Origin of the sequence: Paraburkholderia sp. EG304 (genome assembly GCF_046543485.1) — a bacterium.
GTDB classification, from domain to species: Bacteria; Pseudomonadota; Gammaproteobacteria; order Burkholderiales; family Burkholderiaceae; genus Paraburkholderia; species Paraburkholderia youngii.
The window spans coordinates 1-44,434 of record NZ_JBKGUA010000051.1; the positions used below are offsets into that span (position 1 = coordinate 1).

The 44,434-nt window shown below is 62.5% G+C and carries 32 protein-coding genes, 2 tRNA genes, 1 other RNA gene and 1 pseudogene; 10 read left to right on the plus strand and 26 right to left on the minus strand.

Annotated features, from left to right (window positions below):
* Window positions 1–953: DNA polymerase III subunit gamma/tau (gene dnaX / locus ACLFKU_RS35150; protein ID WP_410852216.1), on the minus strand; the 953-nt coding region annotated here is incomplete at its 3' end.
* 136 nt (window positions 954–1,089) lie between these two features.
* Between dnaX and ACLFKU_RS35155 the strand changes: the two genes are divergently transcribed.
* The 3 genes from ACLFKU_RS35155 (at window position 1,090) to ACLFKU_RS35165 (ending at window position 3,344) form a co-directional block, all read left to right on the plus strand.
* Window positions 1,090–1,182 (plus strand) — tRNA-Ser (locus ACLFKU_RS35155).
* 360 nt (window positions 1,183–1,542) lie between these two features.
* A complete protein-coding gene (locus ACLFKU_RS35160) occupies window positions 1,543–1,881 on the plus strand; it encodes a hypothetical protein (protein ID WP_088028263.1) in 339 nt (112 codons plus the stop codon).
* Window positions 1,878–3,344, plus strand: a complete 1,467-nt coding sequence (locus ACLFKU_RS35165) for a YfjI family protein (protein WP_410852217.1) — start codon at window positions 1,878–1,880, stop codon at window positions 3,342–3,344. The genes ACLFKU_RS35160 and ACLFKU_RS35165 overlap by 4 nt, the downstream gene beginning before the upstream one ends.
* Window positions 3,345–3,409: 65 nt before the next feature.
* Here ACLFKU_RS35165 and brxL read toward each other — a convergent pair whose 3' ends face one another.
* The 13 genes and pseudogenes from brxL to ACLFKU_RS35230 form a co-directional block, all read right to left on the minus strand.
* Window positions 3,410–5,458: a BREX system Lon protease-like protein BrxL gene (gene brxL, locus ACLFKU_RS35170; RefSeq protein WP_410852218.1), complete on the minus strand. Its 2,049-nt coding sequence runs from the start codon at window positions 5,456–5,458 to the stop codon at window positions 3,410–3,412.
* A gap of 3 nt (window positions 5,459–5,461) precedes the next feature.
* Window positions 5,462–7,804, minus strand: a complete 2,343-nt coding sequence (gene pglZ, locus ACLFKU_RS35175; protein ID WP_410852219.1) for a BREX-1 system phosphatase PglZ type B — start codon at window positions 7,802–7,804, stop codon at window positions 5,462–5,464.
* Window positions 7,795–9,627 carry a DUF262 domain-containing protein gene (locus tag ACLFKU_RS35180; protein ID WP_410852220.1) on the minus strand — a complete coding sequence of 611 codons (1,833 nt, stop codon included), beginning with the start codon at window positions 9,625–9,627 and terminating at the stop codon, window positions 7,795–7,797. Before ACLFKU_RS35180 ends, pglZ begins: the two co-directional genes overlap by 10 nt.
* On the minus strand, window positions 9,624–12,986 hold the full coding sequence (locus ACLFKU_RS35185) for an Eco57I restriction-modification methylase domain-containing protein (RefSeq protein WP_410852221.1): 3,363 nt from the start codon (window positions 12,984–12,986) through the stop codon (window positions 9,624–9,626). The genes ACLFKU_RS35180 and ACLFKU_RS35185 overlap by 4 nt, the downstream gene beginning before the upstream one ends.
* 13 nt (window positions 12,987–12,999) lie before the next feature.
* Window positions 13,000–16,440 (minus strand): BREX system P-loop protein BrxC, encoded by a 3,441-nt coding sequence (brxC, locus tag ACLFKU_RS35190; RefSeq protein WP_410852222.1) that lies wholly within the window; start codon window positions 16,438–16,440, stop codon window positions 13,000–13,002.
* Window positions 16,441–16,454: 14 nt separating this feature from the next.
* Entirely contained in the window at window positions 16,455–17,009 is a 555-nt protein-coding gene (locus ACLFKU_RS35195; RefSeq protein ID WP_323162882.1) for a BREX protein BrxB domain-containing protein, read from the minus strand.
* Window positions 16,993–17,796 carry a hypothetical protein gene (locus ACLFKU_RS35200; RefSeq protein ID WP_410852223.1) on the minus strand — a complete coding sequence of 268 codons (804 nt, stop codon included), beginning with the start codon at window positions 17,794–17,796 and terminating at the stop codon, window positions 16,993–16,995. Before ACLFKU_RS35200 ends, ACLFKU_RS35195 begins: the two co-directional genes overlap by 17 nt.
* Before the next feature lie 20 nt (window positions 17,797–17,816).
* A complete protein-coding gene (locus ACLFKU_RS35205; RefSeq protein ID WP_410852224.1) occupies window positions 17,817–18,728 on the minus strand; it encodes a WYL domain-containing protein in 912 nt (303 codons plus the stop codon).
* A gap of 248 nt (window positions 18,729–18,976) precedes the next feature.
* On the minus strand, window positions 18,977–19,474 hold the full coding sequence (gene radC / locus ACLFKU_RS35210; RefSeq protein ID WP_323162885.1) for a RadC family protein: 498 nt from the start codon (window positions 19,472–19,474) through the stop codon (window positions 18,977–18,979).
* 86 nt (window positions 19,475–19,560) lie between these two features.
* Window positions 19,561–20,462: pseudogene (locus ACLFKU_RS35215) on the minus strand (hydrolase or metal-binding protein).
* Between the two features lie 16 nt (window positions 20,463–20,478).
* Window positions 20,479–21,459 (minus strand): YqaJ viral recombinase family protein, encoded by a 981-nt coding sequence (locus tag ACLFKU_RS35220; protein ID WP_410852225.1) that lies wholly within the window; start codon window positions 21,457–21,459, stop codon window positions 20,479–20,481.
* 71 nt (window positions 21,460–21,530) lie between these two features.
* Window positions 21,531–21,908 (minus strand): hypothetical protein, encoded by a 378-nt coding sequence (locus ACLFKU_RS35225; RefSeq protein WP_046429159.1) that lies wholly within the window; start codon window positions 21,906–21,908, stop codon window positions 21,531–21,533.
* On the minus strand, window positions 21,905–22,861 hold the full coding sequence (locus ACLFKU_RS35230; RefSeq protein ID WP_410852226.1) for a DUF932 domain-containing protein: 957 nt from the start codon (window positions 22,859–22,861) through the stop codon (window positions 21,905–21,907). Before ACLFKU_RS35230 ends, ACLFKU_RS35225 begins: the two co-directional genes overlap by 4 nt.
* A 792-nt stretch (window positions 22,862–23,653) precedes the next feature.
* Here ACLFKU_RS35230 and ACLFKU_RS35235 point away from each other — a divergent pair.
* Together ACLFKU_RS35235 and ACLFKU_RS35240 are read left to right on the plus strand one after the other, a co-directional pair.
* Window positions 23,654–23,959 carry a helix-turn-helix transcriptional regulator gene (locus ACLFKU_RS35235; protein ID WP_046429154.1) on the plus strand — a complete coding sequence of 102 codons (306 nt, stop codon included), beginning with the start codon at window positions 23,654–23,656 and terminating at the stop codon, window positions 23,957–23,959.
* Between the two features lie 162 nt (window positions 23,960–24,121).
* Entirely contained in the window at window positions 24,122–25,405 is a 1,284-nt protein-coding gene (locus ACLFKU_RS35240; protein WP_410852227.1) for a hypothetical protein, read from the plus strand.
* 108 nt (window positions 25,406–25,513) lie between these two features.
* Here the strand turns inward: ACLFKU_RS35240 and ACLFKU_RS35245 are convergent, their stop codons facing one another.
* The 3 genes from ACLFKU_RS35245 to ACLFKU_RS35255 all read right to left on the minus strand — a co-directional run bounded on the left by ACLFKU_RS35245 (window position 25,514) and on the right by ACLFKU_RS35255 (window position 35,690).
* Window positions 25,514–33,205 carry a UvrD-helicase domain-containing protein gene (locus tag ACLFKU_RS35245; RefSeq protein WP_410852228.1) on the minus strand — a complete coding sequence of 2,564 codons (7,692 nt, stop codon included), beginning with the start codon at window positions 33,203–33,205 and terminating at the stop codon, window positions 25,514–25,516.
* A gap of 96 nt (window positions 33,206–33,301) precedes the next feature.
* Window positions 33,302–34,462 carry a hypothetical protein gene (locus tag ACLFKU_RS35250; protein ID WP_410852229.1) on the minus strand — a complete coding sequence of 387 codons (1,161 nt, stop codon included), beginning with the start codon at window positions 34,460–34,462 and terminating at the stop codon, window positions 33,302–33,304.
* Window positions 34,452–35,690 carry a tyrosine-type recombinase/integrase gene (locus tag ACLFKU_RS35255; protein ID WP_410852230.1) on the minus strand — a complete coding sequence of 413 codons (1,239 nt, stop codon included), beginning with the start codon at window positions 35,688–35,690 and terminating at the stop codon, window positions 34,452–34,454. Before ACLFKU_RS35255 ends, ACLFKU_RS35250 begins: the two co-directional genes overlap by 11 nt.
* 433 nt (window positions 35,691–36,123) lie before the next feature.
* Here ACLFKU_RS35255 and ACLFKU_RS35260 point away from each other — a divergent pair, with 433 nt between their 5' ends.
* Window positions 36,124–36,576: a GNAT family N-acetyltransferase gene (locus ACLFKU_RS35260; protein WP_410852231.1), complete on the plus strand. Its 453-nt coding sequence runs from the start codon at window positions 36,124–36,126 to the stop codon at window positions 36,574–36,576.
* Between the two features lie 82 nt (window positions 36,577–36,658).
* Here ACLFKU_RS35260 and sugE read toward each other — a convergent pair whose 3' ends face one another.
* Window positions 36,659–36,976: a quaternary ammonium compound efflux SMR transporter SugE gene (gene sugE, locus ACLFKU_RS35265; protein WP_410852232.1), complete on the minus strand. Its 318-nt coding sequence runs from the start codon at window positions 36,974–36,976 to the stop codon at window positions 36,659–36,661.
* A gap of 276 nt (window positions 36,977–37,252) precedes the next feature.
* Between sugE and ffs the strand changes: the two genes are divergently transcribed.
* An RNA gene (ffs, locus tag ACLFKU_RS35270) (signal recognition particle sRNA small type) lies at window positions 37,253–37,349 on the plus strand.
* A 44-nt stretch (window positions 37,350–37,393) separates the two neighbouring features.
* On the opposite strand, the gene ACLFKU_RS35275 is transcribed toward ffs, so the two are convergent.
* From ACLFKU_RS35275 to ACLFKU_RS35285, 3 genes are read right to left on the minus strand one after another with little or no spacing between them, the layout of a single operon-like run.
* Entirely contained in the window at window positions 37,394–37,762 is a 369-nt protein-coding gene (locus ACLFKU_RS35275; protein ID WP_410852233.1) for a DUF4440 domain-containing protein, read from the minus strand.
* Between the two features lie 2 nt (window positions 37,763–37,764).
* On the minus strand, window positions 37,765–38,532 hold the full coding sequence (locus tag ACLFKU_RS35280) for an MBL fold metallo-hydrolase (RefSeq protein WP_410852234.1): 768 nt from the start codon (window positions 38,530–38,532) through the stop codon (window positions 37,765–37,767).
* The gene (locus ACLFKU_RS35285; RefSeq protein ID WP_410852235.1) at window positions 38,532–39,281 is read right to left on the minus strand and encodes a 3-deoxy-D-manno-octulosonic acid kinase; all 750 of its coding nucleotides are present in this window, start codon (window positions 39,279–39,281) and stop codon (window positions 38,532–38,534) included. Before ACLFKU_RS35285 ends, ACLFKU_RS35280 begins: the two co-directional genes overlap by 1 nt.
* 75 nt (window positions 39,282–39,356) lie before the next feature.
* Between ACLFKU_RS35285 and ACLFKU_RS35290 the strand changes: the two genes are divergently transcribed.
* Window positions 39,357–40,358 (plus strand): glycosyltransferase family 9 protein, encoded by a 1,002-nt coding sequence (locus tag ACLFKU_RS35290; RefSeq protein ID WP_410852236.1) that lies wholly within the window; start codon window positions 39,357–39,359, stop codon window positions 40,356–40,358.
* Here the strand turns inward: ACLFKU_RS35290 and ACLFKU_RS35295 are convergent.
* On the minus strand, window positions 40,337–40,744 hold the full coding sequence (locus ACLFKU_RS35295) for a DUF6165 family protein (protein WP_019185792.1): 408 nt from the start codon (window positions 40,742–40,744) through the stop codon (window positions 40,337–40,339). The two genes, ACLFKU_RS35290 and ACLFKU_RS35295, sit on opposite strands and share 22 nt — an antisense overlap.
* 456 nt (window positions 40,745–41,200) lie before the next feature.
* Window positions 41,201–41,291: transfer RNA gene (locus ACLFKU_RS35300), tRNA-Ser, on the minus strand.
* An 89-nt stretch (window positions 41,292–41,380) separates the two neighbouring features.
* Here ACLFKU_RS35300 and ACLFKU_RS35305 point away from each other — a divergent pair.
* On the plus strand, window positions 41,381–42,163 hold the full coding sequence (locus ACLFKU_RS35305; RefSeq protein ID WP_410852237.1) for a PP2C family protein-serine/threonine phosphatase: 783 nt from the start codon (window positions 41,381–41,383) through the stop codon (window positions 42,161–42,163).
* Between the two features lie 48 nt (window positions 42,164–42,211).
* Here the strand turns inward: ACLFKU_RS35305 and dnaQ are convergent, their stop codons facing one another.
* From dnaQ to ACLFKU_RS35320, 3 genes are read right to left on the minus strand one after another with little or no spacing between them, the layout of a single operon-like run.
* Window positions 42,212–42,943 (minus strand): DNA polymerase III subunit epsilon, encoded by a 732-nt coding sequence (gene dnaQ / locus ACLFKU_RS35310; protein WP_410852238.1) that lies wholly within the window; start codon window positions 42,941–42,943, stop codon window positions 42,212–42,214.
* 4 nt (window positions 42,944–42,947) lie between these two features.
* A complete protein-coding gene (gene rnhA / locus ACLFKU_RS35315; RefSeq protein WP_121042991.1) occupies window positions 42,948–43,400 on the minus strand; it encodes a ribonuclease HI in 453 nt (150 codons plus the stop codon).
* An 11-nt stretch (window positions 43,401–43,411) separates the two neighbouring features.
* On the minus strand, window positions 43,412–43,987 hold the full coding sequence (locus ACLFKU_RS35320; RefSeq protein WP_410852239.1) for a methyltransferase domain-containing protein: 576 nt from the start codon (window positions 43,985–43,987) through the stop codon (window positions 43,412–43,414).
* An 80-nt stretch (window positions 43,988–44,067) separates the two neighbouring features.
* On the opposite strand from ACLFKU_RS35320, the gene ACLFKU_RS35325 reads away from it, so the two are divergent.
* The coding region (locus ACLFKU_RS35325; protein ID WP_410852240.1) for an MBL fold metallo-hydrolase at window positions 44,068–44,434 on the plus strand (367 nt) is incomplete at its 3' end.

Sequence of the window (44,434 nt, forward strand, 5' to 3'; positions counted from 1 at the left end):
CGCAGGCGCTGGGCGAAGGCCTCGGCATCGATCCCCTCGCCCGCCGTCGCGGCGCCCGGCACCAGCTGCTGCACCTGGATCCGGTGCAGGGCTTCGGCCAGGGCATCGAGCACCCCGCTCCAGTCCGGCGAGAACTCGGCCAGCAGGGCCACGGTCTGCAGCAGGCGCGGGCCATCGCCATCGGCCAGCGCATCCAGCATCGCCGCAACCTGCGTGCGGTCGACCGTGCCCAGCATCGCGCGCACGACATCCTCGCGCAGCGCGCCACCGGCATAGGCGATCGCCTGGTCCAGCAGCGACAGGCCGTCACGCAGGCTGCCATCGGCGGCCTTGGCCAACTGCACGATCGCGGTCGGGTCGGACTCGATCTCCTCGGCGGCCAGGATCCTGGTCATCTGGCCCTGGATCTGGTCCTCGTCCAACCGCTTCAGGTTGAACTGCAGGCAGCGCGAAAGCACCGTCACCGGCAGCTTCTGCGGATCGGTGGTGGCCAGCAGGAACTTCACATGCTCCGGCGGCTCTTCCAGCGTCTTCAGCAGCGCATTGAACGCCGCCTTGGACAGCATGTGCACTTCGTCGATCAGGTAGACCTTGTACTTGCCGCGGGAGGGCATGTACTGGGCGTTCTCGATCACCTCGCGGACATCATCCACACCGGTATTGGACGCGGCATCGATCTCGAGCAGATCGATGTAGCGGCCGGAGTCGATGTCCAGGCAGGCCGGGCACTGGCCGCACGGATCGGCGCTGGTGCCCTGCTCGCAGTTCAGCGACTTGGCGAAAATACGGGCAATGGTGGTCTTGCCGACCCCGCGGGTGCCGGTAAACAGGAACGCATGGTGCACCCGGCCGCTGTCCAGGGCATTGCTGAGCGCACGGACCACGTGTTCCTGGCCCACCAGCTCGGCAAAACGCTTCGGACGCCACTTGCGGGCAAGGACGAGATAGGACATCAGGCCACCGTCTTCATCGGGACGACCATTGTGCCACGCCTGTCCAGCCCCCCTGCCCCCTGTGACGAACCGCTTGTGCGATTCCAATTCCCCCGCTAGAATCTGCGCCCCTGCAGCGGGTTATCGCAGCAGGTCCGGAGAGGTGTCCGAGCGGTTGAAGGAGCACGCCTGGAAAGTGTGTAAGCGTCTAAACCGCGCTTCGGGGGTTCGAATCCCCCTCTCTCCGCCAGTTAATTGAACTAAGCCCCTGATTTCTAGGGGCTTTTTTCTTTTCTGCTCGCTCCAGTATGCCATCCAGTATGCCACAGCGCATTGGCTACGGTTGGGGCCCCTTGTGAGGTGTTGTGCAGCACCGGCCAGCGGAGCTGGGGGGAGGCAGTACGGCACCACCTCGTGCAGACGGGGCTTCACCCAAAGGGGTGTTGGCAATCCTCCCCCGCCACTGATCTGCCGCGCAGCCTTCGGCTGAATTTCCGTCGCGGTTTTTCGACGACTCCGGGGAAATCCGCTCCTTATTCAACGTCTCCGCATCTGCTCAGCATGCCTTCTCAGGACCGCCATTCCGGCAAGTCCAATGGAGGAGAAGCACATGCCACCCAGCAACGTTAACGAAATGGCCGCGCAGTTCATCGCGGCGTACCAGACCCTTAAAGACAAGAAGGACATCGAGCGTCTCCTGGCGCTCATCAAACCGCAGATCCTTTCCGCCAAGGCGGATGGCATCAGCGACAAGGAATTGATCGAACTGATCAATTCCTTGGGCCTGCGAGAGAAGTTCTATCCGGCGAAGCTCAAGGAGTTGCGGGGGCGTCTGGCCAAGTCCGAACTCGATGCTTCGGCCAACGAGGGCGATGACTCGGTAACGAAACAAGACATCCACCCAATGGCAGCCGCGCTTAGCGGTCGTCGCGATGGGGCAGCAGCATGAACATGCTCGGGCCGTTCCACACCTTTCAAGCTCCGGACCCCAATTTCAGCATGCTCCCGCCGCTGGCCGAAGCTGCCGCGCGCGCCGTGTGCGCCAAGGTCCAGGAGGCCTGTCCGAGCATGGTGCGGACGCACCTGCTGTCGATCCTGTCCTCGGCAGTGGCGCCCCTCTACACGGTGATCCCGCCCAACTGGACGCCCATCCCGATTGGCGTGAGCACCCTGTGCGTCGCTGATGTCGGTGGGAGCAAGAGTCCGGTGCATGAGCTCCTGATCCGGCCGCTCAAGGACCATGCCAAGGAAAGCTTCGCGCGGTACGAGGCCGCAACGATCGAAGCGAACGCGGCTTCGGACGAAACAAAATTCCACGTCAAGCTGCTGAAGGCGGAGATCGCGCGCTGCCTGCGGAAAAACGATTCGGCGCAAGAATTCCTCGCCACGCTGGCCGAGCTGAACCGGACGCCTTCGGTGAACCCAAAACATCGTCCACGCCTGGCTAGCAACCTTGACCTGGAAAGCCTGCTCCACCAGCTGGACGGCGAGTACGAAGCCGTTGACTTCATCACCGATGAAGGCGACAAGCTGCTTAGCTCCAGTCTGATGCGTCACGTATCTGACATGGTCGATCTGATTGACGGCAAGGAATTGGAGTACCGACGCGAGAAGAAGAAGCATCTTTACGCCAGCCATCCGCGGGGAACGTTTGGTCTGCTGGCGCAGTCCGCAGCAATCACCCCGTTCCGTCCTCGGTGCAAGCGCAACGAATATAACGAACATAAAGCCGTCAAACTCGGCTTCTTTTCGCGCCTCCTCGTCTGCGTTGCGCAAGCGTTGCCAATGGGCAACCAGTATGCTCGCGCCAATGGGGACGACGAGGCGCTCTCGGACCTCCACGAGGCGCTCAAGGAGCTTTACGACCTACATCGGGACAACCAGGAAATCGGTGGCATCGCACCCATCGAACTCGTGTTCGCACCTGACGCCCTGGGCTACTGGGACGAACTGTGCCGCATCACCAACAATCTCAAGTTCGGGCAGCTCGCGCATATCGCCGACTTCGTCTCGAAGATGCTCAACCTGACGGCCCGGCTGGCTGCGGTGCTGCATGTATGGGAAAGCCAGACCCACTACGTCTCGATCTCCTGCCTCCAACATGCCTGGGCGCTTGTCTCCTGGCATGCCTCCCAGTACGAACTCGTGTTCGTGCCGCCGCCTCCCCTGCCCCAACAGGAGGCCGACGTGGCAGCCGTCATCGAGCACTTGAAGACCGTTCGCTTCGAAACCGACTACAAGGAAGTTCCCACTGAGCCTATTGGCCTGTTGCTTGGCATTCCCAGCAACCGTCTGCGCGCCGCCCTTCTGCGCATGGAGCAGCGGGATCTTATCGAGCTGTGCGGCGGAAAGACCGCGTTCATCAACTGCATGAAGATGTTCTCACGATCGCGCAACATTACCTGGCGATAAGTGCGGACCAGCTAATAGACGTGCCCTGCAGCCGCAGGGCATTTCTTTTCACCGCCTCACGTGGGTCACTCGGCCATGGCCTTCAACAGGGCGTCGCGGGCGTCGGAGTAGAATTGGATGTCGATCTTGGTCGCCATGTCGTCCGACAAGTCAACCAATTGACGCCGACACGCCACCGGCATGAGTAGCGACGCCGCGCCTTTCTCAACGGCGATCTCGGCGATCGTAACCGCGTTGTGGACCGGTTCGATCGAGCCCCCGAGGTTGATCTCGCCGACGATGATCAAGCCCCCGCGCACGCTTCGCTTCAAGAGCGCGGTGCATAAGGCTACCAACGAAGCTACGCCGAGCTTCGCGCCCGATTTTGCGGCGTCAAAGGCTCGAAGCTGTACCGTGAACTCGTGCTGCCTGGGGTCCTTGTCCCCCACCAATTGCACGGACCTGGCGTAAAGATTTTGCTCGGCGAAGCCAATACTTTCGCGGAACGCGGGCGGAATGGGCTTGTTAAGAACTTTCAAGCCCGATCCGGGGCCTTCGTTGACCTCGACGCGGTAGAGGCCGGAATTCTCCTCCCCACCGCCGGGGCTGATGGCCCATACCTGCCCAGGCTCCGGCGGGTCGCCGCCGATGCTGTTGTCGCTTTGGAGCTCCGGTGTGGAGACGAACTTCTCGACGCCGTCGGCGCCCATGACGTAGCTGAAATGGGTGTTTCGGAACTCTGCAGCACCGACTCGCTTCTGTTGCTCCTTGACGCGACGCCGGACCTCCATGGCGAGGCGGACGGCCCATTCCAGGTCTTCGTCGGGGACCGGGACATCCGCGCTTGGGTACAGGAGCTTCAGCAATCCGCTGACCGTCTTGTTGACCGCATTCGTGTCCCGGCCAGACAGGGCGCCGCCAAAGAAGACGCGGTTCTGCAGTTCGCTCACCCGGCTCTGGTTCCGAAGCTGGCTCCAGCATTCGGACAGGAAATCGCTAACAAGGCCGAAGTGATTCGTGACTAGGTCCTTGTTGATCTTGGGCACGTCCCAACCAGGCAAGAACGCATGGATGCGGTCCATGAAAGCGGTGTCGTCACGCATCTCCGGCGGCATGGGCCCAAACAAGTGCCCTACGCGTTGCTGGTGTTCCACATCGACGTCGAAATTGCCGACTAAGACGATGCTGCCGTCCGCGCGGATGCTCTCCTTGCCGCGGCTGAATTCGCCAGACTCCATGTAGCCCTTCATGATGTTCACGCCGTCCTTCTGGTCGAAGGAAATGCCTGACACTTCGTCGAAGCAGACCACGTCGTACTGACACACCAAGCCCCGGCGGCCCTTGGCTGTGTTCTCCACGAACATCTTGGCCACAGTGGCTTTGCCACCTGAGATGAGGTGGGCGTAAGGCGAAACCTGCTGGAACAGATGGCTCTTGCCCGTGCCGCGCGGACCGAGCTCCACCAGGTTGTAGTTGCGCTCCACGAAGGGCACCATGCGCAGGAGCAGGGCGTTTCGCTGGCGGTCGCTCAGCCCGCCTGACTCAATGCCGATGGATCGGAGCAAAAAGCACTTCCATTCCTCGGTGGTGAACGCCTGACGGGCCTTGGTCAGGGTGTCCAACACGTCGCGCTTGGACAGCTGAATCTCCCGGAGCGACGTGATCCCAAACGGACGCCCTTTGGCCTCCTGGGCGATGGCCACATCGAACGTCACACCCAGTTCGGCATAGAAGCCACCGGTCAACATGCGTTCGTGCTGGTTGACCAGCTCGCTGCTGATCCGCACATCCGTCAACCGGAGGCTTGGCAGGCTGGCGACGTACTCGCCCTTGTTGTCCACTCGCGCCGTCACCAGGTCGATGATCTTCACCTCGCCGGTTTCCAGAGCCTTGGCCTTGAACAGCTCCTCCTCGCCGGCGCGCACCGTGCGGGTCTTGAGCTGGCGCTGCACGATCTCGAGCCCCTCGTCGATCTCCTCTTGATCGGTGCTGGCGCAATAGCGCCCGAGCATGAACTCGACAACGTAGGTGGGGACCGGAAACTGGCGACTGAAGGTGCGGACCAAGTCTTTCCGGACCAGGTAACCGTCCAGTACCGAGGCGGCTTTCTTGTCTATCTGATCCAGTTCAATCATGCGTCATCCTCCGCCGATCACGGTGTTTGCTTCGGCCACCAGCTCGCCGGTCGCACTGAGCAGGACCAGAAACGCCGCACGGCCTTGCAGTTCTTCGTTTTCAACAACCGCCGATGCGGTGCCGTTGTCCTTGAGCGGCTTCACGCTCACGACCACGCTGGAAGCCGGATCGCCCGCCTGGGTGCGAATGTCCAGGGACAGATTCGCGTACTGGCCGTCCACGGCCACCGTGCAGCGCAAACCCTTCCAGGCGATGTCGGTGACCTCGGCCACCTGTTTGGCCGAAGCGCCCCCGCTCCGAGTCACCACCAGATCCAAGGTCAGGCACTCTTGCAGGCTCAACCCGCCGTGGTTGTAGTCAACGGACTTGCCATAGCAGCTCACGCCGTCGGCCAGTGCAAACTGCTGATGGGGGTTCCAGAACCAGGGGTACAAGCGCTCACCGGTGGAAGCGCCGGGCTTGATCGAGGCGCAGCGCCCCCATTTGTTGTCGGTGAGGTCCTTGGACATCTGAATCGTGGGTAACTTGCCTGGCATGAGGAGCCAGCCGTGGTCGGTCACGACCCTAACGCTGGTCCAACCGGCAGTCAGCAAGGCGCCGATACGTTCCACAATTTCTGCGAGAAGTGCGTCGATGTGCTTGGCGAGCTTCCAGCCACGCTCATGCCCCTCGCTGTCGATGTCACCGAATTCGCACCACGCGTTCCCCTGACCATTGCCGCTCTCGGTACGGTCCAGCACCGTCCAGTGGTTGTCGTTCAACAGCTTCCGCAGGTGGTAGCCACCTTTTAAGGATTGGCCGGTTGCTGCGACGCGAGGTTCGAAGTCATCGCAATCGTCGGAACCGCCGATCAAGTTCCGAACAGGAGAAACTGCCGCCTTCCCAGTAGCCGTCACGCTGGGCAAGGCCGTCCAGTTCATGGCCTCCGCAACCTGGTAGCCGCGTGCCTCCAACGCTGCCGATAGGCGGCGAGCGGTATCAAAGCGCAAGCCGTCAACAAACAGCACGCATTGCCCGCCGACTTTATAAAAGGCTGGCGCTTCTGCTATTCGTCCACCTGGGTATGCGGAACCGTCGACTAGCTTTTGTAGATAGCGTGCAGACTCTTCCAGCCAGGGCAGATAGATTGTCCGTATCGCTACTGTCGCTGCATCCACGTCCGCCGCCCTGTCCACGCACGCTAAGGCAGCCAGCACTGCGTCATCGGCACGCCATCCTTCTGTCGCATACCCTGCTTGCAAGTCGGCGACCGAGCCGGCCACCAGCGCTGTCTTGGTGACCTCCGCCACTACGGCCAGATGCTTGGCGGCTAGCGCCAGGGGCGCCTCACCCATCTCGGCCCACACCAACTCACGACGGGGGGCATGCGCCTTCTCCAACTCCAGCAACCGCTTCCTGGCTTCGTGCGCAGGTAGATCTCTTAGGCCCATCAGATCACGCCGGAGCCTTTGCTCCTGCTCCTCGTTCCATTGCGGCCAGCCGCCAGCAAAATCTGCGGTGACAAAAAGATCGAAGGTGGGCGGCTTGCACTGGCGGATTCGGTTCGGGATATTGGGGTAACGCTTCGGTGCTTCGCTGTACCGCTCCCACACTGAATGCCAGGGTCCCTCGCGCGTCGCCAACTTGCTGGCACCCGCCAGAACGCCATCGGCCTGGGGGTTGAACGCCAGCTGTGACTTGCAGACCTCCACAAAGGCCTTCCACTCGTTGGCGCCGCGCGTCGTCTGGAACGCGTCGCCCAGATCCAGCCACTGCAGCAGGTCGCGCACCGGGTCGCCGCCGGTCAGCAGGGTGTTGAAGTAGTCTTTGTCCAGCCGCTTGCCCTTCAGCAGCTCGAGTTCTTCATCCAGCAGCCGGTACAGCGCCAGTTGCATGGCGTTCTTGGCGTCGTTGTCCTGGGCCACATCCAGACCCATGCCGCCTTGGTCGGACTTCAGGAAGGCCATGATGGTCCAGTCCTTGGCGTTCGCCTGCGACCAGATCACGCCCCGGTACTGCAGCTCGGCCAAGGGCTTCAAGAGGTCCGGGCAGTCTTCGATCGCCCGCAGATCCTGGCGGCTCACGCCAGGCAGGTAGAACACCGGCACCTGGTCAGCTGGCAGGGTGACATCGGGCGCATTGCCCGCGATCACGCAGCGCAGCCAAATGGCTGGGCCCACACGGTTTTCTGGGGTGTACTCGCCCAGCACCAGCAGTTCCGCCAACTCGCTCTGCAGGCGCGGGATCACCGCCTCCCACTGGCGGTCTTTGTCGGGCCACAGGATGCACGAGGGCGCGACTTGAACCTCGGGGTTGAAGATCGCCGAGTCGCGTAGTGTTTTCACCAGATGTTCGATCACGCGCATGGCTGAGCCTCCGTCATGGCGAAGAGGCTCATCACCTGGTCAACCAGCGTGGCGGTCCGCGCATCGATCTGCGCCACGCTCCACGCCTCGGCCGTTGCCAGTTCGGCGTTGAGCTTGAGCCCGTTCTTGTAGCCCACCTCACGGCCCTTGCTGTCGGTGCGGTCGCGCTTATCCTTAAAGCTCTTGTTGCCCAGCGCGCTGTTGAAGCCGGAGATCGTCAGGTTGCCCAGCTTGTGGACACGCGTTTCCTGAATGGCTTTCGCCTTCTTCTCGTCTCCGCCCGCGATCATCTTCACCCATGACGCGGGGATGTTGTCGCCCTGTGGGAAGATGTGTTCGATGGTCCACACGAAGAGCTTGCCTTCGTACTTCCACAGATCGACCCAGGTCTCCTTGGTCATGCTCTGCTCGGCCAAGGCGCACAGCACGAACCGGGTAACCCCGGCGTTCTCCTCGTAGATGGCGCCTTCAAGCTTGCTGCGGAAAGTCTCGTCGCTGGCCGATACCGCCAGCAGCTCGTCCCGGATATTGGTTGCAACGGCATCGCCTGACAGTGCGGCCACCTTGTCGATGATGGCCATGAACAGGCGCGTCAGATCGCGGGTGGGCGGTGTGTCGGTGAGATTGCGTCGAACGAAGAAGCAGACCAGCAGCCGCACGATGTCTTCCAGCTGCGCTACGTCGATGCCCAGCGCCTCACGTCGCACCAATAAGTACAGCATCAACAGGTAAGACGGAGCGCCCTGAATGCGGTCCAGGTCCTTCAGTGGCTTGTCCAGCGGAGCCCAGGCCTCGTCCGTATTCCGGCCCAGCATCAACGCATATAGCTGGCCAGCGGAGCGAATAGATTGAAGGTGGTGCTTGGCGTCCTGATTGATCAGCTTCTCGTAGATCTGGATCAGGTTGGACCGCGTGGCCACCGGGCCCAGAGGGTCCTTCTTCTTGTCCTCGTCCTTGCGGAACGGCACGTTCAGGGGGTCTTTGAACGCGTTGTAGTAGTGCCGGAAGAAGCGCTCCTGGACGCTGTAGTCATCGCCCAGATACCCCAGCAGCTTGTTCCAAACATCAAAGTAGTGGTCCACCTTGCCGGGCTCGGCGGTCTCCAGCCGCGCCAGCAGCTTGTTCTTGATCAGGTCGATGGCCGTGAGCGGCATGCCACGGTTGTTGAGCGACTCAAACAGTGTGTAGGCATCAGCGTGGCTGGCCACTTCGATCTTCACCAAGCAGGCCTGGCTCACCTTGTCGAGAAAGGCCATGATCAACGCCAGGCGATCGCTCCCACCATTCACCATCTCTTCGATGCGTGCCTGGAAGTAGCGGAACGCGCGGAAGATCTTGCGGTTGCCCGCATAGGCTGGCGTATCAAAGGGGCTGATCACGCCCACGTCGGACAAGACGGCACGGTAGTCGTTCTGGTTGTTGTTCTGGATCTGCGGGATGACGCGCAACTGGTCGTCTCCCTTCTTCAGTACCAGCTTGCGCTTGAGATTGATCAGCTCCACGCGCTGATCGTCATCCAGGTCTTTTTCGTGCAGTTTTAACGACTGGAATACCGCAGCGAAGAGCAGCGACAGCGTCGTGAGCCGCTGCTGGCCGTCCACCACTTCCAGCCGCTGTACCGCCAAGGTGTCAGTAGTCTGGTTGATGCAGATGATCGAACCCAGGAAGTAGCCAGGGTCGTTCTCTTGCACGTCATCAAACAGCGACTCCCACTGAGCCTTGCTCCAGGTGTACTCCCGCTGGTAGCGCGGAATCGCATAAACCACGCCTGCTTCAATGTCGAAGAGCTGCGAAACTGGATAGTTATTGACCGACTTGATCACTTGGCCTTCTCCCGTGCCTTCTGTTTTTCCTCAAGGCTCAAGTGGTGGTCATTGATGCGGTCACCCACCTTGCCGCCGTATTGCAGGCCGAGCTCATACCACGGGGCCGAGGGCACATCGCTGCCACGGTCCTTTTCCCAATGCAGGCTCTTAGGCTTGTCTCGCAGGACACCGGCGCCTTTTTTTCCGACATCAGGAACAGAGAGGAAGGGGCGGATGTTGAGGCGCACACCATCGTTGAGATCGGGGTTCCAGCCTATCGGCTGCTCCTCGATTGGCTTCCAGCGCACGAAGATGTCGTATGGCGCATCGCCCGCCAGGATCAACTCCAGGCGCTTCTTCAGCGCCTCGGCGGCAGCCAGCTTCTCCTGAGCGGCGTCCACGCCGCTCTCGGCATCGCGCTTCTGGCGACTGATCCAATCACCCAGGTAGGTGTAGATCAGGGCTTCCAGCGCCTTGTAATCAAGCTTGTGATAGTTGATCAAGGCGGCAAAGCCATCGCGCAAGCCGTCCCAGATGTGCCACACAAACGGGCGATTACCGAACAATGCGCAGTGCTGAGTGAAGAACTTGTCACGCAACCAGGTTTCGAGCGACTTGCCGACGTGGTCGGCGGCCTTCAGCAGTTGCGCCAGCACGTCATTGCTCCAGTCTGCGCCGTAGGCGTCGGCCAGCAAATTCAGCAGCCGGTCGCTGGCTGATGCTTCGCGGCCTACTGGCGGAATGCAGACGATGCCGTCTTTGTCGGCATGACTCGCGAGCGCCTTGCTACGCACGATCCATTGACGCGCTTCGTCAGACAACTCCATTTTCTCGTCGGATTCGGCCGGCCAGGTGTAGCCGACCAAGCGGGCGACAGCCACCTGCAGCGGAGAAGTCGCCAGTTGCGGGTGACCGTGAAAAATCCACTGTGTAGGATCGTCGGAATAGGGCTTGGGCAGTCCATTTGGATACTGTTCCGTGGCCACTTTCCGCCAGCGATCCAAGTCAAAAGGAACTTTCACCAAAGTTGCATTGGTGACATTCAGCTTTTGATCAAGTCGGCGCACCGCTTCAGTGTATTCCGTCGAGGCACAGAAGCACCAAATGGCCGTTAAGTGATCTTCGTTTTTGGGTATAACAACCGCAACGTTTTGGTGTAGCCGATGCTTGGCGAAGTGATATGGGAAAAGCTTCCGCATTCTATGGATGGCAACTCCGGTCTTTCCGATCGCCTTTGCACCTTGAGTTGGTCTTGAGGCCGGATTGTTTAGAAGTGTCCCCTGGCCACGCTCCCACTTCACTACGCCATTCATGCCAGCAAATTCATTCAACTGCTCGGGAGTATTTTGCATGAACTCCCAAACAGAGTGATCAAGCTTGCCATACTCCCAAAACAAGCCAACAAACTGGGGGTCATCGCCTGTCTGCAGTCCCACTAGACCGTCTGCAAACTTGCTCAACAGAGGAAGGTCCTCTTCTTCTGAAAGAGTGACGCGAGCATCTGGATTTTCAAGCTGCGTTTTTTGACTAGCTTGAATCAAGTGCATTTTCTGGAGAAGCGTTGCTTTTTCCGAAGCAGACTTTGGCTTGCTAGCATCAAGTCCAACAATCACACTCCCACCGGAAGGCCGTTCATGCGTTTGCGTTAGCAAGATGATAAAGGCGCCTGCGGCTTGTGGACTCTCAAAGCCTCCTTCGCCTAATCGAACCAATAGATTCCACGTAACATTTCGCAGAAGCTCTTCGCGTTGTTTCTTATAGCTACCAAGAAACAGCCAGTTTTGTGGCATAACCACCTGAACAACTCCCGCTCCTTCAGATGCGGATAGCTCTATGCATCTTTCCAAGAAAACATTGGCTAAATCACTCTTTGCATTTGGATAATTCGATTCTGAGTAATCACGCAGAATTTCCGACTGCTGACCGCGCCCCAGATAAGGTACGTTAGTGATTATCAAGTGGTAGCGCCCATCCAGTACCCGGGCAGCATCCAGCAGGCCCAAAGCACTGAGTGCTAAATCCCAGTCTTCTGCATCATATTTGCTCTTCGCTGCACTTTCCTGCGCCAAAGCACTGCGCAACAGTTCGCCCAATTCGCGGTAATCGGCACCGAACAGATCACCTTTGCTTTTGCCAGGCGATAGCAGGCTACCGAGCAGCGGCGCCTGAACAAAGAGCTGATGCAGCCGCGCCAGCCCTTCGCGCAGATGTGCGGCATTAGTCGCGTCTGCTGGCACCAGCGCCTCCCAGTCCTGCGCCTTGGCCGCAACCTTGAGGCCGCAGCACGCGATGTTGGGTGCTGGAATCTCCCGCACACCGAGCGGCTTGCCGGATACATCTGGATAGCGCCACGCCTCCAGCGCCACAGCGAATACGGCGATCTCCACGCAGCGCTGGTCCAGCTCTAGCCCATGGATGTTCTCGGCCAAGACGCGATTGACCGCCTCTTTGGCGCTTAGGCCCCCCGCCGCCATACGCATCGGCACCAGCATCAGGAAAGCGGCTACCAGGAAGTGACCCGAACCGCAGCACGGGTCGAGCAGCTTGAAGTCGGCCAGCGAATCGGGCCAGCCCTCGAATTTGCCAGCAGCGGGCGTACCGTCTTCCAGGGTGCGGAAGTAGTCGAGATTGACCGGGCACGGTTTGCCTGGATGCCGGGTGGCCCACCATGCGCCGAGCGAGTTGTGCAGCAGGAAAGACACCATGTATGGCTCGGTGAAGAGCTGGGTGACGGCCGGCAACTCGTCGGCGCCGATCTTCACTTCCGACTTGTTGATGCGCTCCTTGTTATCGGCTTGCCAGAACTGGTACACCCAGCCCAGGCTGTCGCTGGCCTTGAATACCGCATCGGGCAGGTCCTTGAGCAGGCGTTCCAGCTCGCTCTGATGTTCGGGTGCAAAGGTCAGCTCAAACACCGGGGAGCCGGGCTTGAATACCTGCGGCAACATGCGGGCGGCCAGCTTGCCGGCCAGCTCCCAGCCATTCTTGGCGCCCTCGTCGGGGGCCAGTTCATCGCATTCCTCGATGGTGACGGCGACGCCGTCGTACATCAGCAGGTTGTTGTCGGCCAGGAAGCGGGCGAACAGCATGCGGTGCCAGTGCTGGTAGGCCACTTCTTGCGCCAGGTGATGCACCTCTTGCTTGCCATAGGTCGGGTTGGTGCTTTTCGAGTCACGGGCGTCACCAAGCTGCTTGCCGTGGGTGCGCAGGCGGTTGCGCAGCGCTTTCTCGTCATCACTCAGAAATGCCTCAGGCTTGTCGTGGCCAACGCCCAGTTGGTCTACCGCCGCGTGCGCAGCAGCTTCAGCAACCGTGCGAGCTGCTTTAACCGTTTTCTCCAGCGAGCTGCGCAGGTCTTTATCCAGTGCTTGCATCATGCGTGTTCAGGCCTCAGTGAAGAACGACCGGGCCGTTTTTCAGGGCCTGTGCGATGGTTTGTCGGGCATCGTTCAGCCAGGTATCGATCTCGGCCTCAGACTTGATGGTGCGGCTGGGCAGCTTGACGAATTGCGCCTTGGGTTCCATCAGCTCGGCGGCAGCCACCAGCACGGCGTCGAAGCGCGAGTCAATGGCGGCCACGCGGTCGGCGAACGACGAGAGCGACAACCGATCCACTGTGGCCAGCACCTCATCGGTGTTGGCCACTTGTACCTTGGGTGCGTCGGTGAGAGTGAGCTTCTGGGCGGCCAACAGGCTGTTGCGCTGCTCAGGCTCCAGCTGCTTCCAGTTGGTATCCGCGTCCAGGCGCGCCATGCCGTTCTTGTGGCGGGCCTGGTAATCGGCGTGCAGCCGGTTCAGTTCGTCGCGTAGCAACTGCGTCAGGCTGGCCACCAGGGGGATGACAGGGTCCGGCTCCTCCAGCAGCTGGCGTTGCTGCTCCAGGTGAGCGACCTGCGCCACCAAGACCTCGGCGCCCGACAGCCCGTTGGCCTGGGCCAGCAGGCGCTTGAGCGTGTTCCAGGCGGGAATGCGCTTGTCGATGCGTTCTGCCAGATCCGTCCAGGTATCAATCGCGGCAATGAGTTCGTCCCGCTGGTTGTAGAGGGCCAGCAGTTGCTCGTTGCCTGCGGTCAGGCGGATTTCTTCGAGCCCCTTCGTTTCTGGCCGTGCTGGGCGAGGGGCATCGCCGCCGGCGCGGTTGGCAAGTTCTTGCGCGCTGACCAGAAACTGCGGCACGTAGGCCAGCTCTTCGCCTTGCTTGGCGCTGAGGCCGACTTTCTGCAGCACCTTACGAATCTGGATGCGCTGAGCAGCCGAAACGGTAGCCGACTCGACCTTGAACATGATCTTGCCGATGACCTTGCGTTCCAGGTCCTTCGGGTCGATGGTCTGGCCCTTGTCGTCCTGGGCGCGGATCAGCCCGGCCACCAGCAGCACCTGCAGGCCACCATCCACCGCGTCACCCGACCAGCCGTAGGTGGCGCCTTCGAAGTTCTTGCGGATGTCGATGCCCTTCTTGCCGCCGGCAATGAAGGCCAGGATGGCTTTGCAGACCGGGTTTTTGGCGGGCTCGCCGTCGTCGCCCACGCTCCTGAGTGCATCCGGCGCGCCCTTCTGCGCCTTCTCGTAGACCTTGGGCCAACCGGCGTGGTCGGCGATGTGAAACTGCGGGTAGAGTCGTTGCAACGCGTTGGTGGCGGCCTCCAGCGTCATCTCTTGCAGGTCGGTGCCAAGGATCTCGTTGCCGCCGCCCTGGAAGACGCGGGCGCCAGAGAAGGCCTCTTGCAGCAGTTCGCGGATCTTGCCTTCAGCGGTTTGCTTGGTGGTCTCCATCGCCGAGCGGGCCTCGGTGCCCTCGGCGGTGTTGGGCACGCCGCGCTTGTCCAGCGTGGCGCTGGCGGCTTTGAAGTCGATCAGGTAGTGCCGCAGGTCATCGGCCGAGCGCTTGGGGATGAACACGAACACGGTGGGCGACTGGTTGCCCGCCTGGCGAGCGTCGGCACGCACCGAGCTTTCGTCGATGCTCCAGCCATCGCGCACCCAGACGCAGACCTTCCCTGCGGCGTCGCCCGGCAACTGCGCATCGAACACCGGAAAGATGTCGCGCGTGACCTTGGACGTGCCTTGGGTCAGTGACAGCTTGCGCACCATCTCGCCGAACTTCTTGCGGATGCGATCGTCGCGCTCTGCATCCACCCGGTGGGCCTCGTTGGCCAGGCTGTTGCGCTGACTCAGGAACTCGTCGTTCCAGGCGGCGCTTTCCTCGGTCTGGATCCGGTACTCGTCACCCACCTTCATCAGCAGTTCGCATTTGTCGAGCACGCTCGGGAGCTTGCTGCGCAGCGCGCTGGAGCCATGGGTGAGGTCTTCCACCAACAGGTCGGCCAGGGTGTCGACGGTTGCGCGAATGCCGATCTCGTTGTTGCTGCTGGCCAGCTTGTTGATGAGAAACACCAGGCCGCAGGACCGTGCCATCAGGCGCTGGTCGTCGGTGCCCTTGGCCCAGACCATGGTCTTCTCGTGCACTTTGCGCGGCAGGATGCGCGACTGCAGCAGCTTGTCGGCTGCGTCGAAGTAGAGGTAGTCCGCGGGCACGACGCTGCCGACCGTCGCGTCCAGGTTGGTCTGGATGACCTTGTGGATCATCGAGAGCTGGTTGCGCAACTGGCTGTCGGTGCCGGTCTGGTCCAGCACGCGCAGGGTGCTCTCCCAGAAGCGGCGGCGCACCGGCAGGATGGGGTAATCCTGCGGGAAGAACTGGATGTCGTCGCCGCGATGCCCGATGGTGGTGCCGGCCAGGTGACGCGAGATCTCGCCCAGGTTGGTCTGCATCACCTTTTCGACCGGTGCCTTGGCTTCGGGCTTCTTCGCCAGGATGACCTTGCGGATCACCGCGTCCACATCGGCATCCGACAACTCGACGCGCACGGTAAAGCGGCCTTCGAGCTTCTTGAGGTTGGAGGTGCCGGTGACAGCGGTTTGGCCGGTGCCGATGAAGAGCATCTTGGCGCCGATGTTCTTGCAGCAGGCCTCGACAACTTCCTGCACATCGATGGAGCGCTGGCTGTCTTCGCCGATGTACTGCTGTACCTCGTCGAGCACCACCAGGGTGAGGGGGAACTTGCCGCCGCGGGTCAGCGCCTGGCGAATGGCCTTGAGCATGTCGCCGCTGGAGACGTCCTGCACGTAGGGGTACAGGTTGTTCAGGGTCTCGACGCAGGACGCTGGCGACGTGAATAGGTTGGGCTTGGCCTTGACCAGGGCCTCGTGCAGACCCTCGGCCACGTAGAAGTTGTCGAGCTCTTCATTCCAGTCGAAACCGCTCTTCTCAACGTGGCCCCGCACGGCGTCGTAGATGCCTTCATGCTGGAGCCACATGACAAAGCGCGCCACCGGGTACTGCTCCGGCAGACCGACGGACTTGAAGAGGATGCCCAGCAGGGCCATGCGCACGGACTTGTCGCGCGAGCTGGAGCCCAGCGTGCCAGACGCTGCATGCAGACCGCCGTGGCGCTTCGCCTGGGTGCTGAGTTCCTTGAGCTGGTCGCTCACGCCTTGTGGCAGGTTCGCGATACCCCGCGCGGTGGCGCCGTCGTCAAATTCGCTGTCGACCCAGAGTGCACGCAGCATCTTGACCAGGTGCGACTTGCCTGAGCCGTAGAAGCCGCTGACCCACACAGCAGGCTGCTCGGCCTGCTCGATGTTCTTCAGATAGACGTCGAGGATGTGCTCCAGACCCTTTTCGTACTGGCCATCGCAGACGAAGGTTTCGAGCTCGTACCGTAAGACGGACAGGGCCTGATTGGTTTTCTCGTCGTTGACACTGGCCACGCCCTCATTGACCAGCTTTCGGGTCGACGGGTCCTTTTGATAGATGTCGCGGTTGAGCATGTGCTTCCCCCTGTTCAGATTTCTTTGTCTGCCGTGATCGGTACGGCGAGGTAGTTCCAGCCGTCGTACCCATCCAGCAAGCGGTAATTGTTGTCCTCGTAGCTGCCGGGGAAGAAAACCAGCAGGCGGCCCTTCACCTTGGGGGCGAATTTGTCCACGACTTCCTTGACCTTCAGGAAGCCGAACAAAGTGCCCACGCCTTGGAGAGCCACGACAAACTCTTCGCCGACGTTCTTGTCTTGCAAGAAGGCCTCGAACTCGGCTTCGATGTAACTGAGGTACTTGGGCAGCAGCGTCGACAGCAGGTTGGGCTTTTGAAAGTAGCTCTTGGCGTAGCGCTGGGAGGCCAACCAGTTCGGGAAAGAATCCGTCAAGTCGAATACGGCCCAATCATGGCCGGCCGCCCGAGTGGCGATTTCGAACTCGTCGACTTTGGCCCGCAGACGCAGCTCTTCCGTCTCCTGATAAACGCAGAAAATGACACGCTGGGCAGCGGCGGCGTCATCGCGCCATGGCACGCCAACGAACTTGCTATACGACTTGATCAATCGCTTAATTCTGGTGCTCACGAAGCCACTCCTTTTCCTGCGCGGTGATCAGGGTTGGAAAGAGCACTTCGATCACCTGGCCGACGCGCTTGAGTGAGATCCACCCACGGCGCGATGCGTCCTCCGCCAACTCCAACGTCCGCTCGAAGGAGCAGTCCAGCATGCGGGTGTAGTCGCTCTTGAATAGCGATTGGCCCCGCAGCCCGCTGACATACCCCAGAAGGAGGGCCAACGAGACTGCGCCTGGCGTCGCTACGGCACGGCCCCGCACCTTGCGGACACGGCCAGAGAGGTGGCCCGACTGGGTCCAGGACGAGTTGAGGTTTTGCGCGGTGGACTTGAGCGTGGCCTTGCTGAAGCGCCCAGGCTCTTGCGCGTCGATGAACTCTTCCATTGTCTCGCGGGTGACGGAGGCACCTTCCTGGAAACCCAAGACGAAGGGAGCCGTAGTCCGGAGCATGGGGTCACGCGAGTAGGCGCACAGCGCCGCCAACATTGGCTGCCCTTCCACATCGCGCTGCCAGAAGAACCGCAGGGCACGGAACACCAGCAGGCCGGGATCAAGTGCGTAGAGGTCTGCGAGGTGTCGAAAAGTGAGCGTCCGGGTCTTGCCCGAGCGCTTGCCTAAGCAATTGGAAGTCTGGATGGCATCGAAATAGTCGGCCTTTCGCGCGTCTGCCACGTCCACAAAAGACAACAGGGCGCGCAGTTCGGCGAGCATCATTGTCCGAGCCGTATGGACACCGCCGCGCTCAAAACTAAACCCGAGTCGCTCCAGCGTTTCGCTATTTTTTTTGTCGGCGATCACGTCAACATCAGTCCTGAAACTCAATCGGCATCTGCATCGATGCGTTGATCATGAAAGGAGTATCCCGGCGCCAACAAGGCATTACGGACACCATAGATGGCCAGCTGGTCTTTCAGCCAAAGTCGATGCTCTTGGCCCCGCAAACTGTGGTCAGGCGAGCAATCGACGCTCCACTTGCGTAAGGCGTATCCCGCCACTGCAGCGCGCAGCTTCAGCCGAAGCGCGCCGTCGCACATGCCGTAATCCATTGCGGTGATTTCGGGCCTGGGTTGATCGGGATGGGGAACCAACTCCAGTTCGACAATCCGGGTCCATTGAATGTCCTGATCGCTCATCTCGTGAGGCGCCACTGCCTGCCCCTTTAGCGGCAATGGGCGCTTGATCCGCGTAATGACGAAGTCCCGGAACTCTTGAGTTCTGCGATCGAAGGCGCGGACGTGCCACAGCAAGCCGGTGTCGATCAGGGCGAATGGGACGATTTCTCTTTCTGTGCGGCCACTTGAGATCGAGTGGTACTCGATACCTAAAGGGCATTGCAGGTGAATCGCGCGGGTCACGGTGGCGAGAACATCCAGATCGGGGAGCGTGAGCCTCGAGGGGCTTTCGCTGGCCACCCACGCCTTGCGCTGCAAGGGCTCGCCATCACCAAACCCCTGGGCCAGCCACGAGAGCACTCGCTCCGGCGCGAAGTCGAACACCGGGTGAAAAGCTGGTCCTAAAACGTAGGACTTGCCCTTGGGGTCGTAATCGAGGTTGCCGGGCGCCATCTCTTTGTAAAGCGCCAGATCCCTGGATGCTGCAGCGGATTGGATGGCAAACCGCGTCATCAGATCCTGGCGGCGAATCTCCCCTATGAACCGGAGCCGCAGCTCAACGAACGCGAGCCGGTCGCGTTGCGGCTGGGTCAGTTCACTAAGCGGTTCGTCTTGCATTCGGCGGCTGGCTCGTGCTGTTCATCTTGGATTTTATGGTCTTCGTGACGGTATGTATACCGAATCTTTTTGATGCTGACATGGCGGTCTTACTGGGGCCGATTGAGCGATCCGCTTTGTGCGGGGGAGTCGTCCGTTCCTTAGACGGGCCGGCCAGGCTGGCGGCGACATGGGACGCACAAAAAAAGAATGGCGAGGGCCACAGCCCGGAGGGACGCCCTGGCGTCCCTCCGGGTGTTCGCTGACGCCTACAACCATCCCCTCTCGGCCAAGCTCACCGTCTGTCGTCCACCGACCACAACATGGTCGAGAAGCCGCACGTCCACCAGCGCCAACGCTTGTTTAAGTCTCGCAGTGACCGCCCGATCGGCGGCAGAGGGCTCCGCGTCACCCGAAGGATGGTTGTGAGCCAGGATGATCGCGGCCGAGTTCAACCGCAGCACCTGCTTCACCACCTCACGGGGATGGACCTCGGCCCCGTCGATGGAACCGTAAAAAAGCTCCACGTAGTGGATCAGACGGTGCCGCGTGTCGAGCAAGGCAGCGGCGAAGATTTCCCGCTCGGCGCCGGCCAGCTTGTCCTGGAAGAACCGTGCGGCGACCTGGGGGTCGGTGAAGCTCATCCCGCGTTGAGTCCTCGCATCCACGATGCGCCTGGCTGCCGCCAGCACCGCGTCCGGGTCGGCCGGCGCGTAGCGACGCCGGTTGCTGCGCACGTACAGGCCGGGCATGGGTTCGTCTGTCATCTCCTTGATCTCCAGAATGACGGAAGGGCGCGGTTGCGCCCTTCCGGTGGTAGGCCAGTACTTCTTGCCCCTGAGTGAGACGCATCTCATCCGGTCCCGATCCGGGCGACCTTCTCCTGCAGCCGCGCCCGTAATGCGGGCCTTGGTGGCGATGGTTCCGGTGTGCTGATGCCCTGCATTCCTGCGGCCTCGGGATACAGCTCTTCGACGACCGCGGGCACGTCCTCCTCCAGCTCCTCGAACGCGCCGTTGGCGAACCCGTGTCTGGCCGCCTCATCCAAGGCCACCTGGTCCAGCCCGCTGCCCGGCGGGTCGCGTCCACTTCCCGCGCCTCGGCAATGGCCTGCTCCAGCGTCACGCCCGAGCGCACCACCAGGTCGACGTAGTAGATCGCCGCCCGGTGGCTCATCGTGGTCGACTTGCCCCGCAGCTTCAGTTCCAGCGGCATGCAGGCCAGCAACCCGCCCGAGACGGCGCTGTAGTACTGCATCCGCGCCGCCAGGGTCCGTATGGTGTTGAAGGATGTGGTGCGCAGCACGAAGCTGCCCAGCGCGTCGTCCTCGGCATCCCCGACCAGGACGTTGAGGCGGGCGTAGGCTTTGCAGCTGCCGGCCCCGAACGCACAGGCGGTCGGCCCCGGGCAAGCGAGTGTTGCGATGCCCTCCTGAGTGCTCCGGCGGCAGCTTTCGCCGTTGCCGACACAGACGGGCCGGCCGGTGTCCCGGTCGAACAGCGAGTAGTCCGCCCGCAGGTTGAGCCCCGGGTCGTTGAACAGGAGCCGGACAGGAATGGCCCGCAGCTTGCCGCCGGCCTGCTGGCGCAGCATCTCGTCCAGCGGGTGCAGTATCCAGCCGTCCCGGTTCTGGATTTGGCTGGTCAGGGTGAACTGGTCGTCCTTTTCCGGCAGGCGCTTGCCGTTGCGTTCGACCACACGGCCGATGGAGATCCGCCCGACCACGGGCGGGGTGATCACAAGTCCCTTCAACATGGCGTTGCCCTCTGGGTTAGTTGGGGGTGTCGGTGTGGACGGTCAGGACGAACCGACGCGCGCCGGGGCGCACGACGGCGAACTGGGCCGCGATTTCGGGGCGTTCGACGGCCAGACGCCTGGCGTCGAGCGACGTGCCGTCCTTGGCCCGGCGATAGGTGACCGTTCCATTGGTGAAGTGGGCCTTGGACGCGTCGCCCATCGCCTGCTGGATCGCCTGCTTGAGCGCCTCGGCCCGTTGCCCGCGGGCGTCGAGCTCGGCACGCAGCGCAGCCAGTTCGTCAAAGGCCTGGCACAGCGCCACATCGCCCGTGAAGTCCAGGCTGGTGTCGTTCCCCGGATGAAGGTGCCGCAGGGCCCTGGCGGCCGACTCGCTGCCGTCCGCGGCCGGGGGCGTGTCGGTCTCGACGCACTCCCAGAACCGCGCCTCCAGCACGACCAGCCGTGCGATGACCTCCTCGTCCCGCACGATCCGGTGGATCTGCAGGTCCTGGCCGCACAGCAGCACCGCCACGTCCGCGGCATTCTTGCCGGTGACCGCTAGCTGGTGGTGGACCTGCAGCTGCACGTACCCCGGAACCCCGTCCTTCCAGAGCCGGGAGCCGAACTCGCCTGCGGTCTTGCACTCCAGGATCTGCACGTCCAGTTCGCCGACCACCTCGCGGTCGATGTTGGCGAGCATGTAAGGCATGCTGGGGTGCTGCAGGACCGCGTTGAGCTTGCGGACCCTGCGGCCGGTCTTCTGTTGATAGGCCACCGCCACGTACGGCTCCAACAAGGTGCCCCAGTAGCGCGGGTCGTCCGTGCCGGGCGTGTCCTCGGTGGCCGGCTGCCGCCCGGTCTTTTCCAGCCACAGCTCCAGCTGGCTCTTGTAGGGGTTCAGGCCCACGGCCGTGGCGGCATCGGAACTGCCGATCCCGCCCCGACGAACTTCCAGCCACTGCCCGCGGTCGAGCGTGCGCGTGTCGACCAGGCGCAAGGCATTCTGCTTCTTCATGTCGATCTCCCAAAAAGAAAGCGCCCGGCTGTGGCCGGGCGCTATGGCGTTAACGATGTTGGGTGAAGGGGCTAACCGGACGGGGTTGGCAACCCGGGCGCGAGAATGGCCCGGAGGATCGCTTCCGCCTCAAGCGGGTCCCCTCCGGCCAGCAGGTGCCGGCCGTAGCGCGCCCCGAAGGGCCCTGCGACCTCGTAGCACCAAACCAAGCCGTTCTCGTTCCCGCACTCAAGCCACAGGCGATGCAGCAGCGGCGCTTGGTCGATGCAGGCCTGGATATAGCCCAGCTGCCCCTCGAAGCGGTCCATCGCTTCGCTGCGGGCCGGCCATGCCTCGAGCGCCTGTGATGCGCCCAGCGCGACGTAGGCGACGTCCAGAAGGTCCTGGTCTTCGCGGGGAACGTGCCAGGGCTCGGCCTCCCGCTGGAGAGCCCTGCCGGGCCGACTCACGACACAAGCCCCACCAGCTCGTCCCACGCCCGCTGTTTGATCTGGGCGCCCTGCCCGAACCAGGCGGCGTCACGCCGGTGGTCGTCGCTGCGCGCCCGGCGGTGGTGGTCCACGTACTCGGTGACGCTGTTGAGCAATCCCCAGGCCGTACCCCGACTGGAAGCCAGCTGGGCTCCGCGCCCTCCGCCCTCGTACAGCGCCCGCGCCGCGGCGATGGCCTGCTCGTTGGCCACGGTGTTCTTGCCGTCGGACCCCGTGTAGGTCAGCACCCGCCGCAGCAGTCCGTCGACCGAGTCCGGATCCACCGGACGGTCCGCCAAGGCGTTCATTCGGGCCACGAACCCGTCCCAGGACGACACCGTGATGCCCAGCTGACGTTTCACAGACTCGGGGTCGAACTGGCTGCGGTGGGGGACCTTGACCGCCCCGTTACCGTTATCCAGGGCGACACGCAGCGTGTTGTTGCAGACCACACGGACCGAGGTGAACTGAGCCGTCGTGGCCAAGGTGCCGTCGCAGGCGGTCGCCAAGAGCAAATAGCCATCCACCCGATCCCGGCCCTTCAGGCGCGTGCTCTGGCCCGTTCGGGCAAGCGCCCAGAACTTGCGCCCTTCCCGCAACACGCCGGCGGTGTCCAGTTCGAACCCATGGCAGGCGGTCAGGTTACGGTAGAACTCCAGGATCTCCCCGGGCTGGACCACGTTGAAACGCCTGCCCACCACCGCCAGCGGCGCCCGGGTGTCGGAGCGATAGAGGACCTTGTGTTCCGGGAAGGCATTGATGATGCCCAGGCTGGACCCGCCGGTGATGAACCGGACCTCGGACTCCTCGATCTGCCAGTCCATTCCCGCCTGCTTCCGCCAGGTCTCGATGGGCTGCTGCGGCGCCAGTTTGTTGCCAAGGCCGTGCCAGGGTTTGTCCCCTGCGTAGGCCATCGTTTGTACCAAATGCATGTCGGCTCCTTGTTTGAGCGGCACAAAAAGCAAAGGCCCGCCGGTGAGGGCGGGCCTTTGCGTGCCGATGGATCGGCTAGGTGAGATCCCGGTCGCGCTTCTTGAGCAGGCCGGCAAGAATCAGCGCGGCAAGCGTCAGCAAGCTGACAAGGGCCTCCTTGGCGTCATCGCGCATGGCTTTGACCTTCTAGGAGCGCTGGGGACGTAGCGCCCGGCCGTGAAGTAAGGGTTTCCCTGCTTCATGAGGGTGTTATGGGTTTGAAAAATCGTTGAATCGGTCGAGCGCACGCCGTCCAAAGATGCGGCAGCGCACTAATGCCCTATTGAAAGCTGTCGGCTTTGACGAGCGTGCAGTCTGAAATCCCTGCACACGGCGTCGCCCATCAATCGGAAATCCGGAGCAGGACGGATCGCACGACCCTTTTGGAGGGGGCGCAGACCGATTCGGGCGGTGGTCACATCGGAAAGTAGTGATCTGCAATCGAGTTCCCAACGCCCAGCGTCTCGAGATCGCCCCGGGCCTGCCGAGTGCTCCAGCCAACTTCGATGCCCTCAGCGCGGAAGGACCGACATTTGGGCCTGATTGGGCGGTCACGTTAGTTCCCGGCAAGGTCCTGACCACCTGCTTCCGCGCTAGGCGGCGCGTGTCGCCCAGCCGCTCCCGCCCTTCGCGGATTTCCGCTCCGGTTTCTTCGGAAGATCCGCATTTTCCGCTCCTTATACGTCATCTGCGGAAACAGGCATCGTCGCGGTGGACAGGCAAGGGGCCTGTCGATCCACCGAGATCGCTTTATGAACCATCAATGCAACTACTCAATCCTCACGACCTATTCGCCGGACACCGCAAGTGGGCGACTCACCCTGCCGTCGACGCGCTCCATGCGAGTTCTGCGCAAGAAGGATTTGGCGAAGAAGCTCTCTTGCTCCGAGAGCACCATCGATAACCGCCTGAACCCGTCAAGTCCGTGGCACGACGAAACCTTTCCGCGCCCAGTTGCGCTCGGGGCTGGCGGCTCGCGCAGTTCCGCCAAGGGCTGGATCGAATACGTCATCGACGAGTGGCTGGAAAGCCGCATGGAGGACGCGCGCCGCATGTAACGAGCTCACTAAGTCGACGTAGCAAGTCAGCGCACAAAAACCCCAGCGCGCCTGGGGTTTTTGTTTTCAAAAGCTGGGAGAAGCGGGCCCCATCGGGCTCGTGCGAATTCCGGTTTTTATTCTATTAGTTAATCAATCAGCACATAGCAGAGAAGAATTCACATGAATGAGATCAGTCAGACCACCTCGTACACCCCGGCAATCGCCTTCGACTGTGACCTGCTCAAGGAGCAGGTGCCCAACCTTTCCATCGCCCCCGAGTCTAAGGCTACCCTGGTGCCCTCGGCAGAGCGGGAACACCACCTCTTCGTACGTAAGACCAGTCAACGCTACGGGCACACCTATGTTGGGCAGGAGCACGACTTCATCTACTGGCTGCTCCGAGCAGAGAAACTCGTCGATGCCATCGCCCGGAGCGATGATCAGCTGATTGAAGTGACGCACGATCGAAGGGGGCAGCCGTGGTATCAGCTGACCAAGATCGGCAAGGCATTCTTCAATGTATGCAAGGGCTACAACCAAGACAGTGCGGAGTACTACAAGCACCACCGCTTTAATCCTCCCCTGACCGTTATGCTGAAGGTCGTCGACCAGTGTTCGCCTGAGCTCTGGGCTCACACCCGTAACGGCGATCCGGTACTGATTGATCCACGAACGCGTGAGATTCTCGAGAACGCGGCTGCTTCCATCCGCGCATCATGTCGGAGCCAGGCCTACAAGGACGAAGTCGACAATTACAAGCGCAACGAAGAGAAGAACATCGCCAGCTGCTGCGAGTATCTGGCAGCCCAGTTCCAGCGTCGTTCGCAGCTGCTGATCCTACGGGTTGATCTCTACTTCCGCCCGGCGTTCAAGGGCTGGGGCTACACTCGCGAAGCGGATGGCCACTACGCGAGGTTCCTGCGTGCTCTGCGCGAAAATCGAATCGTTCCCGACGTCCTCGGTTACATCAGCAAGCGCGAGGACGGGATCGATCGTGGCATCCACTTTCACGTCCTCATTGTCCTGGACGGGCACAAGCACCGTGATGCGGCCAATCTGACCCGCATGGTCGGAGAGGACTGGGTCCGCCGCTGCGGCCATGGAGAGTACGAGGATGGGGTGGATGTCGGCGAGACGGGCAAGAAGGCCAAGGCGAGCTATTTCAACTGCTACACCCGGACGGACCAGTACCGTTTCAACTGCCTGGGTCTGATCCATCCGACGGACACTGACAAGCTGCGCGGCTTGCGCCTGGCGATCGAGTACCTGTGCAAGGAAACCACGCAGCTCAAACCCAGCCCGCCGAAGTCCCTGGCAGGCGACGAGGACGCCGACACCGCGAGCAAGAAGGGGATCCGCAACCTGCGCAAGGGAATCATGCCGAAGGGTCACAGCGGCCGTGGCGCGCCCAGGAGCAGCGGCCTGGACACCTCAGCCATTGATCGAGAGTTGCTGAAAAAGTGATCTCAAATCTTGCTTCCAGACGAAGGGCCGGCTTGCCGGCCCTTTCTCTTGACACGCCCCGGGGAGCACGCAGGAGCCGTGGTTACGCTGCTAGGAATCTAGCGAACCTCAGCGGAGGCGCCCCGAAACAAGCACAACGTACCCCCAGCCACGATCACGAACACAGTCTGCCAGCGTCTCGTCGATTGAGTCCGGCCGGAACCGCAGGACCGCGCTGACTTTCAGCGAAGCATTCGGTCCGCCGACTACATGTTGCTTCGCAAGAAAGCCGACCTGTGTCAATTGTCCTGAACTCCCTCGATGCATGAAAGACTTGAACGCACCGCCCCCCCACCCGCCAAGCACGATTGGATCACCTATCGCGACTTCAGTCTCGATATAGCGCTGACACTCATCCGGAGTTGGGTTGAATGCGTTGCGTTGCATGGCCCAACCGAGCGAGACATCCTCCATTGAACCGATCAACACCTGGCCGTCTGTGCGCAGGCCGTCATACGGCACAGGATCCTTCCTTCCCCAGCTCCGCTCGCGATCACCGCGGTAGTACGTCAGATTCCTCTTGGCCCGGGTCATTCCCACATACAGCAGCCGCGCCTCTTCCGCGGCATCGCCTTGGAGATCCGGTCCCAGTCGATCCCACCCTGCAACGCCGAACTGAATCATCGACGGCAGAATTACTACGTTGTCGAACTCAAGCCCCTTCACCTTGTGCAGTGTCGAAACTACTGCCGTTGACGCTTCATCGACCGTCCCCAGCAACCGCACGAGTTCATCGGTTCTCAATTCATCGACAAACTGAACGAGCGAGGAAAGATGGGGGAATGAACGCTCGCGGCAGCACAGCTCCCACAGATCGTCCAGCGTGACGTCGGACGTAGCCGGCCTGGAGTATTCCGGAACACCTCCAGCTTGCACCGTCCGGTTGAAGATCTCTCGCCGCAAATCCTCTGAAAGTGCGGCGTCGCCTTTGGCAGCAGCCTCCCGAAGATGGTCCAACCAGAGCGCCACGTGCCTCAGCTGGGCTACGCGCAGATTGGCGCCCCCCTGCACCCTCAATTTCGGCAGCGCCTGGCTCAACAGTCTGTGCGCTTCAGCGACCTCAGCATTCGAACGACAGAGCACGGCGGTCGACTCGCCTTCGCGGCCGGTCAGGTCCTTTAGCAAAGCTGCAGTGCCTTCTACCGCCTCGCCCCACGTTCGACCGCTCCACTCGATCGCCTGGCACGCCCCTTCCCTGGCTCCCGCACGTGATCTCAACCGGGAGGACTTCAGACGCCGGGAGCGGCTCGTGCGCTCGAAGAACCCTGAGATCATCAACTGGCTGCGTTCGACAATGCTCTCGCCAGATCGGAAATTCACGCCCAGCAGGAACTCCTGGAAACTTCCTCCCCCGAAATCGTGCGTAAACTGATCAAAGTACTTCTCGGAGAACTGGTGAGCACTACCATCATTCTTCCGCTGCCAGCGCAGGATGTCCTGGTCGTCGTCACCAATCACCATGACCCCTGCCCTAGACCCGCTGCCGGAGTGGAGATACTTGATGACCTGATACACGTCATCCGTCACGTCCTGGAATTCGTCCACAAGGACACAACGTGCGCCGCCGGCTACCCTCTGGGCGAACGAAGGATCTTTCGACAGCCGACTGGAAAAATCAGAAAGCAGGGTTTGCACACTGTCTCTAGTAATCTCAACCCCCTCCCGCGCCAGGCTCCGCATAGCCAGCGAGTGGAAGGTCGAGACCCGCAGACGCCCCGCGTAGGCTGCATAGCCCAGCGACTTGAACAGCTCGCGAATCCGTCGCCTGATCTCAAAGACGACTGCGCGATTGAACGCAAGCACGATGATTTGCGAGGGATCGATGTTCTGCTCCCGGATCAGGTGCGCGATTCTTCCTACAAGGACAAAGGTCTTGCCAGCCCCGGGACCCGCGTTGACCATGATGTGCTGATCAAACGGCGCCTTGGCCACCTCCCATTGCGCTGATTCTTCCGAGCCCCTGAATCTCTCGAAGAACTCAACCGCTTTCGTGGCGCGGAGCTTCTCCTGCATCTCCAAGAGCAAGGTGGAGGGGCCGTCCCGATCCTCGCTGACTATTTCACCCAGTTGCGAATCAAGGAACTGCTTGATCGCAGGGCCATCAGCGGCGTCGAAATACCCTTCGATGAAGACCGGGTGGGCATCCGTGTTCACGTTTGCGAACACCTCCATTGCCAGATTTCGTGCCTCTGCAAGTTCATTGACCTGCCTGAGCTCGTCCCAGATATCCGCCTGATCCTCAAGCCTGCCATCGACATTGGATACTGCTACGACATGTGACAGCGGAACCAACTCCGGCGAAATGCTGACAAGGCTCATTGCCGACAAGAGCGCGGCCACTTTGTTCAAGTCGGATTCGCGGAAACGGCCGTCATGGCTTCCGGCACGTAGCTGATCCACAAGTTTCGAAATCGGGATCGATCTCTGGTTTGCGACGGCCGCGAACAGGGACTTCGCCCCCTGCAGGAAACGTTGCCGTCTGGAATCTGCTTTGGACCATGACGACCGCGGAAGCACTGCCTCCCAGATGACTTTATCGTCGGCCCGAACCAGCTGGCGAAGCTTGACTCCGGATGCACGCGCAAGGCTTCTGAAGCCGTTAATGAACAATCTTTCATACATCCGGCGCTTGTCATCGCCGACCCGCGGCCCCTCTACGTCCTCGACCATCTCAAACGGATTGAACTCGATTCGTCCGTTCTTCGCGAGCCGGCGTATGAGTTCGGCTACTCCGCCATCGACGTACTGGAAGAGCTCGCTGATCTTGGTGGATGGCTCAGATGCAAGCTTGCGCGGAACAACGTCAATCTCGCGATTCAGCGATACAGCCCCACGCTTTTCGAGGTCGCCTAGGACTGCCAGCACATCTCCCATCGACTTGATCGCACTGCTGCGCAGCTTGATCTGGGAGAGATTGAGAATCACCGTCTTTGCCGTGGCGGCCTCACCGCTCGACAACCCGGCGTGTGCGGGACGTGGGCTTGGAAGCGACCGCGCCGGAGTTCTTGCCAAGCCATCGAACAGCATGCCCACCGTGTCGGACAAACTGGAAAACAGCCGTCCGAGCACGTCGATCGTGCCGCCGAGAAGTCCTGCCGGGGTTGGAGAAGCGCCAAAAACGGAGCCGCCTCCAAGGGATGCACCTGCAAGCGAAGTGTCCACCGAACCAATTTTAAGAATCAAACCGGCTACTTCAGCAGCCAAACCATCCTCCTGGGATATCCGCTCAAGCGAGGACGGGTAGGCAGTCACCTCAATCAGATCCGGGACGGAACCGCACAGGCGGACGCGTTCGGCCCGTTCGAGCCAGTACAGCCCCATTCTGACTCGCGTCGCGGCCGCGCGTCTGGCGGCCGGACTTTGCCCCACGGGGTTCTGTGGCGTGCCGTAGCCCTCGGCAGGAACGATCGCGAGCTGCTGGCCATCCACCTGGTATGCGTGCTCGCACACCTTTTCGTGGAGATCCCTGATGATTGGAAGGGATAGGGCGCTGCGCGCCCGCAAACCCCGGATCGACTCGAAGTCCTGATCCGAGAATAGCAGCGTGGCGGAAAGCTTTTCGAGCTGCGCATTCTTACGCTCCCGCTCCCCGCGCCCGATCCGGCCAACCTCCTGCAGGTAGTCCTCGAGGTATCCCGGCGGTGCAAGGTGCACGACCCAATGGATGTCCGGAATATCCATGCCCATGCCGAAGGCCTTCGTCGCCACGAGGACATCAAGGTCACCGTCAAGAAAGCGCGTGTAGATCTCTTCCCGCGAGCCTGCATCCAAGCCCGCATGGTAGTAGTCGACCTGACCGCTGGTGGCCCGGGCAAGCCGCTGCGCCACGACCTCCGCGTGGTATCGGCTGGATACAAAAACTATGACGGCACTACGTTGACCCGTCGACGCCCGGTTGCGCCGTGCCGCCGATACGGCTTCTTCGATGTGAGGCAGACGCTCCGCCAGTGCCTTGTCAAAGTTCCGCCGGTCGTTGAGCATGCCACGCACACGACGCGGCTCAACGGCAATATGCGTTCGCAATGGATTGGAGAACGAGTCCGGCCTTGCCAAGAGCGGCAGTGGAGATCCCGTCTCTCCGGAATCTCCGGACATGACGGCCTGCAAACGGACCCTGTCGGACGCGGTGATCGTTGCCGACAGCAACAGGAAAGGCGTCGGCTCACTCAAATCCATTGCACGACACATGCGCAGCAACAGATTCAGCGCATGAAAGTAGTCCGGCCTGAACTCGTATCCCCACTGATTCACGCAATGGGTTTCATCCACTACTACATGCTCCAAGCCTTTGTCAGCTTGCATGCGTTTGTGAAGCACATCGAGGAAAACACTGCTGCGTGTCCGCTCTGGCGCGACATACAGCAGCACGATGCGATGATCGAGTACGCCCTGGATCACTTCGGCGATCTCGCTGGGCGGTCGATCACCGCTCAGATAGTCGACTGACTCGGAGAAACCCTGCTCCCGCAGGCGCTCCACCTGATCCCGCATCAAGGCCTTCAACGGCGAGATGACCAATGTCAGCCGTCTATTGCGTAGGCCACGGCAGAGCGCGGGAACTTGAAACAGCACCGACTTGCCCTCGCCCGTCGGCAACGAGACGAGAACATTAGCGGAGCGTTCGCAGATGGCTTCCATCGCAATCTTCTGCGACGGCTTGAAGCCGGTGACGCGATTCCCGCCGCCCCCGCTTCGAGGCTGCCAGTTCGCCACCAGGAAGCGTTCCATAGCCTCGATGCCGGAAGGAGCCACCTCTCGCACCAGCTTGAACGGCGACAACACTAGCTCCAACCGTTGCGCCTGCTCAGCCAGGAATGGCGTCTCCACAAGCTGGAACGAATCCGCCAAGTTCGACAGCCCCTTGGCCATGTCGCCCACGCGCGGATCAATAAGGATGGTGGGGAGCTGCGACGCTGACAGCCCCACATCGGCCATCCATCCATGCAACCGGGCCCGCAACAAGGCAGGCGCAGACTCAAGTACAGTAGCGCCACTAACGACGGCGCCGCCGCCCGCCTTCTCGGTCTTTTGCCCAGAATCAGAACCTGCCTGCGCGGCAGTGCGCGTCTCCGCACAGGCATGCCACTCCTCGATCGGCAGTGCCTCGACCACAGGTTGCAGCACCACGCCTGCCGACTGAGAAAGCGATTGCCAGACGGGCCACTGGTCGACCACGTCGACCAGCGCGAGGCCACCACTCGAGGCGCGAAGCATGTGTTCACGTTGGCTGCGGTGTTCCGGTTTCACCTCGCCAAGCCCGATCTCCGCCAGCCCAACTGTCAATAGATCACGCAGCGCCTCGCTTTGGGTACTCGCAATCAGGAGAATCGGAACGGTTCCCGCTCCAAACGTCGCCACTTCTTTGAACGTACGAAGCACCTCGGCCCAGTAGCTGCCCTGGTCCTCGGCCCGCGGATGCAACACGTGATGGCGCCGCGTTGCGACCTTCGGACGGCATGACGGAACCGGCGCGCCCTCAGCACGAACGATCGCCGCATCGCTGACGGGGAGCGTCGTGAATGCAGCCAGACCTCCTCGAGAGTCGAGCACGTGTGCGGCACGGTCGACGAGCAACCATCGCAACGCAGATCCGGTTTCACCGATACGCATGAATGGCGCTGCGGGCATTTCACCCAGCATCTGCGCAACATCGCTTTGCGCAACCTTCCGTCGATCGAGCACGAGAACATCATCGCTGAGCCCGGTCACCACGCAGGACGATGGATCCCTGCTGGCCCACCAGTCAACGCTGGCGGGCAACGACGCGATACGCCAGCCCGAACCGGCCTTCGGCACTACGCACGCCATGTCGACCGCCGACCGCAGACGGGCGTCACGTTCAAGCAGCCAGACCGGAATCATGTTCCGCCGCAGCGCGATGCCCTGCGCGGCAGCCAGCTCCCCAACAGCCACCAGGACCCGAGCAGCCGGGTCGGACGCGGCGTCTGCCGGCAGGGCCTTCTTAAGCAAGGCAACGTCAACTTCCCGCCACTCGGCCGCCAGCCCTTCGCTGGGGTCCGCCGAGACCACCGACGCGCCCGGAACCCAGTCGATCTCCCCGAGCCTGCTCTCGGGCACGACGACCAGCTTTGCAGGCGAGGTTCCCTCCGCGGTCATGAAGCCCGGGAACTCGCGGGCAAAATCGCGGACGCCCCGCTGGGCCTCAATGACCGCATCCAGCAGTCGGGCAGAATCGGTGAACTCGCCGATCAACACCCTGCGTGCAATATCTTCAGGCAGGCCCTCTAGCTGTCGCTTGAACAGCTGCAAAGTGTCAAGTGCATCCCGGTCCGCATGATGCCGCCCACCGAGCGCGTGCGACGCCGCCTGCGGCTCCAGAAGGTACCCGATGAGCAACGTGTCCCAGATCAATGGCACCGAAGTCGGCGCGATGTGGCGGGCAACAATCGGCCAGTCCCATGCCAGGGCATTGTGACCTACCACCAATGGCGCAGCGTGGACTCGCTGCCCCAGGTCGGCCATGGCCACATCCAGGTCGGTCCCGCTACGCTCATCGTGAAGAAGGCTGGCCTGTCCGTTGCGTGCGCAGCCGATTTCCCAGATGCGCTTACCGTCGGTTTCCAGGTCAAACGCCAGTGACGCAGCGGTAAGCAGCGTCCTTGCACGTGATGGTTCCTGTTGGAGTTGCTTGTCCAGCCCTGCCGGATTCTTCCGCCACCCTGACACCAGAGAAACCTGGCGCGCGGCTGGAAGTCGATGAAACAGCGAAACCGATAGATCGAGATTACGGTCCGCCCACGCTTCAGCCTGTACTTCGGACAGCAATCCGTTACGCACGATCCTGTCCAGCCAAGCATCGATGAACGCATCCCGCGGGATGTCGTAGGCCAGGAAACGCGTTGCCAGCTCGACCTCGGATGCCTCGGCTCCTGGGAAACAGGACTCCCAGTTGCCACGCGGTTCCGACAAGGCCCGGCTGAGCAGGTGCCATTCAAGGAGGCGGGAGCGGGCGTCCGGAGAAAGCCTCTGGCGTTGAATCCACGAGGGGTCTGGTGTCCCCAGCACGGCCAGCTGTGCTGGCTCGAACACTTCCAGCATCCGCGTGAACGCGCAAGCCGGGCTGCCTGGCGACAGGCAGGCAGCAAACTGGTAGTGCGACTTCGCCAGCCGGCTACTGACCTGATGTGCTTCCAGATCAGCCGGCGACATCTCGGCCAGACGTTCGCAGACGACCTGTCCCAGTACCTCGTCTTCCAGGTCGGTGGGTGCCGGCGCATTTCCACCCCACGGCTTCGCGTACCACGCTGTTTCAAACAGGCCCCACAGCGCATCCCGCGGCAACTCACCTAGGCGCTTGCGCCGCAAAGCGTCCACAGATGTCTGATCCGTGGGCGCATTCCCTAGCGAAGCTGAAGAGATTTCGACGGGCGCCCACAAGACTGCACCCTTCTTGGGCTCGTGTGGACGCCGTGGGTCGCTGCCCGTGATGAAAAGCACCTGCGATCCCACAGGGGGAAGCTTTTTTCCGTCAGGTAGCCGGCCCGGATATCCCCTGAAGTGGAAGAACACGTCCTCGCGCGCGCCACCAGAGATGAAGCCGAAGCCCCGTTCTTCGTCGAGCCTGGCCACAGTTCCGAAGCGTGGCAGCTTCAAGAAGAGCATTCCCTCATCAGATTGTGGCTTCTTACCAGATCCTAGCGGCCGACCACCGGTCTTGGAATTGGTCTTCCTAGTGTCCACAATCTCTCGCTCGGTCGGCTGTAAGCCCAATGTCTTCAGCTGGTCGGCCAGCGTGCTCATGATTGTTCATCCCCTTGCTGGCACACACGCGTCTCCCAAAGTCTTGGCGAAATGGAAAATGACCGGGTGTGCGCGTTACCCATCCCCGGCTTGGCGTCACCCTCGATCGCTGCGGATGTGCCTAAAGTCGCTCTTGTGCTTGTTGCGCCGGTACTTTTCACCGGTGATGAAGTAAACCAACGACTGCACCTGATCACTGTCTTCCCGGTCAAAGAAGCCAAGACCAACCAAGAGATCCACCAATTTTTCCCGATCGCCGCCGAGTCCTGGTTCCTTAGCACCACTCCAACGGCAGGCGGCATATAGGAGTTTTCTGAGCTTGTGATTGATGAAATCCTGATCGAGGAATGTATCCGCCGGAACCTCTACGGCCTCTTCGGGAAGATCAATCTCCCCAAGGCCGCCGGATGAATAGTTGTAGCCGGGGTTGGCAAGCGTCGCCGCGAACTCATGCCGACCGTCGTTGAAAGGCTTGGGATTCTTCTTGTAGCCGGCATTCAACTCTCGAAATTCTGCCGCAAGCGATGGCGCATCGATCTCACTGCGCGCCCTCCCTCGATTTCGATAGGCTTTGCGGAGGATCTCGTATACCAATGACGACGAATCTTTCAGCCCATAGGGGTCATCCGGCGCATCTCCACAGGCTGGCACAAGCACATCCTTAGCAGTCGGCGTGCTTTCCAAGGCGTCACTAAGTGCGGGCGCCTCAACGAAAACATCCTTGAAACTGACCCCGTGAAGAATGTACGAATACTGGCTTCTGATGCGATTCAACGTCTTCACGACCACAGGAGCACCCGAGCTGGCATCAAACTCGGTTGGCACCTTGTCGGCGATGGCCCGCTCGGTGGGCAAGAGGAAACCCAGCAAACCCTTTCGATACTTGAAATCGATTGAAGGAATGCCATCGTGCGTCAACGCGGATTCCAGACCTCCCGCACTGAATTGGTGCAATGCGACGGGGGGATACTCGAGAACGTCACGCAACTGCGATGTATCGAGCTGCAAATACCGTATCTGGGCCTGATTGCCATCAGCCCGCACGGGACCTTGGGTTGACTTCTGGGGCCACAGAAGCTGGTACCCAGGAGGAAAGGGGTCAATGGAGAGAAGGCTGACCCGAAATCCCTTCGGGACCTTGACGTAGAACCTGTCGTATCCAGCCTCAAGGAGCCTGTGAACGAACTCAACAGGGTCGTTCCCGTCAAGCATGCTGGCTAAGGGCCGAACTCGAATGGCTGGCGATTCAGGCGTCATGCGGCGAGGCATCCTTCTTGGGGTTCTTTGCAGGTGGGTGAACAAAGTCGGCCCAGGCCTGCATCATCGGACGACGTTGCTCCAAGAGATCTGTGCGGTGGTAGGCGGCCTCGACCTTGTCCTTGACCGTATGCGCCAACGCCCGCTCTGCCAGGTCACGGGCATAGCCTTGCTCGCTGCACCAGTCGCGGAAGCTCGAGCGGAACCCGTGGGCGGTCGCAATACGCCCAGGCGTGTCGCTCGGTGCGTTCGCTCTCCGCAACAAGGCTGTGAGCGTCATGTCCGACATGACCGAACGAGCCTGCACAGAGGGAAAGACAAGTTCGTCGTGATGGCCTTCCTGGCGCCTGAGCAGCTTGACGGACTGTTCCGACAATGGCACTCGATGAGGCTGTTTGGCCTTCATGCGAGCAGCAGGAATCGTCCACAGCTTCGCGCGAAGGTTCACTTCCGCCCACGTCATCCCGCGCACCTCGCCGGAACGACTGGCATTCAGGATCAGGAACAGCAAAGCATTTCGCGTGACTTCGTACTCGCCAGCTCCTGCAAGTTCTGCTTTCACGAACGATGGAAGCTTCGCCCAGGGCATTGCTGGCTGATGCTCCTGCCGGACAGACTTTCCCGGCTGCAGCGGAAGCAGATGTGTTACGACATCGACCGGGTTGGCTTGGTTAAATCCGTGCGCCCAACCCCACGCCATTACCGCGTGTAGCCGTTGCTTCACGCGACTTGCCGTCTCTGCCTTGTCGAGCCAGATGGGGCGGAGGACATCCGCAACGTGCCGCGGTTGCAACTGGTCGATGGAAAGGGAGCCAATCCGTGGAAACGCGTACTCAGTCAGCGTATTAAGCCACTGCTGTGCGTGCTTGGGATTCTTCCACCCGGGCTTTAGTTCCGCGTGGAGTAGCTCCGCTGCTTCCTGAAAGGTCGGTGTCTTCGGCTTAGCGTGTTCAGCCGCCTTAACCTCCAACGGATCCTGCCCAGTCGCGATCTGCTCGCGCATTTCTCGCGCCAGTTTACCCACCAGAGCAATCCCAACTTCGGGGTAGGCACCCAAGCCGGCGTTGCGTCGCTTGCCCGTGGCAGGACTGACGTACCGCAGCACCCACTTACCCTGCCCCTTCTGTGAGGGCGACGGATGCAGCGTCAGGCCAGTTATGCCTCCGTGCGGGACAGCCTGACCGCCAGGGCTCAGGCTGCGAGCCTTTGCATCCGTGATCAATCCCATGTCCTTCCTCGGCCCCCCTGTTTCCGGTATGCCATCGAGTATGCCATTTGATGTTTGCTTCCTTTAGGTGTCGTTGGGGTCGATTGGTACGCAGCTGTAGCTAAGTTGCTGAACCTCGTGCTAAAATTTTCAAAGGTTGAGATCGGCTGGGCCCCGTTGGGCATCGCCCGAGCAGTCCCTCTCTCCGCCACACAAATAAAAAGGCCGCCCTCAGGGGCGGCCTTTTTATTTGTGCGACGGACAGCATGGGGGCCGAGAACCCCGACGGGTTCGACGGATTCGCCGGGAGCGAATCCGGACAGCCGAACGGCTGGCCCTGGAGCGCGTCAGCGCGGAAGGGCTGGGTGCATGGATGCACCCAGCAATCCCAGCAAAGCGGCCACCCTGCATCAGAAGCCCACCACCCCAACGCGGAGCATGCCAAAGTCGCCCCATGCCCACCCTACGCCCCTACACCGCAACAGACGCCCCCGCCTGCCTCGCACTGTTCGACACAAACGTGCCGCGTTACTTCGCCCTACACGAACGCCAGGACTTCGCCGCCTATCTGCTCCACCCCGAGCGCACCCACGATTACCTCGTGATCGACCACAACGGCGAGCTCGTCGCCTGCGGTGGCCTCGCCCTGGACAACGAACACACCGCCGCCTTCTGCTGGGGCATGGTCAACCGCAGCCGACATCGCCAAGGCCTGGGCACGCAGCTCTCCCACGCACGCCTGGCCCACGCAAGAACGCTTGGTGCCCAGCGGGTAACGCTCAGCACCAGCCAGCACACGCGGGATTTTTACGCCGGCCTTGGCTTCGTCGTCACCCACATCACTCCCGATGGGCATGGCCCCGGGCTGGATGCGGTGGAAATGGTGCTCGAACTGGCGCCGCACTGAGCGGCGCCAGCGATTCGATCGGGTCAGCCGTGCGTCAGCCACGCATGGCGTGGCTCTACCCGCCGAAGCCGCAGCTTTCGCCTCAACTGCTCGACAGCTTCATCAACACCAGCCCGCTCACGATCAACACCGCCGCGGCAATCCGCATCGCGCTGACCTGCTCGCCGAGGAAGGTAATGCCGATCACGAACGCGCCGACCGCACCGATGCCGGTCCAGATCGTGTACGCAGTGCCGAGCGGCAACGTGCGCATCGCCAGCGACAGCAGCCAGAAGCTGGCGATCATGGTGACGACGGTGATGATCGAGGGGGTGAGCCTGCTGAACCCCTCGGACTGCTTCATCGAGAACGCCCAGACGATTTCCAGCACACCGGCTGCCAACAGATAGATCCAGGCCATGCGGCCCTCCTTGATGGGGCCAGGCCGTCCTGGTCAGTGGTTCCCGAGTGGGGGAGGCCGTTCCTCCTGTGCAGCGCATTTTAGCAACCCGCCCGCACATTGGCCGTTCCGTGCCGCATCGGGCTACACAGGATTCAGCCTCGGCGTCTGGCACTGCGTGCCGCGCATGCGCTAGAATGCGCGACTGCACTGCCGGACCTGTTCCTGCGCTGCAGCTTCCGCCTGCGGTTGGCTGATCCTTGATCGCCCGGCAGCCGGAACGTCTCTATGGTGGCCCCGTCGGCCCCTCGCGACGCTAGGTCGAAAATCCCGCCAGGGCCGGAAGGCAGCAACGGTATCGATCGACGCGGGCGCCGAGGTCAGCCGGCGGGGCCGCCACCTTTTCGGCCCCCCTGTTTTCCTTCGCGATGCTGCCGCTCAAGGCGCCGCGGGCGTGCCCTGGTGGAACACCATCCGCCACGCCTCGCCATGCTGCCGCCACAGCGAACTGCGCAACACCTCGCGCTGGCGCTCGCCCTCGATCACATACCAGCTGCGGTAGCGCACCTGTGCCAAGGTCGGGGCCAGCAACACGACGTCGTAGTCGGTGGACACGATCTCGACCTGCGCGCGCTCGCGCGGCAACTCGGCCAACGCCGCCGCACGGTCGAAGCACGCACCCGAACTGCCGATCTCGCGGAAGTCGTCATCCAGCAGCGCCGCCAACCGCGCGACATCACCGCGGACCGCCGGCGCATGCAACGCGCGTTCGAGCGCCTGCAGATGGGCGGCCAGCGCGTCATCCATGCTCAGGGCGGATCCTGCGCCAGCACGTGCATGGCCGTCGGGGTGGCCAGCGCCACACGTTCACCGGGCAGCGCCACGCGATGCCCGCGCTGGCGCAATGCCTCGCCGTCGGCCTCGCTGGCGTAGTGATAGAGCATCATCCGCGCCTGCAGCTCGGCCGTGTACTCACGTTCCAGGTCGTCCACGCCGGTGTGCGACGGGTTGCCGTGCAGGCCGCAGTCGTGGGCGATCAGCTCGTTGTCGTCGGCATAGCGCGCCAGCACCTCCGGAATCGGACGGGTATCGCCGCTCCAGGTGACCGCGCCCTTCAGGCGCAGGCCATAGGCGGTTTCCGGCCAGTGATGGCGCACGGGGAACACCTCCAGGCGCACGCCGTCATGCCAGAACGCGTCGCCGACGACGATCAGCTGGAAGGCGTCCCAGAAATTCGCACCGCCCTCGGCGAGCACGTTCGGGTAATCGGCCACGCGCTTGTGCAGCAGCGGCACCACGCTCGCCGGCACGTACACGCGGATGCGCCCACGGCGCTGCGGCGAGAAATACGCATCCACGAACAGGCGCTCGAAACCGGCGACATGGTCCAGGTGCACATGGGTGACGAACACGGCCTGCGGCACCTGGCCGTAGTGCGCCTGGAAGGCGGTCAGCCCTTCCCCACCGCAGTCGATGGTGAGCCACGGGCGGCCATCGCGCTCGATCACCGCCATCGGCGAACCCAGCTGCACGGCCGACGCATTGCCGACCCCCATGAAACGCAATGCCCAGTCCATCAGTAACCCCGGTTCCAGGCCAGATCGTAGGCGCGGCGCAGCCGTGCGTAGTCCTTCTCGACGTCGTCATGGCTGCGCTCACCACGCAGTTTGATCAGCGAACGCAGCAGCCGCTTGAGATTGCGCTCGCGCCAGCGGGTGGCGGGGATGCGCAGCACGCCACGATCGAAATCGATCAGCCAGCCGTGGCCGTTGGCGTCGAACAGAATGTTGTGCGCGTTGAGGTCGGCATGATCCAGCCCGGCGCGGTGGAAGCGCGCGATCAGCCGGCCGGTCTCTTCCCAGGGGGCGCCGCGCCCGGCAACCAGCGCGCGGTCGGCCAGCGAGCGCACGCCCTCCAGCCGCTCCATCAGGATCGCCGCCTTGTAGCGCAGGCCTTCGCGCATGTAGAACGCGGCGATCGGTCGCGGCACCGGCAGCTTCTGCGCGTGCAGGGCACGCATCAGCCGGAATTCGGCAAAACTGCGGGTGCGGTTGGCGCCGCGCCAGAGGTAGTGGTCCCGGCTCAGCTTGGCCGCCAGGCCGCCGCGCAGGTACTGGCGCAGCACGGCGTGGCCGAAGGGGGCATCGACGAACCAGGCGCCGCCGCGGCCGCCATCGCCGACCGGCCGCGCCCGCTCGCCCCAGTGGGCCGGCGAGAACAGGCTCATCTCGGCTTGCCGCAGGGCTTCGCGGTCGAACAGAATGGCACCGATACCGCGTCCATCGCGGCAGGGCGTCAGCGCTTCAGTGGCGTCGAATGCGACCATTCCTTCGAGTCTAACAACACCATGGCACCAACGTCCTCTTCCTTGTGTCTTTTGCGTTTGTCCGCGCTGGGGGACGTGACCCATGTGGTGCCGCTGGTGCGCACGCTGCAGCGGGCCGATCCAGGGGTGTCGCTGCACTGGATCATCGACAAGGCCGGCCACAAGCTGCTCGACGGGCTGCCCGGCGTGACCTTCCACAGCTACGACAAAAAGACCGGCCTGGCTGGCATGCGGGCCCTGCGCGACAGCCTTCCCGCCGGGCGTTTCGATGCGCTGCTGCAGATGCAGGTCGCCTTCCGCGCCAACGTGCTCTCGGCCTTCGTTCCCGCCAAACGCCGCATCGGCTACGACAGATCGCGCTCCAAGGACCTTCACGGGCTTTTCATCAATGAGCGCATTCCCGACCGTCCCGGCATCCACGTGCTCGACGCGATCGGCAGCTTCTGCGAGCCGCTCGGCCTGAAACAGACCGAGGTCAGCTGGGACCTGGCCGTGCCGCCGGCGGCGTTCGAATGGGCCAACGCCCAGTGGGCCGACGACGGCCGCCCGGTACTGATGATCTCGCCCTGCTCCAGCCACGTGCGCCGCAACTGGTACGCCGACCGCTACGCGGCCGTGGCCAACCATGCCACCTCACGCGGCTGGCGCGTGGTGCTGTGCGGCGGGCGAAGCGACCTGGAACGTGGCATGGCCGATGCCATCCAGGCACAGCTCTCCACGCCGGCGCTGGATCTGGTCGGCAAGGACACGCTGAAGCAATTGCCGGCTCTGTTGGCACGCGCCGCGCTGGTGATGACGCCCGATTCGGGCCCGATGCATATCGCCAACGCGATGGGCACCAAGGTGCTCGGCCTGCATGCGGCCAGCAACCCGCACCGCAGCGGCCCCTATTCCGACCGCCGCTACTGCGTGGACCGCTACGACGATGCCGCGCGCAGATTCCTGGGCAAGCCGGCCAGCGAACTGAAGTGGGGCGCGAAGGTCGAGTTCGACGACGTGATGCAGCTGATCACGGTCGAGGACGGCATTGCGGCCTTCGAGCGCTATGTCGCCGATTACGCGCCGCGCGGCGCGTAATCCTTGTACGACTTCTCTTCCACGTAGAGCGAGCCCAGCGCCAGGTTGATGTCCTTCTTGATGCGGGCGCGCTCATCGTTCTGCTGGTAGACGCTGCGGGCCAGTTCGACGAAGTGGTCGTCGAAGGCCTGCGCCTTGTCCTGCAGGCGGATGTTGTCTTCGATGTCCCACAGGCGCTCGTTGACGGCCTTGAGCTCGGCTCGCAGGCGCGCGATGTCCTTGACCCCGGCCGGGTGCGCCATCCAGGTCTTTTCCAGCGCGCTCAGCTCGGTGCGGATGTTGGCCAGCTTGGCCTCGTCGCTGATGCGCTCGGACTTGATCTGCAGGATCGAGATCTTGTCGAGCAGCTCACCGAAGGACACGGGGACGAGGATTTCAGCGGTCATGGTGGGGATCCGTTACGTGAGGTGGGCAGTTTAGCGGAGCGCATGTTGGAGGGGTGTGGGGCGTGGCTCTACCGTGATGGCGTCGCGTGGCTTGCGGGGTGGCCGCTTCGTTACCAGGATTGCTGGGTGCATCCATGCACCCAGCCCTTCCGCGCTGCGCGCTCCAGGGCCGCGCCACCTGGAGTTGGATACGCCGATGGGATGAACGCGTCGCCACGCGCCCGGGTATGTCGGTGATGACGCGTGGGGCTCCGGAAGCGGGGTGGCCGCTTCATTGGGATTGCTGGGTGCATCCATGCACCCAGCCCTTCCGCGCTGCGCGCTCCAGGGCCAGACGTTCGTCTGTCCGGATTCGTTCCAGACGAATCCGTCGAACCCCCGTCGGGGGTTCTCATCTGCCCATCAGGCAGATAAAAAGAAAAGGGCTGCCCGATGGGCAGCCCTTTTCTTTTTATCTGGCGGAGAGGGGGGGATTCGAACCCCCGAGGCGCTATAAACGCCTGCCTGATTTCGAGTCAGGTACATTCAACCGCTCTGCCACCTCTCCAGATGGTCCCGGCGAACCGGGACGCGAATGATACGGGTAGGACGCGCTGGCGACAAGTCATTGCGGGCAAAGAAGTGAATTTCTTCTGTATGGATGCCTTGCCGGATGTCCGGCGGGCCGCGATCATGCCGTTATCCCTCGCAATCCTCACCGGCCCGCGCCTTCCCATGATCGAATTCGGACACCTGACCCACCCCGGCCTGCGCCGTGACCTCAATGAGGATACGTATTACGGCGATGGCGAACTGGCGCTGTGGCTGGTCGCCGATGGCATGGGCGGGCACGCCTGTGGTGAGGTGGCGAGTGCGCTGGCGCGCGAGACCATCGTGCGCGAGATCCGCCGCGGCGCGACGCTGGCGCATGCGATCCGGATCGCCGATGAGGATATCATCCGCACCTCGCGCCGCCGCAACGACAGCCTGCCCATGGGGACCACCGTGGTGGCGGCCCGGGTGCAGGGCAATCGCTATGAGGTGGCGTGGGTCGGTGACAGCCGCGCCTATCTGTGGCGCGACGGCACGCTGGCCCAGCTCAGCCAGGATCACAGCGTGGTCCAGGAACTGGTCGCACAGGGCAACCTGACCGCCGAGCAGGCCCGCGCGCATCCGCACCGCAATGTGGTGACCCAGGCGCTGGGCGTGACCGACCCGGCGCACCTGAATGTGGCGACCACCACCGGTGAGCTGCGCCCGGGCATGCAGCTGCTGCTGTGCAGTGACGGGCTGACCGAGGAGGTGGAGGACAAGGGCATCGCCCGTACCCTCGCCTTCGACGATGCCAGTGCACAGGAATGCGTGGATACCCTGGTCGCCGCCGCGCTGGATGGCGGCGGCTCGGACAACATCACCGTGATCCTGGTGCGGTGCCACTGATACAACCGTCCCGACCAACGGTCGGGACCTACCGCCGGGGTTGTTGCGTCAGGCGCTGACCGCTTCCACTGCTTCCGCTTCACCATCCCAGATCGCGCGGCCTGCCTTCTTGCGCAGCTTGGCCAGGCGCGCTTCGTGCGCTTCCAGCTCCGAGGCCGTGGCGACCACGCGCGGGCGTGGCAGCAGGCGCGAGGCGTCGAAGGTCTGCGCGTGGGCGCTGCCGGGCGTGTGGTCGTCGGCCGAGCCGAAGCCGATTTCTTCCTGGCCCGAGGTCAGCGCGATGTACACATCGCCCAGGATCTGGGCATCGAGCAGGCCGCCGTGCAGCTGGCGGTGCGCGTTGTCCACGCCCAGGCGCCGACACAGCGCGTCCAGCGAGTTGCGCTGGCCGGGGAAGCGCTCGCGCGCCATCTTCAGCGTATCGATCACCGTGCAGCGGTCGGTGATCTTGCCGTAGTGGTCGCCGAGCAGCGACAGCTCGTTGTCCAGGAAGCCCAGATCGAACGCCGCGTTGTGGATGATCAGCTCGGCGCCGTCGATGTAGGCGAGGAAGTCATCGACGACCTCGGCGAAGTCCGGCTTGTCGGCCAGGAATTCCAGGGTCAGGCCGGTGACTTCCTGCGCGCCCTGTTCGAACTCGCAGTCCGGCTTGAGGTACTGGTGGTAATTGTTGCCACTGGGGCGGCGCTCGAGCAGTTCCACACAGCCGATTTCGACGATGCGGTTGCCCTTCCGCCATTCCAGGCCGGTGGTTTCGGTATCAAGGATGATCTGACGCATGCGCTCAGTGTACCGGGCCGGCGGCGCGGATCCGGATCGCGGCGTCGCGCGCCAGCTGGTCCACGCGCTCGTTGTCCGGGTCGCCGGAGTGGCCCTTCACCCAGCGCCAGTCGATGGTGTGCTTCAGCGTGGCCGCGTGCAGGCGCTCCCACAGCTCCCGGTTCTTGACCGGCGAGCCGCCGGCGGTCTTCCAGTTCTTGCGGATCCAGCCGGGCATCCACTCGGTCAGGCCCTGGCGCACGTACTGCGAATCGGTGAACAGCACGATGTTGCACGGCTCGGTGAGCGCTTCCAGCCCCGAGATGGCCGCCATCAGTTCCATGCGGTTGTTGGTGGTATGCGCTTCACCACCACTCAGCTCGCGCTCGTGCGCGTTGTAGCGCAGCAACGCCGCCCAGCCGCCGGGGCCGGGATTGCCGAGGCAGGAACCGTCGGTGTGGATTTCTATCGTCTTCATTCCATTCCAGATCAGGTGGCCACGGTCCCGTGCCAGCGTGGCACGGCCACCGGCGTCGGTCCCGGCAGGGCCAGAGTGCGTTTTTCAGCGGTGAACAGGCAGGCGGCCCGCAGCGGGGCCAGGTCGCGCCGGGCCGGCGAGCGGTCGCGCCACATCGGGCCGAGGTACTGCAGGTCCTCGCAGCTCAGGCCGGCCTGCGTGAGGGTGTGGCGCAGCCGCTGCGGGCTGCGCACCACCAGCCCGCGATGGCGCCACTGGCGACGGTACGGGCTGAACGGGTTGAGGGTGGACAGCCACAGGCGGCCGCCCGGCATCAGCACGCGGGCGCAGTCGGCGATCAGCTGCTCGGCATCGCGCGCGGTGACGTGCTGCAGGACGATCGCGTTGACGCTCTCGTCCGGCAGCGGCAACGGCAGGCCGCAGTGCACGTCCCCGGCGTAGGCCGCCCCGTCCCGGAACAGGCGCAGGCCGCGGCCGGGCAGGTCGACACGCTCCAGCCAACCTGGCGTCGGTACCACCCACAGCCAAGGGTTCACCGGGCGCTCGGCGAGGAGGCTGCGCAACTGCTCGGATTCCAGACGGCACAAGGCGTGTGCCGGTTCAGTATCAAACCAGGATGCGACTGTCGCTTGACGGGGGCTCGGCGCGAGGGGCATGGTCCAATTCTATGCGACTGACCGCCCTACCCGCGTTTGCGGACAACTACATCTGGGCGCTGGTCGCCGATGACGGCCGCGCCGTCGTCATCGACCCCGGCCAGGCCACCCCCGTCCTGGCCGCCGCAGCGCAGCAGGGATGGGTTCCCCACAGCATTCTGTTGACCCACCACCACGACGACCACATCGGCGGCGTGGCCGAGCTGCAGGCCCGTTTTCCCGCGGTGGAGGTGTACGCACCGGTGGAACCGCGCATCGCGGTCCCTGCCCACCGGGTGGCTGAAGGTGAATGCGTTCAGGCATTGGGGCTGGGGTTCCACGTAGTATCCGTGCCCGGGCACACCCGGAGCCACATCGCGTTTCACACCGCTGAACACC

Coding starts and splice junctions, on each gene's coding strand:
- ACLFKU_RS35160 (WP_088028263.1), top strand. CDS start 1,543: ATGCCACCCAGCAACGTTAACGAAATGGCCGCGCAGTTCATCGCGGCG.
- ACLFKU_RS35260 (WP_410852231.1), top strand. CDS start 36,124: ATGCCCACCCTACGCCCCTACACCGCAACAGACGCCCCCGCCTGCCTC.
- brxL (WP_410852218.1), bottom strand. CDS start 5,458: ATGATTGAACTGGATCAGATAGACAAGAAAGCCGCCTCGGTACTGGAC.
- ACLFKU_RS35255 (WP_410852230.1), bottom strand. CDS start 35,690: ATGGGATTGATCACGGATGCAAAGGCTCGCAGCCTGAGCCCTGGCGGT.
- ACLFKU_RS35285 (WP_410852235.1), bottom strand. CDS start 39,281: ATGGTCGCATTCGACGCCACTGAAGCGCTGACGCCCTGCCGCGATGGA.
- ACLFKU_RS35250 (WP_410852229.1), bottom strand. CDS start 34,462: ATGACGCCTGAATCGCCAGCCATTCGAGTTCGGCCCTTAGCCAGCATG.
- ACLFKU_RS35245 (WP_410852228.1), bottom strand. CDS start 33,205: ATGAGCACGCTGGCCGACCAGCTGAAGACATTGGGCTTACAGCCGACC.
- pglZ (WP_410852219.1), bottom strand. CDS start 7,804: ATGCGCGTGATCGAACATCTGGTGAAAACACTACGCGACTCGGCGATC.
- dnaQ (WP_410852238.1), bottom strand. CDS start 42,943: ATGCGTCAGATCATCCTTGATACCGAAACCACCGGCCTGGAATGGCGG.
- ACLFKU_RS35220 (WP_410852225.1), bottom strand. CDS start 21,459: ATGAAGAAGCAGAATGCCTTGCGCCTGGTCGACACGCGCACGCTCGAC.
- ACLFKU_RS35185 (WP_410852221.1), bottom strand. CDS start 12,986: ATGATGCAAGCACTGGATAAAGACCTGCGCAGCTCGCTGGAGAAAACG.
- rnhA (WP_121042991.1), bottom strand. CDS start 43,400: ATGAAGACGATAGAAATCCACACCGACGGTTCCTGCCTCGGCAATCCC.
- ACLFKU_RS35280 (WP_410852234.1), bottom strand. CDS start 38,532: ATGGACTGGGCATTGCGTTTCATGGGGGTCGGCAATGCGTCGGCCGTG.
- ACLFKU_RS35230 (WP_410852226.1), bottom strand. CDS start 22,861: ATGCATTTGGTACAAACGATGGCCTACGCAGGGGACAAACCCTGGCAC.
- radC (WP_323162885.1), bottom strand. CDS start 19,474: ATGACAGACGAACCCATGCCCGGCCTGTACGTGCGCAGCAACCGGCGT.
- ACLFKU_RS35295 (WP_019185792.1), bottom strand. CDS start 40,744: ATGACCGCTGAAATCCTCGTCCCCGTGTCCTTCGGTGAGCTGCTCGAC.
- sugE (WP_410852232.1), bottom strand. CDS start 36,976: ATGGCCTGGATCTATCTGTTGGCAGCCGGTGTGCTGGAAATCGTCTGG.
- ACLFKU_RS35240 (WP_410852227.1), top strand. CDS start 24,122: ATGAATGAGATCAGTCAGACCACCTCGTACACCCCGGCAATCGCCTTC.
- ACLFKU_RS35165 (WP_410852217.1), top strand. CDS start 1,878: ATGAACATGCTCGGGCCGTTCCACACCTTTCAAGCTCCGGACCCCAAT.
- ACLFKU_RS35275 (WP_410852233.1), bottom strand. CDS start 37,762: ATGGATGACGCGCTGGCCGCCCATCTGCAGGCGCTCGAACGCGCGTTG.
- brxC (WP_410852222.1), bottom strand. CDS start 16,440: ATGCTCAACCGCGACATCTATCAAAAGGACCCGTCGACCCGAAAGCTG.
- ACLFKU_RS35205 (WP_410852224.1), bottom strand. CDS start 18,728: ATGCAAGACGAACCGCTTAGTGAACTGACCCAGCCGCAACGCGACCGG.
- ACLFKU_RS35305 (WP_410852237.1), top strand. CDS start 41,381: ATGGATGCCTTGCCGGATGTCCGGCGGGCCGCGATCATGCCGTTATCC.
- ACLFKU_RS35235 (WP_046429154.1), top strand. CDS start 23,654: ATGAACCATCAATGCAACTACTCAATCCTCACGACCTATTCGCCGGAC.